53 protein-coding genes and 1 pseudogene (2 of these 54 running past the window's edge) are annotated in these 57,671 nt (G+C 43.6%); 9 read left to right on the top strand and 45 right to left on the bottom strand.

All coding sequences use genetic code 11. The features are described from left to right. From NYE53_RS17500 to NYE53_RS17580, 17 genes and pseudogenes are all read right to left on the bottom strand, one after another. On the bottom strand, positions 1-559 hold the 5' end (the start) of the coding sequence (locus tag NYE53_RS17500) for a tetratricopeptide repeat protein (protein ID WP_339245941.1). The gene continues 896 nt to the left of window position 1, outside the view; only the first 559 of its 1,455 coding nucleotides appear in the window; its start codon is at positions 557-559; its stop codon lies beyond the left edge, outside the window. Positions 560-684: 125 nt separating this feature from the next. Beyond that, positions 685-2,454, bottom strand: coding sequence for a multidrug resistance ABC transporter ATP-binding protein/permease BmrA (gene bmrA, locus NYE53_RS17505; RefSeq protein WP_339245942.1), 1,770 nt, complete (start codon positions 2,452-2,454; stop codon positions 685-687). 165 nt (positions 2,455-2,619) lie between these two features. Further along, entirely contained in the window at positions 2,620-2,979 is a 360-nt protein-coding gene (locus NYE53_RS17510) for a hypothetical protein (RefSeq protein ID WP_339245943.1), read from the bottom strand. A gap of 14 nt (positions 2,980-2,993) precedes the next feature. Further along, positions 2,994-4,901: a DUF6792 domain-containing protein gene (locus tag NYE53_RS17515; RefSeq protein WP_339245945.1), complete on the bottom strand. Its 1,908-nt coding sequence runs from the start codon at positions 4,899-4,901 to the stop codon at positions 2,994-2,996. Positions 4,902-4,906: 5 nt separating this feature from the next. After that, complete coding sequence (locus tag NYE53_RS17520) at positions 4,907-5,629, bottom strand: lipoprotein YvcA (RefSeq protein WP_339245947.1); 723 nt, start codon at positions 5,627-5,629, stop codon at positions 4,907-4,909. Between the two features lie 383 nt (positions 5,630-6,012). After that, entirely contained in the window at positions 6,013-6,684 is a 672-nt protein-coding gene (locus tag NYE53_RS17525) for a lipoprotein YvcA (RefSeq protein ID WP_251188206.1), read from the bottom strand. 156 nt (positions 6,685-6,840) lie between these two features. After that, positions 6,841-7,561, bottom strand: a pseudogene (locus tag NYE53_RS17530) (lipoprotein YvcA). Positions 7,562-7,697: 136 nt separating this feature from the next. Next, positions 7,698-8,426 (bottom strand): lipoprotein YvcA, encoded by a 729-nt coding sequence (locus NYE53_RS17535; RefSeq protein ID WP_339245949.1) that lies wholly within the window; start codon positions 8,424-8,426, stop codon positions 7,698-7,700. 129 nt (positions 8,427-8,555) lie between these two features. Beyond that, complete coding sequence (locus NYE53_RS17540) at positions 8,556-10,214, bottom strand: DUF2339 domain-containing protein (protein ID WP_336155805.1); 1,659 nt, start codon at positions 10,212-10,214, stop codon at positions 8,556-8,558. 263 nt (positions 10,215-10,477) lie between these two features. After that, the gene (gene hisIE / locus NYE53_RS17545) at positions 10,478-11,101 is read right to left on the bottom strand and encodes a bifunctional phosphoribosyl-AMP cyclohydrolase/phosphoribosyl-ATP diphosphatase HisIE (RefSeq protein ID WP_069150391.1); all 624 of its coding nucleotides are present in this window, start codon (positions 11,099-11,101) and stop codon (positions 10,478-10,480) included. Beyond that, positions 11,098-11,856, bottom strand: a complete 759-nt coding sequence (hisF, locus tag NYE53_RS17550; protein ID WP_015714777.1) for an imidazole glycerol phosphate synthase subunit HisF — start codon at positions 11,854-11,856, stop codon at positions 11,098-11,100. The genes hisIE and hisF overlap by 4 nt, the downstream gene beginning before the upstream one ends. After that, on the bottom strand, positions 11,853-12,590 hold the full coding sequence (gene hisA / locus NYE53_RS17555; protein ID WP_339245954.1) for a 1-(5-phosphoribosyl)-5-[(5-phosphoribosylamino)methylideneamino]imidazole-4-carboxamide isomerase: 738 nt from the start codon (positions 12,588-12,590) through the stop codon (positions 11,853-11,855). Before hisA ends, hisF begins: the two co-directional genes overlap by 4 nt. Next, complete coding sequence (hisH, locus tag NYE53_RS17560; protein WP_042975255.1) at positions 12,587-13,225, bottom strand: imidazole glycerol phosphate synthase subunit HisH; 639 nt, start codon at positions 13,223-13,225, stop codon at positions 12,587-12,589. The genes hisA and hisH overlap by 4 nt, the downstream gene beginning before the upstream one ends. Beyond that, entirely contained in the window at positions 13,226-13,810 is a 585-nt protein-coding gene (gene hisB, locus NYE53_RS17565; protein ID WP_339245959.1) for an imidazoleglycerol-phosphate dehydratase HisB, read from the bottom strand. It lies immediately after the preceding gene. After that, positions 13,807-15,090: a histidinol dehydrogenase gene (gene hisD, locus NYE53_RS17570; protein ID WP_339245960.1), complete on the bottom strand. Its 1,284-nt coding sequence runs from the start codon at positions 15,088-15,090 to the stop codon at positions 13,807-13,809. The genes hisB and hisD overlap by 4 nt, the downstream gene beginning before the upstream one ends. Beyond that, positions 15,087-15,728: an ATP phosphoribosyltransferase gene (gene hisG, locus NYE53_RS17575; RefSeq protein WP_009968235.1), complete on the bottom strand. Its 642-nt coding sequence runs from the start codon at positions 15,726-15,728 to the stop codon at positions 15,087-15,089. Before hisG ends, hisD begins: the two co-directional genes overlap by 4 nt. Beyond that, a complete protein-coding gene (locus tag NYE53_RS17580; RefSeq protein WP_014481016.1) occupies positions 15,721-16,896 on the bottom strand; it encodes an ATP phosphoribosyltransferase regulatory subunit in 1,176 nt (391 codons plus the stop codon). Before NYE53_RS17580 ends, hisG begins: the two co-directional genes overlap by 8 nt. A gap of 250 nt (positions 16,897-17,146) precedes the next feature. Here NYE53_RS17580 and NYE53_RS17585 point away from each other — a divergent pair, with 250 nt between their 5' ends. Both NYE53_RS17585 and pelC read left to right on the top strand, forming a co-directional pair. Then, positions 17,147-17,899 (top strand): C39 family peptidase, encoded by a 753-nt coding sequence (locus NYE53_RS17585; protein ID WP_144482859.1) that lies wholly within the window; start codon positions 17,147-17,149, stop codon positions 17,897-17,899. 240 nt (positions 17,900-18,139) lie between these two features. Next, a complete protein-coding gene (pelC, locus tag NYE53_RS17590; protein ID WP_021480690.1) occupies positions 18,140-18,805 on the top strand; it encodes a pectate/pectin lyase PelC in 666 nt (221 codons plus the stop codon). 19 nt (positions 18,806-18,824) lie between these two features. Here pelC and hprF read toward each other — a convergent pair whose 3' ends face one another. From hprF to hprK, 5 genes are read right to left on the bottom strand one after another with little or no spacing between them, the layout of a single operon-like run. Further along, positions 18,825-19,343, bottom strand: a complete 519-nt coding sequence (gene hprF / locus NYE53_RS17595; RefSeq protein ID WP_021480691.1) for a heptaprenylglyceryl phosphate O-acetyltransferase — start codon at positions 19,341-19,343, stop codon at positions 18,825-18,827. A 3-nt stretch (positions 19,344-19,346) separates the two neighbouring features. After that, positions 19,347-19,997, bottom strand: coding sequence for a pyrophosphatase PpaX (ppaX, locus tag NYE53_RS17600; protein ID WP_339245962.1), 651 nt, complete (start codon positions 19,995-19,997; stop codon positions 19,347-19,349). After that, a complete protein-coding gene (locus NYE53_RS17605) occupies positions 19,994-20,932 on the bottom strand; it encodes a nucleoside recognition domain-containing protein (RefSeq protein WP_339245964.1) in 939 nt (312 codons plus the stop codon). Before NYE53_RS17605 ends, ppaX begins: the two co-directional genes overlap by 4 nt. A gap of 23 nt (positions 20,933-20,955) precedes the next feature. Further along, complete coding sequence (gene lgt, locus NYE53_RS17610) at positions 20,956-21,765, bottom strand: prolipoprotein diacylglyceryl transferase (protein ID WP_014478105.1); 810 nt, start codon at positions 21,763-21,765, stop codon at positions 20,956-20,958. Positions 21,766-21,778: 13 nt separating this feature from the next. After that, positions 21,779-22,711: an HPr(Ser) kinase/phosphatase gene (gene hprK, locus NYE53_RS17615; protein ID WP_003228097.1), complete on the bottom strand. Its 933-nt coding sequence runs from the start codon at positions 22,709-22,711 to the stop codon at positions 21,779-21,781. A 181-nt stretch (positions 22,712-22,892) separates the two neighbouring features. Here hprK and nagA point away from each other — a divergent pair, with 181 nt between their 5' ends. From nagA to nagR, 3 genes are read left to right on the top strand one after another with little or no spacing between them, the layout of a single operon-like run. Beyond that, entirely contained in the window at positions 22,893-24,083 is a 1,191-nt protein-coding gene (nagA, locus tag NYE53_RS17620; protein WP_212129099.1) for an N-acetylglucosamine-6-phosphate deacetylase, read from the top strand. After that, positions 24,080-24,808 carry a glucosamine-6-phosphate deaminase gene (nagB, locus tag NYE53_RS17625; protein WP_208476192.1) on the top strand — a complete coding sequence of 243 codons (729 nt, stop codon included), beginning with the start codon at positions 24,080-24,082 and terminating at the stop codon, positions 24,806-24,808. Before nagA ends, nagB begins: the two co-directional genes overlap by 4 nt. 17 nt (positions 24,809-24,825) lie before the next feature. Further along, a complete protein-coding gene (gene nagR / locus NYE53_RS17630) occupies positions 24,826-25,557 on the top strand; it encodes an N-acetylglucosamine utilization transcriptional regulator NagR (protein WP_029946143.1) in 732 nt (243 codons plus the stop codon). A gap of 19 nt (positions 25,558-25,576) precedes the next feature. Here the strand turns inward: nagR and NYE53_RS17635 are convergent, their stop codons facing one another. The 5 genes from NYE53_RS17635 to yvlA form a co-directional block, all read right to left on the bottom strand. Then, on the bottom strand, positions 25,577-29,446 hold the full coding sequence (locus NYE53_RS17635) for a metallophosphoesterase (protein WP_339245973.1): 3,870 nt from the start codon (positions 29,444-29,446) through the stop codon (positions 25,577-25,579). Positions 29,447-29,647: 201 nt separating this feature from the next. Beyond that, positions 29,648-30,007 carry a phage holin family protein gene (locus NYE53_RS17640; protein ID WP_003228066.1) on the bottom strand — a complete coding sequence of 120 codons (360 nt, stop codon included), beginning with the start codon at positions 30,005-30,007 and terminating at the stop codon, positions 29,648-29,650. 1 nt (position 30,008) lies between these two features. Continuing rightward, the gene (locus tag NYE53_RS17645; RefSeq protein ID WP_003228065.1) at positions 30,009-30,206 is read right to left on the bottom strand and encodes a PspC domain-containing protein; all 198 of its coding nucleotides are present in this window, start codon (positions 30,204-30,206) and stop codon (positions 30,009-30,011) included. Between the two features lie 4 nt (positions 30,207-30,210). Then, complete coding sequence (locus tag NYE53_RS17650) at positions 30,211-31,308, bottom strand: DUF4097 domain-containing protein (protein ID WP_014478112.1); 1,098 nt, start codon at positions 31,306-31,308, stop codon at positions 30,211-30,213. A gap of 24 nt (positions 31,309-31,332) precedes the next feature. Next, positions 31,333-31,659, bottom strand: coding sequence for a protein YvlA (gene yvlA / locus NYE53_RS17655; RefSeq protein WP_003244375.1), 327 nt, complete (start codon positions 31,657-31,659; stop codon positions 31,333-31,335). Between the two features lie 217 nt (positions 31,660-31,876). Here yvlA and NYE53_RS17660 point away from each other — a divergent pair, with 217 nt between their 5' ends. Beyond that, positions 31,877-32,107, top strand: coding sequence for a hypothetical protein (locus tag NYE53_RS17660; protein WP_003235419.1), 231 nt, complete (start codon positions 31,877-31,879; stop codon positions 32,105-32,107). 198 nt (positions 32,108-32,305) lie between these two features. Here the strand turns inward: NYE53_RS17660 and hag are convergent, their stop codons facing one another. The 4 genes from hag to NYE53_RS17680 form a co-directional block, all read right to left on the bottom strand. Continuing rightward, positions 32,306-33,145 carry a flagellin Hag gene (gene hag / locus NYE53_RS17665; RefSeq protein ID WP_050258599.1) on the bottom strand — a complete coding sequence of 280 codons (840 nt, stop codon included), beginning with the start codon at positions 33,143-33,145 and terminating at the stop codon, positions 32,306-32,308. A 337-nt stretch (positions 33,146-33,482) separates the two neighbouring features. Next, a complete protein-coding gene (gene uvrA, locus NYE53_RS17670) occupies positions 33,483-36,356 on the bottom strand; it encodes an excinuclease ABC subunit UvrA (RefSeq protein WP_014478114.1) in 2,874 nt (957 codons plus the stop codon). Positions 36,357-36,363: 7 nt separating this feature from the next. After that, on the bottom strand, positions 36,364-38,349 hold the full coding sequence (uvrB, locus tag NYE53_RS17675; RefSeq protein ID WP_339245977.1) for an excinuclease ABC subunit UvrB: 1,986 nt from the start codon (positions 38,347-38,349) through the stop codon (positions 36,364-36,366). Between the two features lie 185 nt (positions 38,350-38,534). Next, entirely contained in the window at positions 38,535-38,765 is a 231-nt protein-coding gene (locus tag NYE53_RS17680) for a CsbA family protein (RefSeq protein WP_003228053.1), read from the bottom strand. A gap of 446 nt (positions 38,766-39,211) precedes the next feature. On the opposite strand from NYE53_RS17680, the gene NYE53_RS17685 reads away from it, so the two are divergent. The 3 genes from NYE53_RS17685 (at position 39,212) to NYE53_RS17695 (ending at position 43,717) form a co-directional block, all read left to right on the top strand. After that, on the top strand, positions 39,212-41,707 hold the full coding sequence (locus NYE53_RS17685) for a PEP/pyruvate-binding domain-containing protein (RefSeq protein ID WP_339245980.1): 2,496 nt from the start codon (positions 39,212-39,214) through the stop codon (positions 41,705-41,707). A 75-nt stretch (positions 41,708-41,782) separates the two neighbouring features. Beyond that, complete coding sequence (locus tag NYE53_RS17690) at positions 41,783-42,352, top strand: TetR/AcrR family transcriptional regulator (protein ID WP_339245982.1); 570 nt, start codon at positions 41,783-41,785, stop codon at positions 42,350-42,352. 30 nt (positions 42,353-42,382) lie between these two features. Continuing rightward, the gene (locus tag NYE53_RS17695) at positions 42,383-43,717 is read left to right on the top strand and encodes an MFS transporter (protein ID WP_134991776.1); all 1,335 of its coding nucleotides are present in this window, start codon (positions 42,383-42,385) and stop codon (positions 43,715-43,717) included. A gap of 47 nt (positions 43,718-43,764) precedes the next feature. Here NYE53_RS17695 and minJ read toward each other — a convergent pair whose 3' ends face one another. The 14 genes from minJ to NYE53_RS17765 form a co-directional block, all read right to left on the bottom strand. Further along, a complete protein-coding gene (minJ, locus tag NYE53_RS17700) occupies positions 43,765-44,958 on the bottom strand; it encodes a cell division topological determinant MinJ (protein ID WP_339245986.1) in 1,194 nt (397 codons plus the stop codon). A 78-nt stretch (positions 44,959-45,036) separates the two neighbouring features. Further along, positions 45,037-45,390 carry a swarming motility protein SwrAA gene (gene swrA / locus NYE53_RS17705; protein WP_015251121.1) on the bottom strand — a complete coding sequence of 118 codons (354 nt, stop codon included), beginning with the start codon at positions 45,388-45,390 and terminating at the stop codon, positions 45,037-45,039. Between the two features lie 383 nt (positions 45,391-45,773). Further along, entirely contained in the window at positions 45,774-47,216 is a 1,443-nt protein-coding gene (gene ctpB / locus NYE53_RS17710; RefSeq protein WP_339245989.1) for a carboxy-terminal processing protease CtpB, read from the bottom strand. Positions 47,217-47,355: 139 nt separating this feature from the next. Then, a complete protein-coding gene (ftsX, locus tag NYE53_RS17715; RefSeq protein ID WP_015251119.1) occupies positions 47,356-48,246 on the bottom strand; it encodes a permease-like cell division protein FtsX in 891 nt (296 codons plus the stop codon). Then, positions 48,239-48,925, bottom strand: coding sequence for a cell division ATP-binding protein FtsE (ftsE, locus tag NYE53_RS17720; RefSeq protein WP_003228039.1), 687 nt, complete (start codon positions 48,923-48,925; stop codon positions 48,239-48,241). The genes ftsX and ftsE overlap by 8 nt, the downstream gene beginning before the upstream one ends. Before the next feature lie 233 nt (positions 48,926-49,158). Further along, entirely contained in the window at positions 49,159-49,497 is a 339-nt protein-coding gene (gene cccB, locus NYE53_RS17725; protein WP_339245991.1) for a cytochrome c551, read from the bottom strand. A gap of 48 nt (positions 49,498-49,545) precedes the next feature. After that, the gene (locus NYE53_RS17730; protein ID WP_015483762.1) at positions 49,546-50,391 is read right to left on the bottom strand and encodes a YitT family protein; all 846 of its coding nucleotides are present in this window, start codon (positions 50,389-50,391) and stop codon (positions 49,546-49,548) included. Between the two features lie 166 nt (positions 50,392-50,557). Further along, positions 50,558-51,659 (bottom strand): peptide chain release factor 2 gene (gene prfB, locus NYE53_RS17735; RefSeq protein ID WP_010886623.1). Its coding sequence is split into 2 segments (ribosomal slippage): positions 50,558-51,586 and positions 51,588-51,659, totalling 1,101 coding nucleotides; the frame shifts between segments, so codons are not numbered across the junction. A gap of 69 nt (positions 51,660-51,728) precedes the next feature. Continuing rightward, positions 51,729-54,254 (bottom strand): preprotein translocase subunit SecA, encoded by a 2,526-nt coding sequence (gene secA / locus NYE53_RS17740; protein WP_024571530.1) that lies wholly within the window; start codon positions 54,252-54,254, stop codon positions 51,729-51,731. Between the two features lie 167 nt (positions 54,255-54,421). Further along, positions 54,422-54,991, bottom strand: coding sequence for a ribosome hibernation promotion factor (gene hpf / locus NYE53_RS17745; protein ID WP_003228031.1), 570 nt, complete (start codon positions 54,989-54,991; stop codon positions 54,422-54,424). A gap of 190 nt (positions 54,992-55,181) precedes the next feature. Further along, positions 55,182-55,559 carry a hypothetical protein gene (locus tag NYE53_RS17750; RefSeq protein ID WP_024571529.1) on the bottom strand — a complete coding sequence of 126 codons (378 nt, stop codon included), beginning with the start codon at positions 55,557-55,559 and terminating at the stop codon, positions 55,182-55,184. Between the two features lie 9 nt (positions 55,560-55,568). After that, positions 55,569-55,910, bottom strand: coding sequence for a flagella biosynthesis regulatory protein FliT (gene fliT / locus NYE53_RS17755; protein ID WP_014481040.1), 342 nt, complete (start codon positions 55,908-55,910; stop codon positions 55,569-55,571). Further along, positions 55,907-56,308, bottom strand: coding sequence for a flagellar export chaperone FliS (gene fliS, locus NYE53_RS17760; protein ID WP_014481041.1), 402 nt, complete (start codon positions 56,306-56,308; stop codon positions 55,907-55,909). The genes fliT and fliS overlap by 4 nt, the downstream gene beginning before the upstream one ends. A gap of 21 nt (positions 56,309-56,329) precedes the next feature. Further along, positions 56,330-57,671 carry the 3' portion of a flagellar hook-associated protein 2 gene (locus NYE53_RS17765; protein ID WP_339245994.1) on the bottom strand. 155 nt of this gene lie beyond the right edge of the window, so only the last 1,342 of its 1,497 coding nucleotides appear in the window; its start codon lies beyond the right edge, outside the window; the stop codon is at positions 56,330-56,332.

Consider the following 57,671-nt stretch of genomic DNA (forward strand, 5'->3'; position numbering starts at 1 on the left):
AAAGCTCCGGATATTCAGCTGTGATTTCCTCAAGCGCCGCAACCGCTTCAGCAAGCTGGCCGCTTTCCAGCAATGACTTTGCCCGATCCTGTTTCACCAGCAGTTCATCCTGATCATACAACGAATCCTCAATGCTGTCGTCTCCTAAATCGAGCAAATCAAGCAGACTATCGTTTTCTTCGGCGAATTCACCATCCGGGTCCGCATCAGAATAAGCGGCCGCTTCTTTATAAGCTTCCTGGAAGAGCCCCAGATGGGCAAAGTTATTCGCTTTAAAGTAATGGCACTCCGGCATTTCGGCCTCCAGATTTGCCATGATATAGTCAAGAAGATCGTTCGACTCTTGATACTGGCCCATTTCCGAATAAATGACCGCAAGCTGTGAAAGCATCTCTGAATCCTCCGGCTCCAAATGAACCGCGCGCTGAATCAGTTTGCTTGCCCGTTTTAGATTGCGCTCTTTATACGCTTTCAAGCCTTTATGAAAAAAATATTGTCCATCTTGAAGCAGCTGGACAATTTGTGCGTGATTTTTATGTTCAGAAGTGTGTTTTCCCACAACTACCCTCCGTTTTATACAATATTACCGTCAGTAGTATACCATAAATCGTAAGCCCCTCAATAGTTCAAAAGGAAGGATTGGGAAAATCCCTCCTCTTTTTTATTGGCTGATTCGACCAAAATTTACCCGGCTTTGTTTTCTAAGTCTGCATTCATTTTCAGCTGCTGTTCAGCAAAATCCCGATAAAGGCCATGAGAAGCCATTAACTCATGGTGTGTTCCACGACCGGTAATTTCCCCTTTTTCAACAAACAAAAGCTGGTCCGCATCTACAACGGTAGATAGGCGGTGAGCGATAACAATCGTTGTGCGGCCCTCCATCAGCACCTCCAGCGCCTGCTGAACTGATTTTTCAGATTGGCTGTCGAGACTTGAGGTCGCTTCATCGAGCATAAGAATGCTTGGGTTACGGAGAAGCGCTCTCGCAATTGCGATTCTCTGCCTTTGTCCGCCTGACAGCATAATGCCGCGTTCGCCTACTTCTGTATCAAACTGATTCGGCAGCTCCTTTATAAAATTGAGCGCATATGCCATCTCCGCGGCTTTTTCGATCTCAGCATCCGTCACATCTCGTTCTAACCCGTAGCAAATATTTTCTCTGATTGTCCCGGACATTAACGGGCTTTCCTGCGATACATACCCGATGTGCTCCCGCCACGATTCAAGCGAATAAGTATCAATCGGCTCGTCCCCCAGCCGAATGGACCCTGCAGTCGGAGAATAAAAGCGTTCAAGCAGCTTAAACAGCGTCGTTTTCCCCCCGCCGCTCGGACCGACGATCGCTGTCACTTTACCTGCTTCAATGACAGCGCTGACCTCTTTTAAGATCAGCTGATCAGGCTTATATCCAAAAGACACGCGATCAAGCTGGATAGGCAGATGCGCATTTTCAATTTGTTTTCCCGTCACTGTATCTTCCTCTTCCTCTGCCAAGATCTCAATCATTCGTTCTGTTGCACCGATTGATTTTTGCAGCTGTGTAAAGAATGTTGTAATTTGGCCCATCGGCATAATAATTTGAAACAAATATAAAATAAAAGCCACGAGCGCTCCGGCCGTGAGCTCGCCTGAAGATACCTGCATGCCGCCATATCCGATGACTGCGACAAGTGCTGCCATTAACACGAGTGAGATAAGCGGGCCGACAAGTGATTGAACCTTAGCTTCACGAACGCCAAGCTTAAATAATGAGGAAATCCCCATTTTCCCGCGCCCATATTCGACATCCTCCGCATTTGAAGCCTTAACAAGTCTAATTTCCGGGAGAATTTGATTCAGCAGTCCTGTAAAACGAGCCGTTTCATCTTGTGTTTCCCGTGAAATGGAGAACATTTTCCGTCCAATCGGCACCAAAATAAGAGCGGCCAGCGGAACGACCACTAACACAAGCAGTGTCAGCTTCCAGTTCATAATAAACAAGATTGTCAATGATCCAATGACAGAAATGATGCCTGTAATAAATCCGCTGATATGGGTTGTAATCAATTCTTTGACCACCATCGTATCGTTCGTTACACGGCTGACTGTTTCTCCGGAAGCATTTGTATCGAAATAAGAGACAGGAAGCTTAATTAATTTCTTCCATAGTAACTCCCGCAGCCCGGAAATGATTTTTTGTCCATTATAGTTAAGGGCATAGGTGGCATAAGCGCTTAAACCCGCCTGAACGAAAAACACCAGCGCGATCAACCCGATTTGCGTGCCTGACAGATTTGACATAGAAAAACCATCGACAAGCTGCTTCGTTAATAATGGAATGAGCAGGCTGACCAGTGTGGTTACAACACTGAGGGCAAGCGCAAAGGCGAGCTTTCCATAAGAAGGATTGGTCCGTCTTACTAAGGCAAAAAAGGGTTTCAATTTACTTTTAGATTTTTGTGTCTGGTTTGGCATATATTTTCCTCCTGTTTCAGCGTTCAGAAAGGTGAAAAGTCATAGCAAAAGGATGATTTTTACTCTTTCTCAATCATATCAATGGCGAGAGACTTTTTCAGTATATTTTTGCCGTGATGAAAATAAAAGATCTCCCACTCATTGTTTGAATAGGAGATTTTTATGTTAGACATCTTTCACAGTCTTCTTTTTTCTATAAGTCAATGTTACATCCTGCTGTCGCAGGTCTTCTATTATCATTTTGTACCGATCAACTTTTGCGGTATGTTCTTCTTTTATCATCTCAAGGGCGGCTTTTCGTTTTTCGCTTTTAGACTCAAGCTCTTTTTTTATTTTTTTTACAATCAACCCTTCTTGCCCTTTGATTTCCTCTTTTAATGAAGACTCAAATTTCTTTGTCAGGCTGAGAAAGTCGTTGATCGGTTGATTGAGGGTGCCCGCTTTCCCCTTCATTTCATCTTGGGTAAGAAACATATAGGTCGTTGATACAATTTCTGTTTCACTTTCTGAAAATAAGGAAGTCACTCTTCATATTCCTCCTAAGGCTGAAAATCAAATAACTGAGAAATCATTTCTTCTTTTTCAAACAGCTTTTCAATACTCTCGCGGATATTTTTGATAAAATCTCTTTTTTCTGTTGTCTGTTTTTTTAATTCAGCAACAATTCCATCATTAGCAGGAAGCGCACCTGTGTGGAATGATTCATGAACTGAGATTTTCTCCAATTTATCGAATGTGTGGCTGAAACCAGCTGCAAGCCGGAATTGAAGATCGAAGGCATAATGCGAAGGGTTTTCTTCCATATGATGAATCGCCGTGGTGATCGCCTGTTTTTTATCTATGAAGTCTTCATCGATTTCCTGACTGTAAACCTTCTGGTACTTAGAAATCGCATCTTCCATATCTTCAACGATTTTCATACCGTTTTGATAGATTCTGACAGCGGATGAGAGATTGACTTGAATCGTTTCTCCCGAGCCGCTCTTCCCTGTAAAATAAATATCGGAGCCTTTATAGCTGAAGCCTTTTTCCTTTGACAAGGCGTTGAGCATTTGAACGATACTGTGGCCGTCGACGATAAGTTTTAGTGCGTCTTTTGTTTCTGTGTCGAGTGTTTTCAATGAGGACAGAATTGATTTTACGTAGTCCACTATTTCACCAACGTCTTTCAAAGCTTGCATAAATTGGCCATGCTTTAGATGGTCAATGAAATGTTCGTACCGTGATTCTATGCCTCGCATACTCGCATTAATATTCGTTAATTCTTTTTTGATGACTTTCTTTTGCGTTTCATCAATATACCCATTTTCAGCTAACTGATCTACGACCGGTCCGCTGTTTCTCAACAAGGTATGAAGAAAACCTAAAAACGACGGCAGTTCCTCTTTTATTCGGCCATACATTTGCTTAACATCATCAAAATGCTCATATAGGACACTTACTTTCTTTAAAGCGCCGTCTGTGTTTTTCACTTTTTCAATCAGGTCTATGTCTATCCCGCTGGCTGCCTTTATAAAACCGTTCAAGCCGTCTTTTTCATAGTCATCCTTATATTTTTGAAGGAATTTTTGAATTGACCTCACATCTTCGTCAGGAACCCCATCCATAATGGTTCGGATGCCTTTTACACTTGTATTTGTATCTGCCATCTTCACATCACCGAATGTAATGAAATCGGCCTTGCCGCTGACTCCGTACAGCGGGTCGTCTTTTGAGATGCGTTGGGTGATGTTTGCTGTTACGCCTTTGTCTTCATAATATTTTTGGATTTCTTTTTTTAACTTTTCTGGCGGGATATCATTAATATCTTTTAAGCGTCTAATATGAAATTTATGCATTAACCTATCTCTCAAATCCAAATCAGTTGCTAGTAGGTGGTCAACGCTTATTTGAGCTCCGTTAACCCCATAAACTTCATCAAATTCTCCGTCAATTAATTGAACCATCACCTGATTATTATTTGCCAGTGAGTGCCCCATAGCAAAGGTCTTTAAATCATGAGAATTCTCTGTTTCTCTTTTGGCATTTCTTACAAACTCTTTTGTCGCTTGGTACTGGCTGTCATCTATCCCTAAAAAGAGACCAAAGAAATTGTATGACCAGTCTTCGTTATCAGCACTCCCCTCTGAAATTATATGAAGTTGATTAACGTGTTGTTTATCATCCTTAATATAAATAGCTGTACCATCATATCCGGACTCTCTTATTGATGTATCTATTTTCGAATTTTTTTTAATAAGTTCATTAGATGTGTATATTTCCACACTTTTTGGAAGGTCTCGATGTGTTTCTTCTTTGTATATTCGACGCACCTCGACTTCAAAATCTGTTTTAGCTCTCTTTATTTCACTTTCAATATCAGAAGCAAATCTTTCTTTATAATCGTACTCCAAGTCAATTAAACGCAGCTTTACATTTTCATTTCCAAATATATTCTCATTTTCCATTTTCTCTATTTCTCCTTTTTAACTTTTAAAAAGGTAATAGAATCAATTATTTTTCGAACTTTTTTTTCTGCTTCTTCTTTCTTTAATGAACAAACCTCTTTACCCTTATAGCAAGAAAAACGAAAAGAATACTCTATTCCTAAATAATCCTCTTTTTTAGATTTAACATAACCAAAAAATCTATAAGAAAAATTATTCTTTTCATCCACATCATCAAAACTGCTTTTCTTTTGAGCAGAATATACAATTTTATCAGATAGCTCTCTTTCTTCGTATTTTCCTTCATAGCTATTTCTGCCGCTTACAATGTCAAGCATTGTATCCTTGTCATTCGCAAAGCTTTTTTCTTGATGATAATCTAATTGCCCGTCATATTGAATGTTAGTTTTTTTATTGAAACTATCAAATACTATTGTTTCCTCATTTTCACCTTTACTTGAAAGATCAGGTACGTACTCCCCATCCTCCGGAAACAGCATCCTAAACCCTTTCAGCTTAGATTCCAGCAAATAATATCCTGGTTCCTCTTCTTTTGTTGACATCATATACTCTCTCGTTTTCTCGTCCTGAAACGCAGGTACTTGAGGCAGATCCTTGGGATCCATGTCTTTTGGTTTTACCGCTTCTGTTTTATTGTCATTTGTGGTGTTTTTATCATTGTCATTCATACTGCATCCTCCTGTCAGGGCAAGTAATAAGCTGAAGCAAATAAAGATGATCTTTTTCATTACGAACCTCCACGGGTTTTGTGAGAATAGAATTCTATTTTCATACTAAAATAATTCTATTGACCTGCTTAAGAAATGATTATTTTATCCTTTTTCATGTTACATCATGTCTAAATTTGGATAAATAGGAAATCAGACTCTGTTTCGTTCTCTTTTCATTAACAAATCAAGCAAAACATCACAAACACATCAAAATACCTACTTCTTTTTTCATAAAATCGTTTATCATACGGCTCTTACTTAACCTCTTCATCTTTATAGTAGGTAAATCGAAACGAATACTCTATTTCCCTTAATTCTCTATAAGAAAAACTATTCTTTCCCTCTATATCATCAAAAGCCTTTTTCTTTGAGCAGATATCTCTCTTTCTTCGTATTTTCCTTTACATATCGCCAAAGGTAGTAGAGTTTATTATTTTTTTAACTTTTTCTTCATTTTCTTTCGGGTTTTGTTTACATGTATTTGCATTGGCGGAGCAGCTAAACATAAAAGAATATTCCATCCCTAAATAATCTTGTTTTTTCGATTTTATATAACCAAGGAAGATATAAGATGGTTTCTCTTCTTTGTCAAAGTTTTCTTGTTTTAAGGCAAAGTAAATATCTTTATCCTTCGTTTCTAATTTCTCAAAATTACCTTTGTATTTATTTTTACCGCTAATAATATCCAACATATTCTCCGGTTCGTTTATAAACGATTCATTTTGATAGAACTTTACTGAGGCATTCATTACTATATTCGTTTTTTTATTAAAGCTATCAAAAAATAGTGACTCGTTTGTCTTTGAAGTTTCAGAGTCGGAATACTCCGCATCCTCCGGAAACAACATCCTAAATCCTTTCAGCTTAGACTCAAGCAAATAATACCCTGGCTCCTCTTCTTTCGTTGACACCATGTACTCTCTCGTCTTCTCATCTTGAAACGCCGGAACTTGCGGCAGGTCTTTTGGATTCATGTCTTTTGGTTTTACAGTTTCTGCGTTATTGTTGTTCATACTGCATCCACCTGTCAGGACAAGTAATAAACTGAAGCAAATCAAGATGATCTTTTTCATTATAAACCTCCACGGTTTTTTTGTTGTTTCTTCAAATAATACTAATCGCCTTAGGGTTTGTATAACTTCACTTGCATGAATTGATGCAGACAATTATTAATAGTTATACTCTAAATCTATTAGCCCAACTTTACGCCTTCATCCTCATTTTCCATCTTATTTCTCCTTTTTATCTATTAAAAAGGTGATAGAATTAATTAATTTCTCAACTTTATTTTTAGCCTTTTCTTCATCTAAAGAGCATGGTTGATTTTCATTTTTGCATCCGAAAGTAAAGGCGCATTCAACTCCTAGGTTATCTTCTTCTTTAGATTTCACATATCCAAAGTAACTGTATGAATAATTATATTTTCTTTCAATATCCTCAAAGATGTCTTTTTTCTTAGCAAAGTAGATGTCCGTGTTCTTTTTACTGCTTTTTTTGTATTCACCTTTATAATCATTTTTCCCACTTACAATATCTAGCATTGTTTCAGGTTCATTCACAAAGCTTTCTTCTTTGTAGAATGTTACATGCCCATCAAACATTACATTGGTGTCTTTATCATAACTATTAAATCCGATACTTTCTTTATTTTTCCTAGTTAACGATGATCTTCTTGCTAGATATTTAGCATCTGCTGGAAACAACATCCTAAACCCTTTCAGCTTAGATTCAAGCACATAATACCCCGGCTCTTCTTCTTTTGTTGACACCATATACTCTCTCGTTTTCTCGTTCTGAAACGCAGGAACTTGCGGCAGGTCTTTTGGATTCATGTCCTTTGGTTTTACGGCTTCTGTGTTATTGTATTTTGTGGTGTATTTATCACTGACGCTCATACTGCATCCGCCTGTCAGGTAATAAGCTGAAGCAAAGCAAGATGGTCTTTTTCACGACGAACCTCCAATAGGTTTAACTAATCAATATTACTGATCCAATTGAAAAGTGATTCTGTGTAAACTTTTCTTTATAGTCATACTCTGAGTTAATTATAAAGAGCTTTATATTTTCGTTCATGAAAACATTCTTATTATCCATCTCTACTCCTCTTCTTATAAAAGATAATAGAATGAATGAGAGTATCAGTTCTTTCTCTTGCTTGATCTCCATTCAAAGCACAGGGTTGATCAACCTTTTTACAACGAACTATAAAAGAATATACTATTCCCAAGTACTCTTCATCACTAGATTTTATATATCCAAAATAACGAAAGGAATAATTGTATTTACGATCACTGTTTTTAAAAGTGCTTTTTTTTGATGCAGTATATACTATTTTCCCGTCAGTTTTTTCTTTCTTAAATTCACCTTTGTAACCATTCTCATTACTAATTTGGCGCAACATTGTCTCTGGATTATTAATAAAAGAAGATTTGTTATAGTAGCTAATTTGTGCATCTAAGAGTATATTTGATTTTTCATTAAAGCTTTGAAATCCTATCGATTCGCTATTCTTTCCATTTGATGTGGAATAATTAGGAAGATACTCACCATCCTCCGGAAACAACATCCTAAACCCTTTCAGTTTAGACTCAAACAAATAATACCCCGGCTCCTCTTCTTTCGTTGACACCATATACTCTCTCGTCTTCTCGTCCTGAAACGCCGGAACTTGCGGCAGGTCTTTTGGATCCATTTCTTTTGGTTTTAAGGCTTCTGTTTTATTGTCTTTTGTGTTGTTTTTTTCATTGTTGTTCATACTGCATCCTCCTGTCAGAGTAAGTAATAAGCAGAAGCAAAGCAAGATGATTTTTTTCATGACGAACCTCCACGGGTTTAACTGATAGATTGTTACAACATATTATTTAGTTCTAGCCGTATTACAATATAGAATCATACTGAAAAAAGACCGCCGCATTCTATCGGCAGTCTTGACCAGACATGATTGTTACTCTTTTTTCGAATAAAATACTCTGGATATAAACAGGCCAATGACCCCTAACAAGATGAATAAGACCGCTCTCCAAACAATATCAATCGAAGCAGAATCTATTAAAATTATTTTGGCAAGTGTAATGAATAAAAAGATCAGCCCAATTCGGTTCCATGTCTTGTCTTTGGTTGCGTAATAAACAGCATACATCACAATGACAAATATAAACCAAGACAGGGATACTCCGACGTTTACTGATACGCCGTCAATCCTATCCGACATCCATATGGATAATTTGCTGAAGAATACAAGCAGCAGCAATGAAACAGCGGACGAAACAACAGTTGTGACTTGTTTATAATGTATTTTCTTCGAATACAGATAGCCGCCAAAAAGTGAGCTGATCAGCAGCAGCCAAGAGACAATGCTGAGAACGTGTAATGAACGTGCCGGGTATTGTATGAGGCCGCAAGCTGCCTGTAATAATACAATCACTCCGGCAATGCCGATCAACCAGCTTTTTTTGCGGTATGACACGTAACACATCATGATTCCTTGTAAGGTGAATATGATGTACAGCAAGCTCACATTTTCAGCTAATGCATCCGCTGCCAATACATTAAAATAAATCATAGAAATGAGAAAAAATGTATGTTTGATTTCGGCAAATTCTTTAGTTTTCCATAAGCTTAACAACAGGTAAAACACAAATGCAGCAGTATAAAAAGCGTATAAGGCTGTATCGTTTTTCATGTACAGGACAACCCCTATAATGAAAACGACAAAAGCTCCGATTGTAACAGCTGTGAGATAGACAGCTTTTTTAAATTGGCTGTTCGATCGTAAGGCTGATAGGATCGTAATCGCCTGCTGTAGGATAAATACAGCAAGTGTCCAACCGGTCACCTGCGTATCTGTAAATGATAAGAAAGCAAAAATCGCTAATATAAAAGCATAGTTTGCTATATTCCATGCCACGCTGTACTTTTGTTTAACTGTCTCATATATTAAGCCTGCGAAAACCAATGACTCATATACATAAAAGATGTATTCATTTCCTTGTTTCCCGCCAAATAAAAAAGGATACAAGTAAACACCTGCGCCGATAATGGCGATTAGCGTTTGTGATCGGTATTTTCTTGATATGTACACACCGCCCGCAACGCCTGCAGCAAGAAGGATCATTGTAAGCGGCGTCGGTATAATCTGGTACAGCATGTTACCCGCAAACAAAGAAACAATATAGACAATATTACTGCCCGCCAATAATGAAATGCCCAATACACTGGCATTTTTCTTATGTGACCTGCTACCGAGAACATATAGCACAATAGAGACAATAAGTCCTGCCCCTACCCTCATATATGCGTTGATCCAGCCTTTTTCTGCAGCTGCCACAAATGCCCAAATCATACCAAGAAGAAAAACAAAAATAAAGATCTTCGGAAGCCAATTTCCCGCCATGTTTTCTAAAGTGCGGTTCTCTTTTCGCGGAGCCGGCGTCTTTTGTGGAACTTCGGTTTCCTTGTTGATTTTTGGATGCTCTTCCGTTTTGACTACTGCTTGTTCTTTCTTGCCAGCAGCGAGATACGCGATCTCCCTTTTGACACTTTCCAGTTCTTGTTCCAAACGTCCAACTTTTTTGTTCAGTTCATCAATTTTTTCGTTCACCATTCTCTCCTCATTTTTCGAATAATTAGCAGCCGCTTTTTCATACTATGTCTTTTCCTTACTATCCTGACCGGTTTGTATAAAATAATCCTAAAGACCTGATATCCATTTGGGATTTTCATTCTTAGTCATGTTACATCATGGGAAATTTTTGTTAAATAGGAAATTCGATTGGTTTTTTCATTTCTTCTATTAGGACAAGACAAATGGTTCAGCTGCAACAAATACATAAAAAAGGAGCTGACATATGAACAGCTCCAATCCTTTTATTTTTCAGAATGGCGTTTTTTCAATACATCAAGCACATCATCCAGCGGCAAGGCTTGTTCTCTGAGCAGGACAAGCAGGTGATACAGCAGGTCTGCCGCTTCCCATTTGAGTTCCTCGTGGTCCCGATTTTTCGCGGCGATGATGACTTCGGATGCTTCTTCACCGACTTTTTTCAAAATCTTATCGACGCCTTCGCGGAAAAGGTAAGTAGTATAAGCTCCCTCAGGCATCTCCGCTTGGCGTTCCGCTATCACACGCTCCAGTTCGTTCATGATGCCGAATCGGCCCGCGGCCTGTTCTTCTGTTTGTTCCTTTGTAAAACAGCTGTAGCTGCCAGTGTGGCATGCCGGGCCTGACGGTTCTACGAGTACGAGCAACGCGTCCTGGTCGCAGTCATACCGGATACCTTTGACGGCTTGCGTGTTCCCTGAGGTTTCTCCTTTATGCCATAGCGCTTGGCGTGAGCGGCTGTAAAACCATGTTTCCTTCGTTTCCAGCGTTTTTTCGTATGATTCCTTGTTCATATAGGCAAGTGTCAGCACTTCTTTGCTTGCCGCATCCTGCACGATGGCAGGAATTAATCCGTCCTCGTTAAAACGCAGTTCATCTGCCTGTTTCATCTCACATTCACCCCGTATTCTTTCAAGTATGATTTCACTTCTTTAATCGATGTTTCTTTATAATGAAAAATTGAGGCGGCCAGCGCGGCGTCAGCTTTTCCTTTTGTAAAAGCCTCAAGCATATGCTGTGCGTTTCCCGCGCCTCCCGAGGCGATAACAGGGACGGGGACAGCTTCGGAAACAAGCTTTGTCAGCGTGTGGTCGAAGCCTTTTTTCTCACCGTCAGAGTCCATGCTTGTCAGCAATATTTCTCCTGCCCCGCGTTTGACGCCTTCTTTTGCCCACGCGGTGACCTCCCAATCTGTTTTCTTTCTGCCGCCGTGCGTATAGACCTTATATGTGTCAGATTCTTTGTCATACTTGGCATCAATGGCAAGAACGATGCATTGCGAACCGAAAAACTCGGCTCCTTCTGCAATCAGCTCAGGGCGAAGAACAGCTGCCGTGTTCACCGACACTTTGTCCGCTCCGGCACGCAGTATCGTTTTCATATCACTGAGCTGATTGATGCCGCCGCCGACTGTAAACGGAATGGCAAGCTTCGCGGCAACCTGCTCCACAACGTCAACCATCGTTTTGCGTCCTTCATGCGAGGCAGAAATATCAAGAAAAACGAGTTCATCCGCGCCTTCCCGGTCGTACACTTCCGCCAGTTCAACTGGGTCACCGGCATCCTTCAATTCAAGAAATTGAATTCCTTTGACAACGCGTCCTTCTTTGACATCAAGGCATGGGATAATCCGTTTTGTGATCATTTGCGCTTCACCCTTTCAAGCGCCTCACACAGCGTAAACTGATTGGTATACAACGCTTTTCCGATGATTGCTCCAGAGACGCCGTCCGCCTCATAGCGGGCGAGGTCTTCGAGATCCGTGACGGAGCTGACTCCGCCTGAAGCGATCACCGATTTCCCCGTTTCCTTAGCAAGCTCAACCGTGCTTTTAACATTGGGGCCTGACAGCATTCCGTCTGTCGCGATGTCAGTAAAAATAAAGACTTCCGCACCTTCATTGGCAAGCTCTTTGCCCAGTTCAGTTGCCTTAAGGGTTGATGTTTCCAGCCATCCCTCTGTTGAAACAAAACCGTTTCTCGCATCCAGTCCGATTGCAATTTTCTCGCCATATTGTTTCAGCATTTTTTTGACAAACGGAGGGTTAGAAACTGCTGAGCTTCCTAGGATCACCCGATCGACTCCTGCTGATAAATATTCGTAGACGTCTTTTTCGGAACGGATCCCGCCGCCGATTTCGACTTTCAGGTTCAGCTTTTGCGCAATCTCAATCACATGGCGATCATTCACTCTTTTCCCTTCTTTGGCCCCGTCGAGATCAACGAGATGGATCCATTCGGCACCCTCTTTCGCAAATAACTCAGCCATGTCGTACGGTGAATCGCCATATATCGTTTCCTTATTATAATCCCCTTGAACAAGGCGGACACATTTGCCATTTCTCATATCAATTGCCGGATATATTGTAAAAGCACTCATTTTTTCACCTTCTGTTCTGCTGCCATTTTCGTAAATTGGGTTAAAATAGACATTCCGACAGTGCTGCTTTTTTCTGGATGAAATTGGGCGCCGAAGACGTTTCTTTTTCCGACTACAGCAGGCACTCGCACACCATAATCGGCGCTTGCCAGAAGCGCGTTCTCCTCCATCCCGTCAATGTAATAAGAATGAACGAAGTAAGCGTAGCCTTGTTCTGTTTCAGACAGCAGCGGAGATTCATTATGAAAAGAAAGACGATTCCAGCCCATATGCGGAACCTTCAGCTTGTTTCCTTTTTCATCTTCTGCTTTCAGCCTGACTGCTTTTCCTTTTAACAGCCCTAGTCCTGAAGCGGTGCCGTTTTCTTCGCTTTCTTCAAATAAAAGCTGCATGCCGAGGCAGATCCCGAGAAGCAGCCTTCCCTCTGAGACCATATCGTGAATCAATTGATCAAGCTTCGTGTAGCGCAAATTGTCCATCGCGTCTCCAAATGAACCGACTCCCGGCAAAATGAAGGCATCAGCTTCTTTCAGCTCCTCCGGCTTTTCAGAAACAAAATACGGCACACCGACACGTTCAAGCGCCTTTGAGACACTGTATAAATTCCCCATTCCGTAATCTATCACGCCGATCATTTACAGCATCCCTTTCGTTGACGGTATTCCTTTAACTCGCGGATCGATCGTTGTCGCTTCATCAAGCGCACGTCCCAGTGCTTTAAAAACGGCTTCAATCATGTGGTGGGTGTTTGTGCCATAATGAACGATGACGTGCAGGTTCATTCGAGCTTCGAGCGCCAGCTTCCACAAAAATTCATGTACAAGCTCCGTATCGAAAGTTCCGACTTTAGCAGCCGGGAAGTCAGCCCGCATTTCTAAGTGCGGCCGGTTGCTTAAATCAATCACAACTTGAGCAAGTGCCTCATCCATCGGCACAAACGCCGATCCGTAGCGTTTGATTCCTTTTTTATCGCCCAACGCTTCGAGCAGCGCCTGCCCTAAGCAGATGCCGATATCTTCAGTCGTGTGGTGATCATCTATATCAACATCGCCTTTTGCGTTAATGGAAAGATCGAATTGGCCATGTTTCGCAAATAAATCCAACATATGTGTCATAAACGGCACATCTGTTTTGATATCCGCTTGTCCCCCGCCGTCTATTGTAAATGTCAGCTCAATATCTGTTTCGTTTGTTTTCCTGACGCGTTCCGCTTTTCTCATTTAGAAATCCTCCGTTCTCTCGCTTCAATTGATCTGGCATGGGCTTCTAACCCTTCCAATCTGGCAAAAGCCGCGATGCTTTCGGCATGTTCTTCAAAGGCTGATTGACTGTAAGAAATAATGCTCGCTTTCTTTTGAAAATCCGTTACGTTTAATGGACTTGAAAATCTGGCTGTTCCGTTTGTCGGAAGCACATGGTTCGGTCCGGCAAAATAATCACCGACAGGCTCAGGGCTGTATCTGCCTAAGAAAATTGCACCCGCATGTTTGATACTGCCAAGCAAAGCTTCCGGAGACTGTGTTATGATTTCTAAATGCTCTGGCGCGAGTATATTGACAGTATCAATCGCTTCCACCATTGTTTCCGCCACATATATACAACCGTAATCTCTCACTGAAGCTTCCGCTATTTCTCTACGCGGCAAGGTTTTCAGCTGCTTACTCACCTCGGCTGAAACCGCCTCGGCCAGAGCCATGGAATCTGTGACAAACACACATGAGCTGAGCTTATCGTGTTCCGCCTGTGACAGCAGATCGGCTGCAATTTCGCTCGGAATCGCTGTTTCATCAGCCAGCACGACGATTTCACTCGGTCCGGCAATCATATCGATATCGACATCGCCGAACACTTCTCGTTTGGCAAGCGCGACATAAATGTTGCCCGGACCCGTGATTTTATCCACCGGCTCAATGGTTTCTGTTCCGTATGCTAACGCCGCAATCGCCTGAGCGCCGCCTATTTTGTAAATATCTTTTATGCCCAGCTCGGCTGCTGCAACCAAAACTCCAGGAGACAGCAGACCGTCTTTTCCCGGAGGCGTGACAAGAACGATTCTTTCAACGCCCGCTACGAGCGCCGGAATCACATTCATCAAAACAGATGAAGGATATGCGGCCGTTCCCCCCGGCACATATACACCGGCGGAATCCAACGCCGTCACTTTCTGCCCCAGCATTGTGCCGTCCTTTCTGTGATAAAACCAGGAGGATTGCAGCTGTCTTTCGTGATATTCCCTAATATTTTCGATTGCCTGCCTAATCACCTGAAGAAGACGTGAATCCAGTGAGGTGTATGCCTCCTCAAATTCTTCTTTTGTGACGAGTGGACTGTCTATTTCGATGCCGTCAAATTTCGCCGTATAGCTGCGAACCGCCTGATCACCGTTTGCCTTTACATCTTCAATAATGGACCGGACCGCTTTTCTTTGCTCCTCCGTTCCGGCATCGATGGAACGCTTGAGAGAAAGCCGTTCCGATCCGCTGATGGTTTTGATCTTCATTTTGCAGTCTCTCCTTCCACAACGAGAGATAGGCGGGATGCCATTTCGTCAATCACATCGTCTTTCATGCGATAGCTTACCGGGTTGACAATAAAGCGAGAGGTAATGTCACAAATGTGCTCCGTTTCAACAAGCCCATTTTCTTTCAGCGTCTGTCCTGTGGAAACAATGTCCACTATCCGATCTGCAAGCCCAATGAGCGGAGCCAGTTCAATTGAACCGTTGAGCTTAATAATCTCGACTTGTTCTCCCTGCTCTCTGAAATAACTGGAAGCCACATTCGGATACTTTGTCGCGATTCTTGGCGCTACGCCGCTCCAGTCTGTATTCGGAAGTCCGGCGACAGCTAAGTGGCATTTGCTGATGTTTAAATCCAGTACCTCATACACATCGCGTTCCTCCTCCAGCATGACATCCTTGCCCGCAATTCCGACGTCTGCCACGCCATGCTCCACATACGTGGTTACGTCCATCGGCTTCGCTAATATGAAACGAAGATTTTCCTCCGGCACATCGATGATCAGTTTTCTCGAATCTTCAAACTCCTCAGGGAGCCTGTAGCCTGCCTGCCTCAGCAACCCTGCCGCTTCTTCAAATATCCGGCCCTTTGGCATCGCCATTGTGAGTAACTTACCCATTTTGCTCTTCCTTTCTGGCACCGATAAAATAAGTGACGTTTGCAAAAGATTTTGTCATCTGGTCGATATTTTCTATTCCCGATAAATCTTGAAGAACCACTTTGTTCCCTTTCATGCGTTCTTCATTCGCATAAGCGATGGCTTGCGCCCGCTGCTCTTTGCTGAAAATAACAGCGTCTATATCACAAGGTTCTTCTTTCATATGAAGGGCTTCAATCAGCCGGTCGATCCGAAGCCCGAAGCCTGTTGCCGGTGCAGGTGAATCAAAATGGCCCAGCAGCTTGTTGTAACGGCCACCGCTTCCAATGACAAAACCGACATTCTCGGCGTACACTTCAAATAAAATCCCTGTGTAATAGCTCATGTGGCTGACCATATTCAGATCCAGGCGGACATTTTCCGTACAGCCGTAATCCTCAAGAATGTCCCACAGCGCCTTCAGCTCATCAACCACGCTTTTTCCTTGCGCAGAATCGACGATTTCCTCGGCACGTCCGCATACTTCTATACCGCCCCGCAGTTCAAGGAGCTCAAGCAGCCTGCTTTTATCAATGGAGGAAAGCGGGAGAGACTTGACATGCTCTCTGTAACCGACGTAGTTCTTTTCATATAAGAACCTCCGCAGCACATCAGCTCGTTCAACGTTCCCGAGCACCTCAACAAACAAAGCATCCGCAATGCCGGCATGGCCAATAGCAATTTTAAAGGATGCCAGCCCAGCGTTTTTCAATGCCCCGACGACTAAAGCAATGACCTCCGCATCCGCGCTCGTCGTGCCGTCACCGATTAACTCCACTCCGACCTGCTCAAACTCAGCCGGACGTCCGCCTTCACGCTCCTGAGCCCTGAATACATTTGCCGCATAGCCGACTCTTAGCGGATGACCGTGTTTCAGAAGCTTCGATGCCGCCACCCTTGCAATCGGCCCCGTCATATCCGGGCGAAGCACCAATGTCTTGCCGTCCTGATCAAGTAGCTTAAACAGCTGCTGCTCTTCAATTGCTGACTGGACGCCAACGGTATCGTAAAACTCCAGTGTCGGCGTTTCCATAAATTGATATCCCCATTTATCAATCAAATCGGTTAACGATCGTCTCACCTTTTTTTTCGTTTCGTATAAACCGGGCAGTGTATCTCTCATGCCGTGCGGTTTTTCAAACATAAACATCAACCCGAGCACCTCCGCTGTTATCTTATGAAGGAAAATTCCGAATCCTTTAGTTCACTAATATGATAATATGTTAGCAGATGAAAGAATGAAAATCAACGCTTAACTTTAGTAAGGATATTTTTAGTTCGAATATCCTTCTCCTCATTATGAAAAAATCATGAATAATGTATTAAAGGTACGTAATATCTCAAATTCTTTATGTTTGGCATGCTATAATACAAATCAAATAGAGAACAAGGAGATAAAGATGAAAACACTGCGAACTCTATGTGTCCTGATGATTCTTTCAGGCGTTATTTTTTTCGGACTTAAAATAGATGCAAAAGATATAGATATTCCTTTTTTGAACAGCCTTAAAAAAGTGGTTTCTGATAGCGATACAGATACAGGTGCGAATAGCAAAAAGGAGCTGAAGGGAAGCGCAAAACCGCTGGATGTCATCCTTTACAATCAAATGGACGCACCCCGGCTCTATAACGGCTGTGAAGTAACAAGCCTTGCGATGGTGCTGAATTACGCAGGATACGACGTGACAAAAAACACCCTGGCAAATCAGGTTGCCACAGTGCCTTTGACATACAGCAGCGGATTAAAGGGTGATCCGAATGACGGATTTGTCGGGGATATGGCGAATGGCCCTGGTCTCGGTGTCTACCATCGACCGATCTATCAGCTGGCGAAAACCTATGCGGGAGACAAAGTGTCTGATCTGACTGGAAAAAGCATTTCTGCTGTTTATGAACAGCTTGAAAAAGGCAATCCAGTTTGGGTTATTACGACAGCCAACTTTACGCCAGTTGACAACATGCAGACTTGGAAAACGCCAAACGGAACGATAGAGATTACGTACAGCGAACACAGCGTCGCCGTTACGGGATATGATGATAAATATGTGTATCTCAATGATCCGTATGGCTATAAAAACAGAAAAACCGATAGAACAAGCTTTGAAAAAGCGTGGAAACAAATGGGCAGCCAGGCCGTAGTTATTCAAAAGTAAACACCTGAAAGCCTCACTATGCTCTATCCTGAGCAAATACGACAATATTCATGCTTTTTGTTTCAATCGGTAAGATCGATTCATTTTCCATTTATCACCCAAAATTGTCTTTACTTTCAGGCTATCTGTTTTTATGATTAAAGCAGATTCAGCCTTGCCCCGATCTATGTGAGAGAAGCCGGTGCAAGTCGCTGACGCTTCTCTTGCAAAAAATGAAAGATATCCGGGGAGGATTTATCATTGAAAAAATTCGTGTCTATCCTATTTATGTTCGGTTTGGTTATGGTGTTCAGCCAGTTTCAGTCATCAACCGCTTTTGCAGCAGACAAAGTGGTGCACGAAACAATTATCGTACCAAAAAATACAACATATGACGGGAAAGGACAGCGGTTTGTGGCAGGGAAAGAATTAGGCGACGGAAGCCAGTCAGAAAACCAAGACCCTGTTTTTCGTGTGGAAGATGGAGCAACCCTGAAAAATGTGGTGCTTGGTGCACCTGCCGCTGATGGCGTGCACACTTATGGAAACGTTAACATTCAGAATGTGAAATGGGAAGATGTTGGTGAGGATGCGTTAACGGTGAAGAAGGAAGGAAAAGTGACGATCGACGGCGGTTCTGCTCAAAAAGCGTCAGATAAGATATTCCAAATCAATAAAGCCAGTACATTCACAGTGAAAAACTTCACGGCAGACAATGGCGGAAAGTTCATAAGACAGCTTGGCGGTTCAACCTTCCACGTTGATGTGATCATCGATAAGTGCACCATCACAAACATGAAGGAAGCGATATTCCGGACGGACAGCAAAACAAGCACGGTCAGAATGACAAATACACGCTACTCTAATGTCGGTCAAAAATGGATTGGTGTTCAGCATATTTACGAAAACAACAACACTCAATTTTAACCAAAAAAGTCCGCTGATGTTATTCAGCGGACTTTTTCAATCTTTCTTGCATTTCTTCCTTCGTATAGATGATCCTCATCGGATTTCCGCCGACAAATGCGCCGGCAGGCACGTCTTTATGGACAAGTGTTCCGGCGGACACAACTGCGCCATCTCCTATTTTCACCCCGGGCAGAATGGTCGTGTTGGCACCAATCATCACTTCGTCTCCGATCAGAACTTTGCCGATCCGGTATTCGTGAATCAAATACTCATGGGCCAGAATGGTCGTATTGTACCCGATGATTGTATTTGTTCCGACTGAGATCTTTTCCGGAAACATGATATCTGGCATCACCATGAGGGCAAAGGATGTCTGATTTCCAACCTTCATCCGCAGAAATGTACGGTACAGCCAGTTTTTCATCCCTATAAACGGCGTATATCTCGCAATTTGAATGACAATGAAATTTTTGACGACCTTTAGAAAAGGTACCGTTTGATAGACATGCCACAGTGAGTTGGCCCCCGAGACCGGATGACGATCTGTTTTTCTCACAGATTACTTCACTCCAACGATTTGTAATAGATCACTCATTTTCTCAAGCATAAAATCCGGCTCATGCTTCGCCAGCATTTCCGGCCCTTTAATCGTCCATGCGACTCCTGCCGTTTTTGTACCGGCGTTTTTCCCTGCCAGCACATCATGGTAATTATCTCCGACCATAATGGCTTCCTCGGGCTTGCTTCCTAGCTGTTTCAGCGCTAACAGCACAGGCTCGGGATCAGGCTTTGCATTCGTCACATCATCAAGGGTGACAACTGTTTCAAAGAATTCGCCGATTCCCGTGAGCTTGAGGCCCATATTGACAGTATCTCTTAATTTTGTTGTCACAATTCCTAATGTAAAGCCGGCTTTTTTTAATGCATCCAGGGTCTCATATACCGTTTCATATTCAGTCACGAGTGAATCATGCATGTCATGATTGTACGCTCTGTACATAGCGATCATATCCTCGCATTTATCAGGGTCCATCGAAGAGAACGTTTCAAAAAGAGACGGCCCGATAAACGCAAGGACATCTTCTCGTTTATACTTGCTCGGATAATAATGCTCCAGTGTATGCAAAAAGGACCCGATAATTAATTCATTCGTATTAATAAGCGTTCCGTCTAAATCAAAAAGAATCGTCGTTACTTGTTTGTCACTCATATTGCTTCCTTTCCAACCGCTGAGGGTTTCCATTTTTTCCAGGTGTGCGCAATAGCCATTGTCAGCAGAACTGCTGTGGTGACACGAATCAAAAGAAGCGGCCAGACCGGTATGCCGAGCGGTTTAAAGACAAGTGTATCTTCCACGACCGCGTGGCAGGCAACGAGAAATATAAATGCCAATGTCATATCCCGCCTGCTCACGCCGTCATCCTCGACAGCTTTGATCATGACACCCGCTCCGTAGGCCAGACCAATCGTCAGTCCCGCCACCATCGTCATAGACGTATTTTTATTCATGCCAAGCAGCTGCGTAAACGGAGACAGCCACCTGGAGAACCGATGCAGCCAGCCTAAATCTCTTAAAAACTGGATGATGATCATCAGCGGTATGACAATTGCCGCCAGCTGCAAAACACCAAGTCCGGCTTTCGTTAATGCTTCTGCCAACATTCCTAGCCAGCTGTCTGGCGCCACGCTCTTCGCAGCGATAAAACCGTACTGCGCCGTTTCCTGTCCGCCATGCCAAATGAGGTTGATGACGATGGCTGACACAGCGGCCAAACCGATGCGCACGGCCAATATGACGCCAATTCTGATACCAACCTTTGCGGCAACTGTCGATTCGATAATCAAGTTATGACAGAAAGAAAGCATAACAGCTAAAATAAAGACTTCTTTCACAGATAAATCCAATGTTAAAATCCCGGCAATTCCCGCATACAGATTCAGCATATTTCCCAGTACAAGCGGAATGGCCGCTTCACCAGAAAGCCCGAAGAGACCCATTACCGGTGTGATCAGCCGTACAAGCCAATCCATGACAGGGGTATGCTGAAGCAAAGTGACCAATAGCGTTACCGGGAAAATCACTTTACCCAGCGTCCATGTTGTTTGAAAACCTGCTGCAAGACCGGCCAGAAAGATTTTCTTCATCCCTCATCCCCCTTTGTTGACGTCTACTCCGCGTACCGCTCCTTCGAGTATCCCTTGACGCGTCTGAAGATGATGGCTGCCACAGCCAAAACAATCAATACGATTGAAATCACCTGAGCGATGCGAAGTGAATCAGTCAGCATTAAGCTGTCAGTCCGCATTCCTTCAATAAAGTATCTTCCGATTGAATACCAAATGATATAGATCAAGAACATCTCGCCTCTACGCAAATTCGCTCTGCGCAGGAACAGTAAAACAATGACGCCGACAAAGCTCCATAGTGATTCATATAAAAAAGTAGGATGATAATATTGCCCATTGATATACATTTGATTGATGATAAATTCAGGCAGGTGCAGGTTTTCTAAAAAGGCTCTGCTGACAGCCTCGCCGTGCGCTTCCTGATTCATGAAGTTCCCCCAGCGGCCGATCGCCTGGCCGAGCAAAATGCTGGGCGCGGCAATGTCCGCAAGCTTCCAGAACGAAAGGTTTTTCACTCTCGAAAACACATAACCCGTTAAAATGGCGCCGATTAATCCGCCATGAATGGCAATGCCGCCCTTCCAAATCTTAATGATTTCTCCCGGATGTGCCGCATAATAGTCCCATTCAAAGGCAACGTAATAAATTCGCGCGCAAATAATCGCAATCGGAATGGCAAACAGGACAAGATCAATAAACGTATCTTTCTGCAGCCCCCGTTTTTCACTTTCCCTCATCGCAATCCACAGCCCGAGCAAAGCGCCGAGACCGATAATGATTCCGTACCAATGGACGGCTAACGGCCCCAGCTGAAATGCTATCGGATTGAGTGGTTCTATCGCTTCATTCATTTAACGCCAACTCCTATTCTTCTTGTTCACCGTCTTCAATGACGTCCGCCAGCTTGTTGGTAAATTGTTCAGCGGCATTCAGCCCCATCCGCTTCAATCTGAAGTTCATTGCTGCCACTTCGATGATGACTGCAAGATTTCGGCCTGGGCGGACGGGAATCGTCAGTTTTGTAATTTCTGTATCAATGATTTTCATGGTCTCTTCCTCAAGTCCGAGCCGGTCGTATTGCTTGCCCTGCTCCCAGAGTTCAAGATTCATGACAATCGTGATTCGTTTATTGCTTCTGACCGCGCCAGCGCCAAATAGCGTCATCACGTTGATAATGCCAAGGCCCCTGATCTCAAGAAGGTGCTCAATTAATTCCGGAGCGTTTCCCACAAGAGTATCCTGATCCTCCTGCCGTATTTCAACGCAATCATCGGCAACAAGGCGATGCCCTCTTTTCACAAGCTCCAGCGCTGTTTCGCTTTTTCCGACGCCGCTCTTTCCTGTGATCAGCACGCCGACACCATATATATCGACAAGAACGCCATGAATTGCTGTGGTAGGCGCCAGCCTGCTCTCAAGGAAGTTGGTTAAACGGCTTGACAGTCTTGTCGTTTTCAGCGGCGATCTGAGGACAGGCACCCCATTTTTCTCGGAGGCGTCAATCAGCTCCTGCGGGATGGGCATATCTCTAGAAAGAATAATAGCTGGTGTTACATCAGTGCACAGAGAATCCATTCGCTGTTTTTTCTCCTCTTCAGGAAGCTGTTCAAAGAAAGAAAGCTCTGTTTTTCCGAGAAGCTGCACGCGCTCTCTCGGGTAATATGTAAAATATCCGGCAATTTCAATGCCTGGTCTTGATAGGTCACTCATTGTAATCGGGCGGTTAATTCCTTCTTCTCCGCTGATTAATTCCAAATTGAACTGTTCCATTACGTCTTTTGTGCGAACCTTTGCCACGATATGTTCCTCCTGTTCCGGGCTGCCCCGAGCTTGCTCACAATACTTTCATTTTATCACTTTCAGGCTTGAACCTAAAACAGATTTTATAAAAGGCGGGAAAACACCTCAGCTGGTCTAGATCACTAGTCTGAAAAAGAGTAAAATAAAGGTATTCAAATTCCAGAAAGGCGGATCATCTATGGCAGAGAGTCTTCTTATCAAAGACATTGCGATCGTGACAGAAAATGAAGTAATCAAAAACGGCTATGTCGGAATCAATGACGGAAAAATCAGCACAGTCTCAACAGAACGGCCCAAGGAGTCATATTCAAAAGAAATTCAAGCACCTGCGAATTCCGTTTTGCTTCCCGGCATGATTGACATTCATATCCACGGCGGCTATGGCGCAGATACGATGGATGCAAGCTTTTCTGCGCTCGACATCATGTCGTCAAGACTTCCCGAAGAAGGCACGACGAGCTTTTTAGCCACAACGATTACCCAAGAGCATGGGAACATTTCTCAAGCTTTGGTGAACGCAAGAGAGTGGAAAGCGGCTGAAGAGTCCTCTTTATTAGGTGCAGAACTGCTCGGCATTCATTTAGAGGGCCCCTTTGTTTCACCTAAAAGAGCCGGAGCGCAGCCAAAGGAGTGGATTAGGCCTTCGGATGTTGCGCTTTTCAAAAAGTGGCAGCAGGAGGCGGGCGGACTGATCAAAATTGTTACACTTGCGCCGGAGGAGGATCAGCATTTTGAACTGATCCGCCATTTGAAAGACGAATCGATTATCGCATCCATGGGGCACACGGATGCCGATTCCGAATTGCTGTCGGATGCCGCAAAAGCAGGGGCGAGCCATATGACTCATCTGTACAACGCGATGAGCCCGTTTCATCACCGAGAGCCCGGAGTGATCGGAACGGCGCTTGCCCATGATGGGTTTGTGACAGAGCTAATAGCCGATGGCATCCATTCCCATCCTTTAGCAGCTAAGCTTGCTTTTTTGGCGAAAGGCAGCAGCAAGCTCATTTTAATTACCGATTCCATGAGGGCAAAAGGCCTGAAAGACGGCGTATATGAGTTCGGCGGCCAAAGTGTGACGGTAAGAGGACGAACAGCTCTTCTTTCAGACGGAACCCTTGCCGGTTCGATCCTCAAAATGAATGAAGGCGCACGGCATATGCGTGAGTTTACAAATTGCTCTTGGACGGATATAGCTAATATAACTTCTGCAAACGCGGCCAAACAGCTGGGCATCTTTGACCGAAAAGGCAGTGTGACTGTGGGAAAAGATGCAGATTTGGTGATTGTCAGCAGTGATTGCGAGGTGATTCTCACCATTTGCCGCGGAAACATTGCATTTATATCCAAGGAGGCTGACCAGATATGAAAGTAATGGAATGTCAAACATATGAAGAGCTAAGCCAAAAAGCAGCCAGAATAACGGCAGATACAATCAAAGAAAAACCTGATGCCGTTCTCGGGTTAGCGACGGGCGGCACACCGGAAGGCACTTATCGCGAGCTGATCCGCCTGCACCAAACTGAGAATCTCTCATTTCAAAACGTCACTACAGTTAATTTGGATGAGTACGCCGGACTTTCAAGCGATGACCCGAACAGCTATCACTTCTATATGAATGACCGTTTATTTCAGCATATCGACAGCAAGCCTAGCCGGCATTTTATTCCGAATGGAAATGCAGACGATTTGGAAGCCGAATGCAGACGGTATGAACAGCTAGTCGAATCCCTGGGCGGCACTGACATTCAGCTTCTCGGCATCGGCCGAAACGGACACATCGGCTTTAACGAACCGGGAACGTCTTTCAAGTCACGAACTCATGTTGTGACATTAAATGAACAAACCCGCCAGGCGAATGCCAGATATTTTCCTTCCATAGACAGCGTGCCAAAAAAAGCACTCACAATGGGAATTCAAACGATACTCTCAAGCAAGCGCATTCTGCTGCTCATTTCTGGAAAAAGCAAAGCGGAAGCTGTTCGTAAGCTGTTAGAAGGAAACATAAGCGAAGATTTTCCCGCATCTGCTTTGCACCTGCATTCCGATGTTACGGTTTTGATTGATCGTGAAGCCGCGTCATTAAGACCTTGAAAGGAACATGCTGACTTATGAATATCAATAAACAATCGCCTATTCCGATTTATTATCAGATTATGGAGCAATTAAAAAACCAAATTAAGAGCGGAGAGCTGCAGCCGGATATGCCTCTTCCTTCTGAGCGCGAATATGCACAACAATTCGGGATCAGCCGGATGACAGTTCGCCAGGCGCTTTCTAATTTAGTTAATGAAGGCTTGCTCTATCGCCTGAAGGGGCGGGGCACCTTTGTCAGCAAGCCAAAAATGGAACAAGCACTTCAAGGGCTGACAAGCTTTACCGAGGATATGAAAAGCCGCGGGATGACACCGGGCAGCAGGCTCATTGATTATCAGCTTATTGATTCGACTGAGGAACTCGCGGCTATATTAGGCTGCGGGCACCCCTCCTCTATCCATAAAATCACTCGGGTGCGGCTGGCAAATGATATTCCGATGGCGATTGAGTCCTCACATATTCCGTTTGAGCTTGCGGGTGAATTAAACGAATCGCATTTTCAGTCGTCGATCTATGATCATATTGAAAGGTACAACAGCATACCGATTTCCCGTGCAAAACAGGAGCTTGAGCCAAGCGCTGCCACCACGGAAGAAGCGAACATTCTTGGTATTCAAAAGGGAGCGCCGGTCCTATTAATCAAACGAACAACATATCTGCAGAACGGAACTGCTTTTGAGCATGCAAAATCTGTATACAGAGGCGACCGTTATACATTTGTCCACTATATGGATCGTCTTTCATAAAAAAAGCCTCCAACCCTTTTTAAGGATTGGAGACATGGCGAAAATCAAACTGGTCTGGTGCTGGACGATATGTCTCTTTTTTCGTCTTGAACTTCCAGATCGGTGATTTCGTTTTGCCGTTAAAACTGTCTTCCACTATAATGTACCAATAATAAACAGACTGCGGTTCAAGATGATCCCAGCGGAATTCAGCTGTATCCCCGCTCTTCACTTGCTCCCGTTTTCCGAGCTCTTCATTGGTATATACGTTACATTCAAAATAATCGGTTTCCACCTTTTTGATTCTTGGTTTCAAATCAAGCGAAAGGGAAAATTCATCCTTGTTGCCATAGGTATCCGTATCATAGTAATTCTTATCCTTTACATACGGAGAATACGTCGATACGTGCACCATGTCATTGGCCTGGTCAAATTGAAGCAAACGCAAATACCCTTGACCGCCTTCTGGCCCGCCCTGATAATCGGCCAGCATTTGATGCACAAGACGATCCGTTTTCCCATCACCATCATCATCCAGCTCATCTGTTTTTCTCATCGCACTATGATAATGCCCGCTCAACACCATCACGACATTCGGGTTCGGCTTTACGATTTCTTTGAATATTTTCTCTCCGATCGGGCTTCTGTTTCCGCTGACCAGCAAATACTCATGAAAAGCTAAAATTGCCATCCGGTCAGGGTGTTTCTTCAGCACCTGATTCATCCACGCGATGTCTTCATCCGTAATGCCCCATCCCATGTACAGCATGATATAATCATTGCCGTTGCTCGAAATCAGGTCATAATGTCCGCGGTTATTTTTATAGGAACCGCCATAATGCAATTTTTTATCAAAACGATCGCTGCCAAAATATTTGCCAAACGCCCTGTAGGAGCCGTCCTTATGCCCCACATCGTGGTTGCCGGCCAGCACGCCGTAAGGTATTCCACTCTTATCCAGAACGGACATTGACCGATCAGCGTTTTTCCACTGTCTGATATCGGCGGAATCATCTACAATATCACCCGTGTGGAACACATATTTGATATTGAGCTGCTTTTGATTATCTTTTATCCATTCGGTCTGTTTATCAAAAATATGCGGATAGCTTTCGGCGTAATACTGTGTATCAGACATCCAGACAAATGTGTACATATCCTTCGCAGGAGGAATTTCATCCTGTACAATCACATTCATTTTCGACTCCCGTACAAAATCGGCAGCAATCACAGACGCTTTCAGCGTAAACGGTTTGTCATCCTTCGCGACGAAGCTGTCAACAGGCTGCCATTCGTTTGTCCGATAATTCCAAGCATACATCGTCACCTTTCTCCCCGGCAAAGAACTGCCCTTCCAGACCGCTTCTGCCAGATCATTCTCATCAATTGATGGATCAACCGTCACTTCAAAGCGATGATAAGGGAAAAGCTCTTTGTTTTCTGTCGATACTGTTTTTCCATCAGCAGCTGATACCCGCTCCAATTCTTTATTCGTAAATGGGGTCTCCCTTTCTGGCACAAAGCTTTTCGGCGGTTCAGTCAGTGACGCGTGCTTAAATATTTTCACATGATTGCGCGCTGTATATTGAAATCCCCTATAAAAACCAACATCCATGGCATCATTCGTCGGATCTTTCACCCGTACAGAAAGCTTGGCCTTATGCGTGTCGGCTTCGCTGTTTATAACCTCCGGCTGGTCCGGATGCTCTCGTTCGGTTTTAAATATCCTCTCAATCACTGTTTTATTGCCAGCGAGATCCGTTGCTGTCACTTTTAGAGAATGTTTTCCCGGCAAAAGGTCAGAAGATGACGTATGATATGGGAGTGTAATGCTTTCTCCATCTAAAGACGCTTCCGCTTCCTCAATTTTGCTCCATTTATCATACATATCCGCCTGCAGGATAAGGTTTCCTTTATACGTTTGCCCCTCGGTGATATTCGGCTGAATGTGAGGTCCTGAATTATCTACCCGTACAACCAGGCTGACATTTTCCTTGCCGTCGCTTGCTTGAATATGGTGAGCGCCTTCAGAAAGCTTTGATGTGTCCCACTCCAGCAGCTGTGATGTAAATAGTCCGTCAGGCAGATTGAACTGAAATTGCCAGCTTTTATTTGAGCGCTGATTATCACCAATAAAGAGTTCCTTCTCAGGGGACACCCTCTGATCCCTGATCACCGTTCCATCCGATAACACCAATCGGGCGTTTTTGACTAAGAAGTCATCACGGTTTTCAGCCGTATCAAACGGAGACACCTTCGAACCCGATCGTATTGTAATACGCTGCAGCTGCTTCCCTTTCCGAAGCAGTGTCTCTGGCAATGGAACAGAATAGGTGCGGTATTTATTTGTTGTATCATCGAACACCTTCAGCACTTTGCCTTCCATCGTTACCGCGTTTTTAAAATAAAGGTTCGTTTTCCTCGTATCGAATGCAAAATATACTTCTTTTTCCATTGCGGGCTCTGTCACTTGTTTTTTCCCGTCAATCCATAGCTTAATGCGATCAGCTCGTCCTTCTGTCGTGGCTTTGAGAAATTGAGTTCCCGACAGCGTGTCTCTGTTTTCAATATTCATCCGCAGACCGTGCGACTTGCTTGTTTGTTTAATATCAATCATTTTGACCGGCGTTCTCGCTTCATTGATCCCGTCCCCGGCCGCCACATAATACTCTAGCTGATCCTTCCCGATCAATTCAGGCGAATACACAATATAATGGTAGAGATTATCGTTGCGGTCTTTTTCAGCAAGAATTCGCTTAAACGGTTTGTTCTCATCCGTCCGGTAGTAAAAGGCCGCTGTTTTCACTAGACTTCGGTCCCGTATGTCAGCCCGCAGCTCAATGCTTTCAGCAGGGCGGACAGGCTTGCGGTCAGTCAAATCCTCAATGACCGGCTTTTCTTTATCGAGCTTGATTTTCCGTTTCTGCTCGGGCACCTGTGCCTGTAATACGGTTCCGGGAGACGGATTCTTTTCCCCGATTGAAATGTTCAGAAGTTCTGCGGTTCCGTTCAACGGATACTTATAAAGCACTGATGACAGCCGGCGCAGCGCATGTTTCCGATAATGCGCAACCGAAATGTCCTTTCCTGTATTCGTTGATATCACAACGGCCCGCGGCCTCGTATTGGCCATACCCTCTGTCTCTTCTATCACCGCGAGATTTTTTCCTTCTTTAAGTTGTGTCTGATAATAACGATTGAAATCCTCTGACGTCAATTCTGGATACCCGGCAGGCTTCAGCCAGACGACAAACGTTTCGCCGGATGGTATCAAGATCTTTTCATCAGGTCTCCAAATCAGATCGGAGTCAGGGCCTTCTTTTGGGTAGCGGTAACGGATATGGTAGTCTTTAAAATCAATCGTTCTGTCAGTCGTATTAAAAATCTCAATAAATTCATAACCGTCTGCACGTCCTATATTCTTCGTATCAACCGCCAGCTCTGTGATCAGAAGCTCCGGAATATGGGCAAGGTCAGCCTGGTATCCTTCAAGCTTCAGTTTCTTCGTCTCCGACTCCACCCGCTGCTTCCCATTCGACATCACAATGTAATACTCAAGCTCGCTGTTCCAAATCAAACGTTTCGGAATTTGTGCCAAAAACTTGCGGACCGCTCCGGGGGTCGGGTCCATCGGCACCATTTTGTAGCCCAGCTCATTACTTTGTTTATAAAAAAGAAAGGCGGAAAATGCTTGATACGAATTATCGCGAACTTGAGCCTCAATCATTAGATTGTTTCTCATTTCAGCTTTCACATCAATTTGAGGAGGATTTTCAAGCAAGGGTATGTAATGAGGCGTTTGAAATAGTTCCTGCTGTACAACAGGAAAAGCTTTCGATTCATGATGGCCGCCAGACAAAACGGAAAGAAAAGACAGTAATATAGAAGCAATAACCGTGTATTTCCTCATCAAAGCACCTCCCTTTTCATGTATTTTGCGTCTGAACAGGGAAGCTTATGAGTTCATTTTTAAACAATGTCCAATCTGACAAAGCAGATGGTATACGACATATACGCGGGACTGCTGAACAAAAAGCGAACACTTCACTTCACAATTTTTTAAGGAGGCTGCAGAACATGTAAAAAAGCTGCCTTTGCGGGCAGCTTTTTTTTATTTTTTTCTAAGCGGCTCTAAAATGCCTTTTTGAATCAGCAAATGGAAGACCGACAGGATAACGGATGCCCATATCGCTGTGCCGAAGCCGTCGATTTGAAAGCTGTCACCCATAATGGACGCGGTCATCATAAGCGTGATGGCGTTAATCACAAACAAGAAGAGTCCAAGCGTCACCATGGTGACCGGCAGTGTAAAGATAATTAAAAGCGGTTTAATCAGCACGTTTAAGATCGATAAAATGAGGCTGGCGATAATCGCTGCCCCAATGCTGCTGATATGGATGGAGTCAATATATCCATCAATGACGATTAATAACAATGCATTGACTAAAATGCTGACTGCCCATTTTACCATGTCATTTCATATCCCTTTCTGACGGGACGATAAAAATCCAAATGATATAAATGAGCAAAACCGGCAAGACACTTGTCATAATGGCTAAGATGACAGTTATGACTCTGAGGAGTGATGCGTCCCAATTGAAATATTCCGCGAGACCTCCGATAACACCGGCGATTTTCTTATTTTTTTCTGAGCGATAAAGCTTATTCATTCGATCACCTCTGTGAGTACTTTAGTTTGATGGCGCCTGTTAGTGATTCTGAGAAGACGGTGATGTTTTGATCATGTGCCTGATTTGAAGTGAACATCATTTCTTTTTGAATGGTATCATTTTTTTCCTTCAGCATCTCAACATCCATTAATTCATGGGACAGCGAACCCAGATTGCTTTTGAGTTCCGCCTTCACTGCCAGATCGTCCGGAATCGCAAGCTCCACACTTCCAGTCGTTGTTTTTGCATAAATGGAGCGGCAGTCTGATTCTGTAACGTTAATCGCAATATTTCCGTTAAAGCTTTGAACGTCAATGGATTCGCTTTTCCCTCGGAGATCGATCAATCCGTTAATGGTTTCCGCTTCTATCGTTCCGCAGCTGTGGCTGGCGAGTTTAATTTGCCCGTTGGCCGTTTCAGCTATGGCTTTTTCGGCTGTTAAGTGCGAGAACGACAGCACGCCGTTTGTCGTTTTCGCTGAGAACTCTTTTACATGTAAATGTTCCCCTCTGACCGGACCGTTAAACAGCTTCACTCGAATCTTATCATACTCCTTCTGAGGAATATACAAAGTGACATTCGTTTTCATCGTCTTTTTCTCAGTACGGATAAAAAATTTATTACCTTTGATTTCACATTCAATATGCTGAAGAAATGCGTGTCTCGCCGCATCCTGGCTGTCAGCGCGATATACCTTCGCCTGGCATTCCGCTCTGATATCGTCATCTTCCCAAGGGACGATATTCACGCTGCCATTGGCAATTTGCAGCTCAACACTGGAAAAGTCAGTATCTTTAAATTGAAAAATGTGCTGAACATCATACGCATGGCCAAAGTTTAAATCAAGGTCAACTTCCTTGACCTTTTTCACAGCAGAATCAATCCAGTCAAACAGCTTGGCTCCTAAAGACGGCTTGCCGCTTTCTTTTTTTGCCGTTGTAAATGGCTCTTCCTCGTCATGAACGTGAACTGAGAGCGCTGTAATTTTCTCTTCTTTTTCCTTGTAGTCGCTGTCAAGCTTTTCAATCAGTGTCAAAGCTTCTTGTGCTGTAAGCTTTCCTTCCTCAACAAGCTTAAGGATTCGTTCCTTTTCTTGCTTCATTACGATCTCCTCCCCATTGTCTACTTATGCTGCACGCAGGACCTTAATGCCCTGAATCACATTCCAAATGATAATGCCAATGACAACTAAGAAATAAATAACCGCTCCCCCAATGATTACAAATACAGGAAGCAAGCTGTCTCCATCAATCGCAACGGCTCCGCCAAGTAGCGCAATAAAAAGGAACAGCCAGCCGACAAACGGAACAATGTGAGAAATAAGAGAGCGTATCGCATGGCGTTTTGTTTCTTTCTCATTTACAACAAAATATGCGACAATCGGCACAATGATTGGCGCAATGAACACACTGAAATAACAAAGTGATGCAATAATAGCTTGATTACGGTTCAATTCATTCCACACTCCTATTGTGAATTGTCCATGACAAAAGATCAGGGACGTTTTACTTATTTATACGTTTAAAATCTCTTCAGGTTTCAAATTCATTCTTTAGACATGCTCCGATTTACGGAAATTGGATTTTAAAAAGTTTTAGAAGTAGAATCTTCCGGCTATACCGATTACAATATGTAAAAAGCTTACGGCAACCAAGGAGGCTGGACAAGCAATGGAGAAAGATCCCAGTGACTATACAGTAACACAAGAATCAGTGTTAAAGCTGATTCATGAACAAAAAAGAATGAATCGTGAAATGATCGCCGAGCTTGAGCAGATTCACGGACCCTTCCCGATCTCTCACGATATCCAATATATAAAAGTGCTGCTCGACAGCAGCAACACGCATATTGTTCAAGATTTAATGAGTGTAAGTAAGCAGCTGTATAAGAAGACTTTGTAATTGCGGAAAACATATCATTCATTATAACTGAAACAAAGCTAAAGGTTAGATGACAATATCTTGCCTTTTTTGTTTTGAAAAAACAAGTGATTCCCTGGCTGTCACAAAATGATTGTAACAAAAAAAGCCTGCCGGCACATCCAGTTAATGGACTCTGTCGGCAAGCTGTAACTATCAGAAAGAGATAGCCTTTCAAAATTAACGTAACAATTGAAGCACGTTTTGCGGCTGTTGGTTTGCTTGAGCAAGCATCGCTTGAGAAGCTTGAGAAAGAATGTTGTTCTTTGTGAACTCGCTCATTTCTTTCGCCATGTCAACGTCACGGATACGGGACTCAGCAGCTGTCAGGTTTTCACCAGAAGCGCTTAAGTTGTTGATTGTGTGCTCTAGACGGTTTTGTACCGCACCAAGTTTAGCACGTTGAGTAGAAACTTGATTGATGGCTGCATCAATGCCTTTAAGCTGATCATCAAAAGAAGTAGTATCAAATTTTGTTACATCAAGAGTATTCAATTTAACAGTATCACTACCTAAGTCTTTTGCTGCCATGCTATCAATTTTAACGTTAAGCTGTTGACCAGCATTCGCACCAATTTGGAATGTGAAACCATTAGTTTCAGTTCCATCTAACAATTGCTTTCCGTTGAATTGAGTACGATTTGAAATACCGTCAACTTCCTCAATAAGCGCATCCATTTCATCTTTAATCGCACCAAGATCTTCATCTTGCTGTGTACCTGTGTTTCCTGCTTGAACAGTAAGTTCACGCATACGTTGAAGGATGGCATGAGTTTCAGTCAATGCACCCTCAGCTGTTTGGATAAGAGAAATTCCGTCTTGAGAGTTTTTAGAAGCCATTTCAAGACCTCTGATTTGCCCTCTCATTTTTTCAGAGATCGCAAGACCCGCTGCGTCATCTCCCGCACGGTTGATGCGAAGACCAGAAGAAAGTTTCTCCATGTTTTTTGAGCTCGCACTGTTGTTTGAAGACAAACGGTTTAGTGTGTTAAGCGCTGCAATATTGTGGTTGATTCTCATGTGAAAAATACCTCCATGTGTATATGTTTTTGAAATCAAAGACTTCCTTTTCTTTGATTTCTGGCGTATCAGATTCCAATAAAGCTTCTAACCTATGTAGATTCAGTTATTGCTTAAGGATGCCTTTAAGCCCCTTAATAGGGTTTGTCTGCTTAATTTGGAAATCATCATCCGCCTTTCAATTCATATATCGACAGCAATTTGTAAATGTTTAGGCGTTTTCCCAAAGAAATTTTACCAAAGACGAATCTAAACCTATTATGCCGTAAAGAAAAAGCTTGCCTGCTAAGCCCAAGGATGGACTTGCTGACAAGCTGCCCCCTCTTAACAGAGGGTTTTAAGATGTAGCTGTTTCTTTCGCTTTCAAGAGCGATTTCATGCGTGTTTTGTCACGTTCGATAACAGGCTTCAAATAACGGCCTGTATACGATTCTTCCACTTCAGTGATTTCCTCAGGCGTTCCTGACGCGACAATGGTTCCGCCCCCGGCTCCGCCTTCCGGGCCCAAATCCACAATGTAATCGGCCGTCTTAATGATATCAAGATTGTGCTCAATAACCAGTACAGTGTCTCCGTTGTCTACCAACCGTTGCAGCACGACAAGAAGCCTGGCGATATCGTCGACATGCAAACCTGTCGTCGGCTCATCTAAAATGTAGAGCGTGCGTCCGGTCGAGCGTTTGTGCAGCTCTGATGCGAGCTTCACGCGCTGCGCTTCTCCGCCTGACAAGGTCGTCGCCGGCTGGCCGAGCGTAATATAACCTAAACCAACATCATAAAGGGTTTGGAGCTTGCGTTTGATTTTCGGGATATTTTCAAAGAAAGAAAGAGCATCTTCAACCGTCATATCAAGCACATCAGAGATGCTTTTTCCTTTGTACGTCACTTCAAGCGTTTCACGGTTATAGCGTTTGCCGTGACACACCTCGCATGGAACGTATACGTCAGGAAGGAAGTGCATTTCAATTTTAATAATCCCGTCGCCGCGGCAGGCTTCACATCGTCCGCCCTTCACGTTGAAGCTGAAACGGCCTTTTTTATAACCGCGGACCTTCGCTTCATTTGTCTGCGCGAATACATCACGAATGTCATCAAATACACCGGTGTATGTCGCAGGGTTGGATCTCGGCGTTCTTCCGATTGGCGCCTGGTCAATGTCAATGACTTTGTCTAAGTGATCCAAACCTTTAATCTCTTTATGGCTGCCGGGCTTCGCTTTCGCTTTATGAAGCTTTTGCGCCAGCGCCTTATGCAAAATTTCATTAACGAGTGTACTCTTTCCTGAACCAGAAACACCTGTAACTGCTGTAAACGTCCCAAGCGGGAACTTGGCATTCACTTTTTTCAGGTTGTTTTCTGAAGCACCTTTAATTTCAATGTAACGTCCGTCCGGCTTTCTTCTTTCAGGAGGCAATGGGATAAACTTTTTCCCTGATAAATAGCTGCCCGTTAATGAGTTTGGATCTTCCATCACTTCTTCCGGCGTACCCGCAGATGTCACCTGTCCGCCGTGAATGCCGGCTCCCGGTCCAATGTCTATTAAATAATCTGCTGCCATCATCGTGTCCTCATCATGTTCGACAACAATCAGCGTGTTCCCGAGGTCTCTCATATTTTTCAGAGCGCTGATCAAGCGGTCGTTATCACGCTGATGCAGACCGATAGACGGCTCATCTAAAATATAAAGCACACCGGATAAACGCGAGCCAATTTGAGTCGCCAGCCTGATGCGCTGCGCCTCTCCCCCGGACAATGTACCCGCTGCCCTGCTCAATGTCAGGTAATCGAGGCCGACTTTGTCCAGAAAGCTTAAGCGCTCCACAATTTCGCGCAAAATCAAATTGGCGATCTGCATATCCTTCTCAGAAAGGGTAAGGTCTTTAAAGAAGGCAAGTGCGTCGGCGACAGACAGCTCGGTAATTTTTCCAATGTGGCGGCCGTCAATCAGTACGGCAAGCGCCTCTTTCTTTAACCGATAGCCTTTGCACGTCGGACAAGACTTCTGAGACATATACTGCTCCATTTGCTCACGTATGAAATCGGAGCCTGTCTCCTTATAGCGTCTTTCAATGTTGCGCAATACGCCTTCAAATTGAATTTCACCTTCGCGGATTTGTCCAAAATCATTTTCATATCGGAAATAAATCAGGTCATCTCCGCTGCCGTACAGCACTTTATCCAGTTGATGCTTCGGCAAATCTTTGACCGGCACATCCATATCAATCCCGTAGTGGGTGCAGACTGCCTCAAGCAGCTGAGGATAATATTGTGAGCTGATCGGTGTCCAAGGGGCGACCGCGTTCTCCTTCAATGACAAATCTTGATTGGGGATGACAAGATCGGCATCCACTTCAAGCTTCATTCCGAGACCGTCACACGTCGGACACGCCCCGAACGGACTGTTAAACGAAAACAGACGCGGCTCAAGCTCACCAATTGAAAATCCGCAGTGCGGACAGGCATGATGCTCGCTGAACATCAGCTCTTCCTCACCGATGACATCGATCATAACCCGTCCTTCACCTAAACGGAGCGCCGTTTCCAATGAATCAGACAGCCGGGCTGCCACGCCTTCTTTCACGACAATCCGGTCAATGACTACCTCAATGGAATGCTTCTTGTTCTTTTCTAATTCGATATCGTCGGAAAGCTCAGCCATCTCGCCGTCAATTCTGACTCTGACATAGCCTTGTTTTCTAATCTGTTCAAGCACTTTGACATGAGCGCCTTTTCGGCCCGAGACAATCGGCGCCAGCACCTGAAGCTTCGTCCGTTCCGGGTATTCCAGAATTCTGTCCACCATTTGCTCGATGGTCTGGGATGTAATCTCAATTCCGTGCTCCGGACAATGAGGCTTCCCTACTCTCGCATATAAAAGACGCAGATAATCATAAATCTCAGTTACCGTACCGACAGTAGACCTCGGATTGCGGCTCGTTGTTTTCTGATCAATGCTGATGGCGGGAGAGAGCCCCTCAATTGCATCCACATCAGGCTTATCCATTTGCCCTAAAAACTGGCGGGCATAAGCAGACAGCGACTCGACATACCGTCTCTGTCCTTCAGCATATATCGTGTCAAAGGCAAGGGAGGATTTACCTGATCCGGACAAACCCGTGACAACGACTAGCTGATCTCTCGGAATCGTTACATCTATATTTTTCAGGTTATGCGCCCTGGCTCCCTTCACCTCTATCCGATCCATAGCCATTTGTTCATCATCCTTCCGCTTTTAGCTCTAAAAGTAAATCGCGAAGCTCCGCTGCTCTTTCAAAGTCAAGCGCCTTGGCGGCTTCCTTCATTTCATGCTCCATCTGTTCAACGACTTTCTGGCGTTCTTTCTTCGTCATTTTCGACAGCTTCGGCGCGGCTTTTGCTTTGTATTCCGCTTTATCCTCAGCTGCTACTGTGGCACGAATGACATCGCGAATTTCTTTATTTATCGTTTTCGGCGTAATGCCGTGCTCTTCGTTAAACCGCTCCTGCTGCTCGCGGCGGCGTTTTGTTTCATTAATCGCAATTTCCATAGACTTCGTTATTTTATCGGCGTACATAATGACGCGGCCTTCCGCATTTCTCGCTGCCCGTCCGATGGTCTGGATCAGCGACCGCTCCGAACGAAGGAAACCTTCCTTATCCGCATCCAAAATCGCAACAAGGGATACTTCGGGAATGTCCAAACCTTCCCTCAGTAGGTTGATGCCGACAAGCACATCGTACTTGCCAAGGCGCAGGTCGCGGATAATTTCAATCCGTTCAAGCGTCTTGATCTCAGAATGCAGATAGTTTACTTTAATGCCGATTTCCTTTAAATAATCGGTCAGATCCTCTGACATCTTCTTCGTCAAAGTTGTCACAAGCACCCGTTCATTTCGCTCGATTCTTGCTTGAATTTCGCCGATCAAGTCGTCAATCTGACCTTCGATTGGACGGACGTCAATAAGCGGGTCAAGAAGCCCCGTCGGACGAATGATCTGTTCGACCATTTCATCTGTATGTTCAATCTCGTACGGCCCTGGTGTTGCTGATACATACACGATATTGTGCATATGCTTTTCAAATTCCTCAAAACGAAGCGGTCGGTTATCAAGCGCTGATGGAAGCCGGAAGCCGTGATCCACGAGCACCTGTTTCCGCGCCTGGTCTCCGTTAAACATGCCGCGCACCTGGGGAATTGTCACATGCGACTCATCCACCACGATCATAAAATCGTCTGGGAAATAATCAAGAAGCGTATACGGCGTTGAACCTGGAGGCCGCAGCGTCAAATGTCTTGAATAGTTCTCGATGCCGGAGCAGAAACCCATTTCACGCATCATTTCAAGATCATATCTTGTCCGCTGCTCTAAACGCTGCGCTTCAAGGAGCTTTCCGTTTTCATGCATGACCTTTAGCTGCTCCTCAAGCTCCTTCTCGATATTTTGAATCGCCTTCTCCATTTTCTCGGCCCGCGTTACGAAGTGGGAAGCCGGGAAAATCGCAACATGATCTCGGTCGCCGAGAATTTCTCCTGTCAGCGCATCCACTTCCCGAATCCGTTCGATTTCGTCACCGAAAAATTCAACTCTGATACAATGCTCATCACGGGATGCCGGAAAGATTTCCACTACATCCCCGCGCACACGAAATGTACCGCGCTGAAAGTCGATATCGTTGCGGGCATATTGGATGTCTACAAGTTTTCTGAGCAGCTCGTTGCGCTCAATTTCCATTTCAGTCCGCAGTGACACGACCATTTCCCGGTATTCCTCAGGCGAACCGAGGCCATATATACAAGACACACTCGCAATAATAATGACATCTCTGCGCTCAAACAAAGCTGATGTGGCGGAGTGTCTCAGTTTATCAATTTCATCATTAATACTAGCGTCTTTCTCTATAAATGTATCCGTTTGAGGCACATACGCCTCCGGCTGATAATAATCATAGTAGCTGACAAAATACTCGACAGCATTGTTCGGAAAAAATTCCTTGAACTCACTGTAAAGCTGTCCAGCAAGGGTTTTGTTATGGGCAATCACGAGAGTCGGCTTATTGACTTCTTTAATCAAATTAGACACCGTAAATGTTTTCCCAGTTCCTGTCGCACCCAGCAGAGTCTGATGCTTCTTGCCCTCCTGAATTCCTTTTACAAGCTTTTCAATGGCTTTCGGCTGATCTCCCTGGGGCTGATATTTCGAGACTAACTCAAAGCGATCTTTCACAAAAATAAGCCTCCGTTTCTTTAACGAAATCTTCCTATAGATATAGTAACACAATGGAAAGCAAAATCACTAAAAATACGAACTAAAGTTCGGTGGTTTTTTATTTCCAGCTGTTTTTGTGTATAAAAAACCTGCTTTTAAATCGTAAAAGCAGGTATTCAGTCTTTATATTCATTATGTCCGATTTATTCTTCTTTTTTCTCTGCAGCTTTTTTGGCCATGTACAGTCCGCCAGCCACAAGAGACACAACATCCAATCCTACAATAAAATACGTTTCTGTATAGCCTTTTAAATAAGAGGCAAACAGCAATGCAGCTGTTAAAGCGATCGCCACATAATGATTAAAGGTGACTCTAGTAAATAGAACAACAAGCATAAAAGGGAAAAACAATGCAAAAACGGCTTTTGTAATCAACAAAAACCCTCCTCAGGGATTCTTCATCTGATCTGATTATAGTAAAAAATGAAGAATCGGACAATCGTGCATTCGCTCCCTCTACTACACCATACCCCTTTTCAGCCAAAATCAATCACCATATTTGCATTTTGGTGCCGGTCAAAACTTATTCCATGGTGCCGCTGTTCTAATCAGCGGCACTTTTTTTATTACATCATCAAGTCCGCCGCCAGATTCCGAGAATAAGAGAAAATAGGCATACAGTACCAGTACGGCCGCATTTTTCAGGATAATATAACCAACTTAACTATTCATTTTATTTAGGACTTTCTGCGTTTGACAGCATTTTCCTGAAAACCTACAATTGAATGATAGTGTTTACTATCATTTTTTTAAACACAGGCTCCGCAATAAAAAGACTAGAGAGAAAAACAAAATGAATGAAGAAAAGAGGGGTTTCAAATATGTATTCTGTTTTATTTCGCCAGGCAGAAGAGTCCAGCCAGCTGGCTGGAGCAAAAGGAATGAATTTGATTAAATTGACCAAACACGGTCTTCCTGTTCCGGACGGGTTTATTATTCAAACGAATGCGCTCGCACGTTTTATGGAGGACAACCAGCTTCAAGAGACTAGTGAAAACGTCGAAAGCGGGATCATTTCCGGAACATTTTCGGTTGAGCTGAAAGATGAGCTGACTAGTTCCTTTTATCAGCTTAGAGAATCATATCGATCCGTAGCCGTGCGTTCTTCGTCTGCCTCGGAAGATTTAGAAGGCGCCTCATTCGCGGGTCAATACGAAACCTACTTAAATATCAAAACAGAGGAAGAGTTTCTGGCTAAAGTGAAAGAATGCTGGGCCTCATTTTTTTCTGGGCGGGTCAGCAGCTATAAGAAAAAAATGAACAATCAAATCGCAGAGCCGTTAATGGGAATAGTCGTTCAGGGGCTGATCGATTCAGAAATGTCAGGTGTTATCTTCAGCCGCAACCCTGTTACCCATGATGATAGAGAGCTTTTAATCAGCGCCAGCTACGGGTTGGGTGAAGCTGTTGTTTCAGGAAGTGTTACCCCAGACACGTTCATTGTTAATAAATCTTCGTTTGAGATTCAGAAAGAAATAGGTGCAAAGGAAATCTACATGGAGTCTGCGGCAGAAGGAATTGCTGAAAAAGAAACGAATGAAGACATGCGCAGCCGTTTTTGCCTTACAGATGAACAAGTGATTGAATTGGCTGAAATCACAAAAAAAACCGAAGACCTGTACGGATATCCTGTCGATATAGAATTTGGAATTGCTGATCATCAAATATACCTTCTGCAAGCTCGCCCGATTACAACCATTGATCAGGACAAAAAGGCGGCAGAAGAAAAACGCAGCTTCATGATTACCGACACTGATATGAATGATTTCTGGCTTAACATGGAGTCTAATATTGAAGGCCCGGTGAGTCCGTTATTTTCATCCTTCATCGTGCCGGCATTGGAATATGGCTTGAAGAAGAGCATGCAAAAGTTTCCGATTGGTGTAGTTGTTGATGAAGTAAAACTTTATCGCGGACATATTTATTCCAAAAACCAAGGCGGACAGCAGTCTCCTTCTGAAGACTGCGGCAAAGAGCTTTTCCCGATTTTATCGGAGCATATGTATGACATCATCAATCACACATACCTCCCTTTTTACCGGACACTGGACCAGCTCGCACAAACTGAGCATACCGCAGAAAGCGCACTGGATGCTTTTCAAAAACTAAAGGCCTTTTATCTCACGGCTTATGAAGAGCACTTCAATATCGTTTTCCCGCAAATCCTTTTAACAAACAAACTGCAAGCGATGTATCAGGACATTCAAGGAGAGTCCGAAAACGCTCATTTTTACGAGATGCTGACAGGAAAAATGAACAAATCACTGGAAACGGACCGTTGCTTATGGCTATTTTCTGTGGAAGTTCAGGAGAACCCGAACCTTCTGACCATTTTTGAAAACAACAAGCCTGAACAGCTCCAGGAGAAATTGGAACAAACAGATGAGGGGAGACACTTCCTGAAGAACGTTCATGAATTCTTGCAAGAATACGGATGGAGATCTGTTAAAAGTCATGATCTGATTGAACAAATCTGGGTGGAAAATCCGTATTTCGCTCTGGCCAATATTCAAAATTATGTCCGTAATGGCTATCATTTTGACAATGAATTTCAGAAAACGAAAGAAAAACGAGAGAAATTATACAATGAATTCTTGGAAAACATAGAAGATCCCGGTTTGCGCACCGAATTTGACCGCTATTATCAATGGACACTGAACGCTGCAAATATAAAAGATGATCACCACTTTTATATTGACGCCATGCTGGATGCCAAGGCGAGAATCTTTCTGCTGAAGATAGGTGAATTGCTGGCGGAAAACGGTGTCATTCAAGATCGTGAGGACCTTTGGTTCTTATATGACGACGAAGTGGAACAAGCACTTCTTCGCCCTGTATCCCTGCAAGAAAAGGCTGAAAAACGCAGACAGATTTTTCATGAGTATGAGCTGGCCCAAGCCCCGGCCTACCTCGGCACCCCGACAAAAGAACAGCTCAAAGCAGCTGAAGAAATTGTCGGCGCTGTGATAGAGGATGAAAAAAACACAGAGAATCATATTTTTGGCATTGCGGCATCAAGCGGCATTGCGACAGGTCCGGTGAAAATCATTCGGGACGCCAATGAATTTTCTCAATTCGCGCCTGGGGACGTACTCGTTTGCAAGATGACCACACCGCTATGGACCAGCCTGTTTCAAGACGCCAAAGCGATTATTACAGACACAGGCGGCATTTTGTCTCACGCTGCGATTATTGCCCGTGAATACGGCATTCCAGCCGTTCTCGGCACACGCACGGCAACCGAAAGACTGCGAGACGGTGACATCATCACTGTTGACGGAAGCAGCGGCAAAATCACAGTTGTCAGCCGGTCCTGATGCGTCCCCCTCTTTCTTATACAAGCGGGGCGGGTGTATACTTGTCCTGCCAGTATACTCGTGAGGTGAAACGTATTGAGACCGACAAACAAGAGAATCCTTGACGCTGCCATGCAGCTGCTCGTCAAAAAAGGATATCGCGCAACAACTACAAAAGAAATTGCAGAAAAAGCAAATGTAAGTGAAGCGACGATTTTCAGGAACTTTAAAAACAAACAAGGACTAGTTGAGGCTTTGCTTTCTCAGCATTCTTCAAACAGAGGCAGCATTTTGGAACAAACAGAAGGGGATTTGTACAAAGACCTGCTTCATATCGGAACCTGTCTCTTGGAGGAACTCGAACATAGAAAAGATATCATTAAAATCAGCTTTCGTGAACCGGCCATGTTTCAGGATGTCATTAACCACGTCACTGACTATCCCCAATCTATGAAACAGCTATTGGTTGATTATCTCAAAACAATGGGTGAGAAAGGGGTTATTCAGACAGGAAATGAAGCGGAGCATGCCGACGTGTTCATGTCGATTATCTTCGGTTATTTCATTCACCGTCTCCACTTAGGAGACCGGGTCATATCAATGCCCCAGGAAAAAATGCTGGAGCACAGCACAGCTCTATTTGTCAAAGGAATTTCTGCTGATTAACTCCTTGGCATAATAAAAAGGAGGATCCCAATGAGCTCAAGAAAAGAATGGGCGCTGATCGTCTCGCTATTATTGGGGGCCATTCTGGCTCCCATTAATTCAACGATGATCGCGGTCGCGCTCTCATCTATTTCCCATACGTATAACGAGTCCATCGCAAGCATCACTTGGGTGGTTACCGTTTATTTAATCGTGATGGCAGTCACACAGCCGATTGCAGGAAAGCTCGGTGACATGTACGGCAATAAAACAATGTACTTATGGGGAGTCGGCCTTTTTCTAATCGCATCTCTAGGCTGCGCCCTTTCACCGAGTCTGCTCCTGTTAATTGTCTTTCGGGCATTGCAGGCTGTCGGCGGGGCATTGCTTACGCCAAACAGCATTGCCATTATCCGGCATGTTGTTTCTGAAAAACGCCTACCGAAAGTGTTTGGATTTTTCGGACTGGGCGCGGGACTTGGTGCAGCACTCGGGCCTTTTATCGGCTCTATACTGATTGACAGCTTCAGCTGGCATTCGATTTTTTGGGTCAACATCCCGTTCCTCGCTATTGCTTTATTTACGGCATTAACGATGTTTCCTCAATATAAAGAAAATAAATCTGACGCGCCGCTGGATATCATCGGCTCTCTCTTGCTTGCAGGCAGCATCGTTTCCATTATCCTGCTGACGAAAAATGAGGCTCCATGGGGATATGCGGTATACAGTGTATTGATACTTCTTTTTGTTCCGCTTTTTTTCAGAAGAGAAAAACGTACCAAGCACCCTATCATTGACTTTGCACTGTTTAAAAGCTCAACCTTTACAAATGCGAATCTATCAGTCTTATTAAGCAATTTGATGATGTATGCCGTCTTATTGATTATGCCGTTATTTATGACGAACCAATTTGGGCTTAATACGTCTAACAGCGGGATGGCGCTTTCTGTATTTTCGATCTTCATGTCAGCCAGCAACTGGGTGGGCGCGCAGCTCCATCACAAATGGGGAGCAAAAAAAATCATTTTTCTTTCATTTGCCATGATGGCTGGTGCGAATCTATTATTTTTGCTGTTAAGCAGCTCGCATTCTGTCTTGTTCCTCATGCTCTCTCTTATCCTTGGCGGGCTCGCTTCCGGAGTCGGTCTGACCAGCATGCAGGTTTCATCCCTAGCCACAGTAGACCCCGGTATGTCAGGAGTGGCATCCGGGATTTTCTCGACCTTCCGTTATTTCGGAAGCATCATTTCATCAGCCTTAATTGGCCTGATTTCGGGATATCACACCCTATTTATGATTCTCTTTGCTGTATCCATCATCGGCGTTTTTGTTTCATTGGGCATCAAATCTGATGAAACGGCACGGATAGAAAAAAACTCAGCGTAACACAAAACAGCCCGGCATCGCATCTTCCTGCGGTGCCGGGCTGCCTTTTATGATCCAGAAGCGACTGCTTCGTCTTCACGGTCATCCTTTACGAAGAGGATGCCCAATTCATGATGTTCTCCTTCATAAGAAGCTCGCTGGTCAAAACGAATTTCTCCATTCAAACCGATAATTTCAAGCTTCACATATGCACGATTATGCTGAAGCGCTTCATAGAAATCAGAAACGTTCTTAACCGGTATGCCATTGACTTTCGTTATGATTTCCCCGATTTTCAATTCCAGATCCTCAGCCGGCGTATTGGGGATAATCCCAAGCACCATTAAGCCCTGATCCCTTTTCGAGAAATAAAACGGAGCCGCGTTATCATTCACTCTTTGCTTTATAGACAGAAAAATGCGCCCTAACAAAGCAGTACAGACCGCTGCCCCCGCAAGCGGCGTCCACAGTAAGCTCGCTGCACCGAGAACTGCGACGGCAAGACCGAGAATACAAACGCGTTTCGCTGTGATCCTTATACTCGTTTCAGGTAGCGATCCCTGTACCCTTTGTCCAAATCCGACAAAGTAAGGAATCCATAGAAAATGGAATGAGCCGCCGGGAACAGTAAACACGGGCCACCAGCTAAGGTGCGATTCTAAACCATTACCGGGCACGAGAAGGAACAGCGGCAAAAGCCAAACCCGGTTTGCCAGCTGCTGTCCGATCGGCAAACCGCGGCTGCTTACGACAAGTGCCGGTGATGTTCTCACATGCGCAGAACGATAAGCAACCGCTCCTTCAGTGATAATCAACAAACCTAGAAACACAGCCACAGCCGGCCAAACAACTGCAAATCCTTGCGGAAATCTCTCCAGAAAGGGCTCCGCCTGATATATTTGCAGTCCAAAACCTATCAGCATACTCACACTGACGATATATGCAGCAGACATCCAGTTTGCGCGAAGAGTGAACGCTGCCGCTGCAGTGATAACGGCAATAATCGCAAGTAAACCGAGAGGAATCGATATTCCGAGTCCACCTAAAATAACTGACAAAAGAAGACCTGGAATCAGTCCCTTTGTATATGTAAATTTCAGATCATCATAAATATCTGCTATTCTTGTATGAAAGGTTTTTCGTTCCCGTTTGATTCTTACATAGCCGAAAGACAGAGTTATGATGATAAAAAACCAGAAAAGCGGGTGTAAGAAGAACAAACCCGCGCTTTTTAACAGTTCAATTCCCCATTGAACAGACACTATCTCTCACCGCCTCAAGCCAAACATGTTACTCATATTCTATCAAATATTAAATGGCTTGGATATCCTCAGGAGAGTTTATCTCTCTTGCGTCATCCACAGCGTGACATTCGATAGTGAAAAATCCTTTAAATAGTGGTTTACATCCACATCCAATAACCCGCTGATTAGATGCATCGACCTTTTTATATCTGTCAGATTAATTCCTAATCGCTTATGGTTTTTCATTAAGTAGTTAAAATAATGTTTGGCGCATTCCTCATTAATGTCATTTACTGATTCGACATTGGTGTAATTGACCAAATATCTGCTGAACAGCATAAGAAGACTTAGTGCTTTTGTAGCTGAAAATGTTACGTCTTGTGTTCTGTCTTTTAATTGTTCCACTAATTCATAATATTTTTTTTCACGCACAATACTTGCCCTCTTCAATTGTGAACCCCCATTTTCTTTATACAGATAAGCACGGGCCAGTATAAGCAGCAGTACTGGAGTGCTAACAAGCATTCTCGCTAACGTTACTCTTTAAATACCTGTCGTTCAGCTGCCATTAACCTGATTACTGTTCTTTTTAGAACCTTCTTATATTGTATGAAGTAAACAAAGACTAGGCAACTTGCAAAAGTTTCATTTTAAATGCATATTAACTCGTTAGAAAGTCTCTCTCATATATTGATATCGGGTAATAACAGTCCTTTATAAATGTTTATTTGTGAAAATTTTTTTAATTTCTTGTCAAAAACTCGTTTTTTATGTGACTTATGATCCATAATCTCTTTAAGCACAAAGAAACAGGAGATGGGATACCATCTCCTTTAATTGACAAATAATGATTTCAATGCTGTTTGAAGCTGCAAATCATTTTTTTCATCTGATTTTTTCTTTTCTATCTGCTGATTTAATGTCTCTGCAGTGCGAGTGTCGATCACACCGGTTTTATTCAGCTTGTTTTGATCCTGAAAAGCCATAACCGCTTTTTTCATGTCTTTGCTGAAATAGCCATCCTCACGTCCCGGATCAAAGCTGAGACCTTTTAACAATACCTGCGCATGCTTGACGTCTTCATTGTTCATGTCCACTTTAAGCGGCTCTTTCAGCTGTAAAGGCCCGGCGGAAAAATAATCGGGCTGCTTAATCGCAATGGTCGGTTCAATTCCTTTCTTATGAATCCAGTTTCCATTTGGCGTCAGCCACTTGTAAAGCGTTAATTTGATGTTGCTGCCGTCCCCCATTGGCACAGCCTGTTGAACCGTTCCCTTTCCAAAAGACGTATCGCCTACAACATCATAATGGCCAGCTTCCTTTAATGCGCCGGCAAGAATTTCTGATGCAGAGGCACTTCCTTTATCCGTAATCACATTGACAGGGTACGCTTTTTTATGGGCCAATGTTGAAAAATAACGTTTTTTATCCCCATTGCGTTCAGCAATCTGAATATACGGCTGATCCTTTGTAACGAAATGCTTAAGAATTTCTTCCACACTTTGAAGATATCCGCCCGGGTTGCCGCGTACATCAATGACAAGTCCTTCTATTTCTTTTTTCTCAAGCTCCCTCAGCGCTTTTGCAAAATCCTCTGCGGTGTGCTCAGAAAAAGTAGAGATGGCAATATATCCGACAGAATGCCCCTGTACTTTTTTCTCTGATGCAAAAACCGTTTCGAGCGGAATCTCAGCTCTCTTGATCCGGAATGACAGCTGCTTCTTCGTTCCAGGCCGCTGAATCTTCATTGAAACGCTGGACCCTTTTTTTCCTCTTATTTTTAACACAGCGTGGTTTAAATCCTTGCCGGCCATCGATTCTCCATTGATGCTGATAATTTCATCATTAGGCTTCAACCCGGCTTTTTCCGCTGGCGATTTCTTGAATGGGGAAACAATAATAATTTTGCCGTCTTCCATGCCAACCTCAGCCCCGATGCCTTCAAATGAGGAATCAAGAGAATCAGAAAATTGCTTAGCTGTCTGCTTGTCCATGTAAACAGAATAAGGATCATTTAGCGTAGACAGCATTCCCTGGATGGCTCCCTCGAGCAGCTTTTCTCTATCTACTTTTTCTACGTACTCATTCGAAATTAACTCATACGCTTTTTCGATTTTGTCCATAGCTTTATCCCGTTCAGAGTCAGCTTGTGCCGTCGCGGGAACTGCTGCAGTCTGGGGCTTATCCATCTCAAGCAGGTTGATTCCCGCATATACACCAGCGCCTCCGAACAGCATGCTCCCTGCTGCTATCACAGCCATTATTTTTTGATTCATCCTTTACTCCTCCTGTATGCCAGACTGTCTTTACCAAAACCTAGAGATAGTATATGTAAAGGATGGAGATTTCATGTAATCATAGAAGAAAAAGAAGGCAAATGAAAAGCCGTCCCGAAAGCGGAACGGCTTTTTCACTTTATACTCGCAAAAACTTGCGGATGGAAGTCAGACTTCCCCATACTCCAATTACTGCGCCGATTGCAATCAGCACTAGCGAAACTTGGAATACAAATGGATTATAAGGAAGAAGAGAGACAAATGATCCTTGAACCTTTGGAACGACCCATCCGATGACGTATTGGTAAGTGCTCAGCACCAGTGCAATCGGAATCACAGAACCGAATACGCCTAGCAGCAATCCTTCAAGGAAAAACGGCCAGCGAATAAACCAGTTTGTCGCGCCGACAAGCTTCATGATTTCAATTTCTTTTCTTCTTGCGAAAATTGTAATTTTAATGGTGTTGGAAATTAAGAACATCGCCGTAAATACCAGGCCGATAATTAACGCGATTCCAATGTTGCGGGAAACGCCGACCACTTTAAACAAACGGCTGACCTCTTCTTTTCCATAAGTGACTTTATAAACATGATCCATTTTTTCGATCTTTTTCGCCACGTTCGGCGTATCATGCGGATCTGTCGTTTTGACGACAAACGCATCATTAAGCGGGTTTTCCTGATCCTTCATTGTCAGGGATTTTCCGCTGTCACCAAAACTGTCAACCAGCTGGTCAAGCTCTTTTTCTTTAGATGAAAAAGTGACACTCTGTATGCCCTTCAGTTCCTTAATATCGTTCTGAAGCTTGTCCTGTGCCTTCTGATCTGCAGTCAGATCAACCAGCACTTTGATTTCAACTTGTTTTTCAGCATTCGTGGCCATGTTATTCAAATTCAGCATAATCACTAAAAACACGCCGACTAAAATCAGCGTAACGGTTACAGCACTAATGGATGCAAATGTCATCCATGTGTTTCTCCCGAGAGATTTAAAACTCTCACGCAAGTGGCGCCCGAGAATTTTAATCATATGAACCATACTCCCCTCTTGACTCATCACGCACAATGATACCATCTTCGATTGCAATGACACGTTTCTTCATGGTGTTTACGATTTCTTTATTATGTGTCGCCATCACGACTGTTGTCCCGCGGTTGTTAATTTCCTCCAGCGTCTTCATGACTTCCCAAGACGTATCCGGATCAAGGTTTCCTGTCGGTTCATCAGCAATGACAACATCAGGGTTGTTCACAATTGATCTTGCAATAGATACACGCTGCTGCTCCCCGCCTGAAAGCTGGTCAGGAAATTGTCGCGCTTTATGCTTCAGCTGCACGAGATCAAGCACTTCAAGCACCCGTTTCTTAATGACAGACGGCTGTTCTCCAATCACTTCAAGGGCAAATGCCACATTTTCAAAAACAGTAAGTTTCGGAAGAAGCTTGAAATCCTGAAAGACAACGCCTATTTTGCGGCGCACGAAAGGAATCTCTTTTTCTTTAATTGTCGCGAGATCTTTATGATTGATTAAAATTTGCCCTTTTGTCGGTTTTTCTTCTCTGTAAATCATTTTAATAAAAGTAGATTTACCCGCTCCGCTCGGACCAACAACATACACAAACTCGCCGGGATGAATGGTAACAGAAATCCCATTGAGCGCTTTTACGCCGTTCGGATAGGCTTTATATACTTCCTTCATCTCTATCATGAAATCACCTAATCTTTTATATCATTTTATCTATCACACGGTCATACTCTTCGAATGCATTCGACAATTTATGACCCATTCATTTGTAAAAAGATGAAAAATCTGAAAGTTCCCTTTTTCAATACACTTCATTATACGTCAAATTTAGACATAATACTATTACAGTTTCTTTTCATTCATATTGTCAAGGCATAAAAACATCCTTACCGGCACTCGGCAAGGATGTTTTTATCTTACTTTTTTTCTGACAGCCATTTGGCAATAACAGCGGCTTCGTTATCCTCTACAAGCCCCTTTGGCATATTGCCGCGGCCGTTTTTAATAATGCTTTCAATTTTGTGTTCATCGTATTTGCCTCCGACCTCTTGGAGATTAGGCCCTGACACACCTTCTAAATCCTTGCCGTGGCAGCCTACGCAGCTTTGCTGATATAATTCTTCCCCTTCAGATGCAGTGGCTTCCGTCTTGTTGCCAGTGTCTGTCTTCTCTTCTTTTGCATCGTTTGATCCGCAGGCAGCCAACAGAACAGAAAGCGCAAATCCAACCATTAGTATTAATAACTTTGATTTCATGTTGAGAAGCACAACTCCTTTACGATCTCTTCCATATTATAACCTCGTTTAAGCGCGTTTGAAACCCTCGCCCAGCACCTCGCTCGCGTCTGCTACAATCACAAAAGCAGACTCATCAATCTGTTTGACGATTTGTTTCAATTTGGTGAATTCAGTTTGCCCAACCACGCACATTAAAATCGGACGGTCATCGTCAGTATATCCGCCGACTGCAGAAATTTTTGTCACGCCTCTGTCAATCTTCTGTAAGACAGCCTCCTTGACAGCCTGCTCCTGCTTTGTAATGATGAGTGCCATTTTTGAACGATTAAAGCCGACTTGCACAACATCAATGGTTTTGCTGGACACATAGACGCCAAGCATGGCATATAAGCCTTGCTCAATATTAAATACGATCATAGCCGTAACAACAATCATTCCGTCAATGATGGCGAGGCACTTCCCCAATGACAGACCGGAGTACTTATGAATGATCTGTGCAGCCAAGGCTGTACCTCCCGTCGACCCTTTCCCTAAGTACACAATACCAATTCCGATACCTATCCCGACACCGCCAAAAATCGCCGCCAAGAGTTCATGATGAGTGGCGGGCTGAATATCCCTTGTCAGAAACACCACTAGCGGCAAAAACACAGAACCTGCAAGCGTCTTTAGCCCAAATTTCCCGCCGAGCAAAATGACGCCAGCAATAAATAAAGGGATATTAATAATCCACTGTACATACGCTGCTTCAAAACCATATGATTGTAAAATCGTACTGATCCCGCTGACACCGCCGGCGGCAATCTTGTTGGGAAGCAAAAATACATTAAAGGACACGGCCGTAATCGCTGCTCCTAACAATATGTATACATAATCCCGCAAAATCCACAATGTTTTATTCCGTACGTCCATCGTATATCCTCCGTTTCTTCCAATGCTCTCCGATAGCATTTTAATCCTTCCCTGATTAGATGTAAATAACACCCAAATACAGTGGTAATATGCTAAAGCAGCAGTGAAATCAAGGATATAAGGAATTAAAAAAACACACCCGTATGCATCAGGTGTGTTTTTCAGCTTATGAAAGCTTAGAACGCAGGTAGGCATCAATAAACGTATCAATGTCACCATCCATTACAGCTTGAACGTTCCCCATTTCTGTATTGGTCCGATGATCTTTTACCATGGAATACGGATGGAATACATAAGAACGGATTTGGCTGCCCCAGCCGATTTCTTTTTGTTCACCGCGAATTTCATCCAGCTCTGCCTGCTGCTCTTCAATTCTGCGCTGATACAGCTTGGCCTTCAGCATTTTCATGGCTCTTTCACGGTTTTTAATTTGTGAGCGCTCCGTTTGGCATGTCACAACTACGTTCGTCGGCAAGTGAGTAATCCGAACAGCTGAATCCGTCGTATTGACGTGCTGTCCGCCCGCGCCGCTTGCACGGTACGTGTCAACTTTAATATCCTCCGTACGAATATCAATATCAATTTCATCGTTAAATTCAGGCATGACTTCACATGAAACGAAAGATGTGTGGCGGCGGCCTGATGAGTCAAATGGTGAGATCCGCACAAGACGATGGACACCTTTTTCTGCTTTGAGATACCCGTAAGCGTTGTGTCCTTTGATGAGCAATGTCACTGACTTGATTCCAGCCTCGTCACCTGGAAGGTAATCGAGTGTTTCTACTTTAAAGCCGCGGCGCTCTCCCCATCTTGTATACATTCTAAGAAGCATAGAGCCCCAGTCCTGTGACTCTGTACCGCCAGCACCAGGGTGCAGTTCTAAAATCGCGTTATTTTTATCATACGGCTCGCTGAGAAGAAGCTGAAGCTCAAACTCATTGAACTCTTTTGTTAATGATTTTAGTTCTTTTTCAAGCTCAAGCTGGAGATCAGTGTCCGGCTCTTCTTTCAAAAGATCATGAGTCATTTGTAATTCTTCGTGGGATTCATTCAATTTTTTATACGAATTGACATAATCCTTTAAACCGTTTGCTTCATTTATAACCGTTTGAGCTTTTTGCTGATCATTCCAGAATTCCGGATCAGCCATTTGTTCATCTAGCTCAGCAATGCGGGCCTCCTTTGATTCGAGGTCAAAGAGACCCCCTAAAGTCCGCTAAACGAGAAGCCATATTTTCGAGCTCTGCTCTGATTTCTGATAATTCCATTTCATTCACCTCATTAAAAGATCCGCAGGCGCCTGCAGGCGCCGCGGTCAGTAAACTTGCCGGGGCGAACTATTCAGTACGGCCGCAGCAATTTTTATATTTTTTCCCGCTTCCGCAGTGGCATGGGGCATTTCGGCCGATATCAACCACTTTGCGAACCGGTGCTTTCTTTGCTTTTTTGTTATCGTCGCCTTCTTGCGGCTGGTGAGCTGTTGTTTGGCCTTGTACAACCTCTTCACGCTCCAGATTGTTTTCAATCTCAGCTTTCATCACAAATTTTGCGACTTCGTCCTCAATTGATTCAATCATATGCTCAAACATCGCAAAACCTTCCATTTGATACTCACGAAGCGGGTTCGTCTGCGCGTAAGCACGAAGGTGAATCCCTTGGCGGAGCTGATCCATCGCATCAATATGATCCATCCATTTAGAATCAACGGCACGAAGAACGATAACTTTTTCGAATTCGCGCATTTGCTCTTTGCCGAATTGCTCTTCCTTCTCATTATATTTTGTGATGATGCGATCCATAATGAGCTCAAGCATTTCATCCGGTTCTTTGCCGAAGATATCGCTCTTCTCAAGTGCACCTTCATCAAGATAAGTTGTGTTGATAAGATCAACTAGACCGTCAAGCTTCCACTCCTCAGGAAGCTCTTCTCTTGGCGTATAGGCTGCAATTGCGCGTTCGAGAGAAGACTTGATCATATTTTCAACGATTTCACGCAGGTTTTCAGAGTCAATGACTTCAAAGCGCTGCTTATAAATGACCTCACGCTGCTGGCGGAGAACATCATCATATTGCAGAAGCTGTTTACGCGAATCGAAGTTATTGCCTTCGACGCGTTTTTGAGACGATTCAACCGCGCGAGATACCATTTTGCTTTGGATTGGAGTAGAGTCGTCCATGCCGAAGCGGTCAAGCATCGCCATTGTCCGCTCAGCTCCGAATCTGCGCATCAATTCATCTTCCATAGAAAGATAAAATTGAGTAATCCCCGGGTCTCCCTGACGTCCGGAACGACCTCGAAGCTGATTGTCAATCCGGCGTGATTCATGTCGTTCTGTTCCGACTACAGCGAGCCCGCCAAGCTCTTTTACACCTTCGCCAAGCTTAATGTCCGTTCCGCGCCCCGCCATGTTAGTCGCAATCGTAACTGCGCCTTTTTGGCCGGCCTCTTCAATGATCTGCGCTTCACGTTCATGGTTTTTGGCATTTAACACTTGATGCGGAATTCCTTTGTTTTTAAGCAGCTTAGAAATCAATTCAGATGTTTCAACGGCAACCGTACCGACTAGAACAGGCTGTCCCGTCATGTAACGCTGTGCGACATCCTCCGCAACTGCCTTAAACTTTCCTTCCATCGTGCGGTAAATTAAATCCGGGCGGTCATCACGGACAACAGGCCTGTTGGTAGGGATCGTGACAACCTGCATGTTGTAGATGTTGCGGAATTCTTCTTCCTCTGTCTTAGCTGTACCCGTCATACCGGCAAGTTTTTCGTACATTCGGAAGTAGTTTTGGAACGTAATCGTCGCCAAGGTCATGCTTTCGTTTTGAATCTCAAGCCCTTCCTTTGCTTCAATCGCTTGGTGAAGCCCCTCACTGTAGCGGCGGCCTTTCATCAGACGTCCCGTGAAGGAATCAACAATAACAACCTGTCCGTCTTCCACTACATAGTCAACGTCCTTTTGCATCGCAACGTGAGCTTTTAAGGCCTGGTTGATATGGTGGTTGAGCGCGACATGCTTCACATCAAAGAGGTTATCGATGCCGAACGCTTTTTCCGCCTTCGTCATTCCTTCTTCAGTAAGCTGTACAGCTTTTGTTTTGATATCGTACGTGTAATCCTTCTCCGCTTTTAACGTACGGACAAAAGCATTTGCCTGTACGTACAGCTTAGTGGATTTTGCAGCTTGTCCAGAAATGATAAGCGGTGTTCTCGCTTCATCAATTAAAATAGAGTCAACTTCATCAATTACCGCAAAATGAAGCGGGCGCTGAACCATCTGCTCTTTATAAAGAACCATATTGTCACGCAAATAGTCGAAGCCAAGCTCATTGTTTGTGGAGTAAGTAATATCAGCGGCATAAGCTTCCCGTTTTTCGTCTTTTGACATTGAGTTTAAATTCAAGCCGACAGTCAAACCGAGAAACTCAAAAATTTTCCCCATTTGCTCAGCGTCACGGCTTGCCAAGTATTCGTTGACAGTCACGATGTGTACACCTTTACCTGTTAACGCATTTAAATAAACAGGCAGAGTAGACGTTAATGTTTTCCCTTCCCCTGTTTTCATTTCCGCGATATTTCCGTCATGAAGCGCCACGCCCCCCATGAGCTGGACTTTAAACGGAAACATGCCTGTTACGCGGCGTGAAGCTTCTCGAACAACAGCGAAAGCTTCAACAAGAAGATCATCCGTTGTCGCCCCTTTTTCAAGGCGCTCTTTAAATTCAATTGTTTTATGTTTCAACGCGTCGTCAGAGAGATTTTCATAGTCTCCGCGAATCGCATCAATATCGTTAGCAATTTTTTCGTATCTATTCAGCGTACGTTTTGTTGGATCAAACATTTTATTTAAAATTCCAAGCATTTATAACGCTCCTCTATCATCACATGCCTATTTTAAAGGCATGTATAAATAATTTACTAGTCCATGTATACCTCTCATTATCATATCATACCTTTTGTTATTTCCAAAGAATTTGCAAATAAGAAAAACAAAAACCTTCCGCGGACATCACGGAAGGCTTCTCTTCATTATTCAGTCGGTTCAATTAAGCCATATTTCCCGTCATTTCTGCGGTACACGACATTTGTAAGGTTTGTTTCCGCATTTGTGAAAACAAAGAAATTATGGCCAAGCATATTCATTTGCAAGATCGCTTCTTCACTATCCATCGGCTTTAAATTAAAGCGTTTCTGACGGACAATGTCCAAGCTCTCCTCCTCTTCTATGTCATCCTGAACCGCAATATCTGTATCAGAGCCAAGGCCGTTTGCCAATAAATATTTTGGAGAGCCCTGCTCACGGAATTTACGGTTTACTTTCGTTTTATGCTTACGGATTTGACGTTCCAGTTTGTTTGTTGCGAGATCAATTGCGTTGTACATATCCTCGTTATGCACCTCGGACCGAAGCGCCAGATCTGTCATCGGAATCGTAACCTCAACCTTAGACTCCTTGTCATTGTAAAACTTCAAGTTGACGTTCACATCGGCATCCACACTATGGTCAAAATAGCGCTCCAGCTTGCCGATCTTCCTCTCGACATGATCCTTTAACGCGGGTGTCACTTCAATATTTTCTCCTCTGATGTTATAGTTCATCAAAGAACGCCTCCCTTTTATTAAGGATATGTATCTATTTCTCTTTTACCCTTTACAATTCCTGCTGAAACATAAATCTTTTGTGAAAATTCAGTGAACTTTGTCGAATTTTGTTTGTATTTGCTCTGTTATTGGCGGTTCGGAGGTATATGTATATGCTGATTGAACGAAACAAATACCTCGCACACGCCTAATTGATTAAAAAGGGTTCCATACATTGATGAATAGACAGCATCCATTTTCTATAATGAATCAGAAAATGTTCCTTTAAATACTCACTGAACTCATGAGAGGGAAAAGAGAAAGAGACCAATTGATCAAACTCCGCAAAAATTTGGTCAAATGCTTTCACACAAATTTCAGCACACCGTGAATCCATAATGAAGAGAAGTGTTGAATGTGTTGAATCCAAATAAAAAAAGGCTTGGATCAGATCTTGGTAGATCCGATCCCCTTCTGTTTTTGATAAATTCTCTTCAGCCTCTATCAAATAACACAACCCTTCTTCAATGGTAAAAAGAAGATGATAATAAGCTGATAAAAGCGTATAATCTTCAATGCTCTTCAAGGCACTCACCTATTTACGCTTGTCATAATATGTGCCGTCAATCGTAATGTTGTTATAAGGATTTAAATACGTGGTATGCATCACACGTTTTCTTTTCATCTGCTGAAGTTCTGCTGCGATTGACTGCTTCAGTCGTTCCATTTCCTTCACAATAAGCTGATCCCATGTCAGCACAAGCTTCATCTGCTTTCGCTCTTCTTCTGAAAGCGGCAGAGATATCTCCTGAATCAGTTCAGACCGTTTAGCCACAAAGTCTTCAATTTGTTTTAAAAGCTCATCGCTTTCCGGCGTATTTTGTATGTGTGACAGCATACTCTTCGTCTCAGTGTATAGTTGATCTATGTTATTCATGCGATCCCGCCTGATCCGTGCCGGTCCTTCCGCTCACTTTGAATGGCCTGTTTCCAAGCATCGCGAAAATCTGTTACATAGCCTTCAACCTCAGCCAGCATGCCCGTATCATTTTTGATATTTGCCTGTACCAATCTTCGATACATATAATCGTACATCGCACCCATGGAAGCGGAAAGCTCTATGTTACGGTTAAGTGTAAAATTTAATTCCTGAATAATATTTTGCGCTTTAATCAGATTCTCATTTTTACGTTCCATATCATCATTCTCGATGGCCTGAGAGGCAAGTCTTATAAATTTCAAACAGCCATTATACAGCATAAGCGTCAGTTCACCGGGTGTAGCCGTATTCACTGAATTTTGCTGATAGGCTGTATAAGGATTTTGGATCGCCATGTGTCATCCTCCAAATTACATTTATTGTACAAGAAGCTGTGATAAATAGGACGCTTGTTCGTTCATTTTTTGAATCGCAGAATCCATTGCACTGAATTTTGTATAATAGCGGTTTTCTATTGTGGTCAACCGGTCCTGCATTTTGGTAATATCTGTGCTGATCGTGTTTAAATTTTTACCGATTGAATAATCATTGGTTCCCATTGTCGAGTTGCCGGCTTTTGCTTCAATGCTCTTCACCGTACTTTTTAGGGTGTCACCGATGCGTTTCATAATCCCTTTATCACTATAGGCGCTGCTGTTCGTTCCGCTTGTAAATAAGGCGGCAACGCTTTGCGGATCTTCTTGTATTTTGGCTTTCAGTTTGTCTTCATTAATCTCTAAATGACCCCGCATTTGGTAAGCACTTGAGGTTGTTATGCCGAATTCTGTCAATTGATAGGTTTTCCCATCCGCATTCACTTGAGTATAAAAGTCAGTCCGCATTTGGTTCGTGCCGGTGCTGATGCTGGAATCATTTCTAAGCAATCCGCTTTTCGCCTTCTCCTCCCAGAGCTCTACCTCTTTATCGGACATGGCTTCTTTTTGTTCACTTGTCAACGGAGTATAGTCTCGGTATTTTTCTTCTTTCAGCTTTTCATTCAGGCTGTCAACCATTTCATTGTATTTATCTACAAACTCTTTGATTTGGTTATAAATCCCGTCAACATCAGTAGAAACAGATGTGGTAACAGGGCCTGTGGCTGCAGTTGTATTTTTAATCGAGTAAGTAACACCATTCACCGTGAAATTGTTTGTCAGCTTCTCCATTTCAAAGCCGTTAATTGTGACTTTGGCATTTGTGCCTTCTTTGTAAGCAGTGAGCTTATTATCAGCATCCAAAGAAAAACCAAGCTGACCGGACATAAAGTCAGCTGTAGCAGCGTCTGCTGCCTGTATACTGCCCCCTGCACCTGTTGCCTTAGAAGAAAACGCAATTGTTTCTACGTACTCTGTACCATTCCAAATTTTATCTTTAAAAGCTGACACTCCTAGATCTGAGCTGTTAAGTTTAGAAATCACATTATCAATCGTATCGGCGCTCGTCACACTAATGTTCACTGTTTTTGCCGTTGTTTCGCCAGGCGCAACAACGTTAAATGCCAAATTGTAATCGCCTTGAGTGTATCCCGTATAATTGTTTGCCTTATATGTTGCTGCGGTTGCCAAGCTCGCCACTTCAACAGTAGAAGAAGAGTTTGGTGCACTTGCGCTTCCTGTAGCAGTTAACACAGACTCATTAGAGCTTGTCACAGTTTTGCTCTGATACGTGCTAGGATATGTCAACGTATTTTTAGACATATAATCTTGCAATTCTTTTATT

It is taken from the genome of Bacillus sp. FSL R5-0523, assembly GCF_037975295.1.
In the GTDB taxonomy this organism is placed as follows: Bacteria; Bacillota; Bacilli; order Bacillales; family Bacillaceae; genus Bacillus; species Bacillus subtilis.

Excerpts from the sequence above, each read along its gene's own strand:
- bmrA (WP_339245942.1), bottom strand. The coding sequence starts at position 2,454 with ATGCCAAACCAGACACAAAAATCTAAAAGTAAATTGAAACCCTTTTTT.
- NYE53_RS17515 (WP_339245945.1), bottom strand. The coding sequence starts at position 4,901 with ATGGAAAATGAGAATATATTTGGAAATGAAAATGTAAAGCTGCGTTTA.
- NYE53_RS17520 (WP_339245947.1), bottom strand. The coding sequence starts at position 5,629 with ATGAAAAAGATCATCTTTATTTGCTTCAGCTTATTACTTGCCCTGACA.
- NYE53_RS17525 (WP_251188206.1), bottom strand. The coding sequence starts at position 6,684 with ATGAAAAAGATCATCTTGATTTGCTTCAGTTTATTACTTGTCCTGACA.
- NYE53_RS17535 (WP_339245949.1), bottom strand. The coding sequence starts at position 8,426 with ATGAAAAAAATCATCTTGCTTTGCTTCTGCTTATTACTTACTCTGACA.
- NYE53_RS17540 (WP_336155805.1), bottom strand. The coding sequence starts at position 10,214 with ATGGTGAACGAAAAAATTGATGAACTGAACAAAAAAGTTGGACGTTTG.
- hisIE (WP_069150391.1), bottom strand. The coding sequence starts at position 11,101 with ATGAAACAGGCAGATGAACTGCGTTTTAACGAGGACGGATTAATTCCT.
- hisF (WP_015714777.1), bottom strand. The coding sequence starts at position 11,856 with ATGATCACAAAACGGATTATCCCATGCCTTGATGTCAAAGAAGGACGC.
- hisA (WP_339245954.1), bottom strand. The coding sequence starts at position 12,590 with ATGAGTGCTTTTACAATATATCCGGCAATTGATATGAGAAATGGCAAA.
- hisH (WP_042975255.1), bottom strand. The coding sequence starts at position 13,225 with ATGATCGGCGTGATAGATTACGGAATGGGGAATTTATACAGTGTCTCA.
- hisB (WP_339245959.1), bottom strand. The coding sequence starts at position 13,810 with ATGAGAAAAGCGGAACGCGTCAGGAAAACAAACGAAACAGATATTGAG.
- hisD (WP_339245960.1), bottom strand. The coding sequence starts at position 15,090 with ATGAAGATCAAAACCATCAGCGGATCGGAACGGCTTTCTCTCAAGCGT.
- hisG (WP_009968235.1), bottom strand. The coding sequence starts at position 15,728 with ATGGGTAAGTTACTCACAATGGCGATGCCAAAGGGCCGGATATTTGAA.
- NYE53_RS17580 (WP_014481016.1), bottom strand. The coding sequence starts at position 16,896 with ATGTTTATGTTTGAAAAACCGCACGGCATGAGAGATACACTGCCCGGT.
- NYE53_RS17585 (WP_144482859.1), top strand. The coding sequence starts at position 17,147 with ATGAAAACACTGCGAACTCTATGTGTCCTGATGATTCTTTCAGGCGTT.
- ppaX (WP_339245962.1), bottom strand. The coding sequence starts at position 19,997 with ATGAGTGACAAACAAGTAACGACGATTCTTTTTGATTTAGACGGAACG.
- NYE53_RS17605 (WP_339245964.1), bottom strand. The coding sequence starts at position 20,932 with ATGAAGAAAATCTTTCTGGCCGGTCTTGCAGCAGGTTTTCAAACAACA.
- lgt (WP_014478105.1), bottom strand. The coding sequence starts at position 21,765 with ATGAATGAAGCGATAGAACCACTCAATCCGATAGCATTTCAGCTGGGG.
- nagA (WP_212129099.1), top strand. The coding sequence starts at position 22,893 with ATGGCAGAGAGTCTTCTTATCAAAGACATTGCGATCGTGACAGAAAAT.
- nagB (WP_208476192.1), top strand. The coding sequence starts at position 24,080 with ATGAAAGTAATGGAATGTCAAACATATGAAGAGCTAAGCCAAAAAGCA.
- nagR (WP_029946143.1), top strand. The coding sequence starts at position 24,826 with ATGAATATCAATAAACAATCGCCTATTCCGATTTATTATCAGATTATG.
- NYE53_RS17635 (WP_339245973.1), bottom strand. The coding sequence starts at position 29,446 with ATGAGGAAATACACGGTTATTGCTTCTATATTACTGTCTTTTCTTTCC.
- NYE53_RS17640 (WP_003228066.1), bottom strand. The coding sequence starts at position 30,007 with ATGGTAAAATGGGCAGTCAGCATTTTAGTCAATGCATTGTTATTAATC.
- NYE53_RS17645 (WP_003228065.1), bottom strand. The coding sequence starts at position 30,206 with ATGAATAAGCTTTATCGCTCAGAAAAAAATAAGAAAATCGCCGGTGTT.
- NYE53_RS17650 (WP_014478112.1), bottom strand. The coding sequence starts at position 31,308 with ATGAAGCAAGAAAAGGAACGAATCCTTAAGCTTGTTGAGGAAGGAAAG.
- NYE53_RS17660 (WP_003235419.1), top strand. The coding sequence starts at position 31,877 with ATGGAGAAAGATCCCAGTGACTATACAGTAACACAAGAATCAGTGTTA.
- hag (WP_050258599.1), bottom strand. The coding sequence starts at position 33,145 with ATGAGAATCAACCACAATATTGCAGCGCTTAACACACTAAACCGTTTG.
- uvrA (WP_014478114.1), bottom strand. The coding sequence starts at position 36,356 with ATGGCTATGGATCGGATAGAGGTGAAGGGAGCCAGGGCGCATAACCTG.
- NYE53_RS17685 (WP_339245980.1), top strand. The coding sequence starts at position 39,212 with ATGTATTCTGTTTTATTTCGCCAGGCAGAAGAGTCCAGCCAGCTGGCT.
- NYE53_RS17695 (WP_134991776.1), top strand. The coding sequence starts at position 42,383 with ATGAGCTCAAGAAAAGAATGGGCGCTGATCGTCTCGCTATTATTGGGG.
- ctpB (WP_339245989.1), bottom strand. The coding sequence starts at position 47,216 with ATGAATCAAAAAATAATGGCTGTGATAGCAGCAGGGAGCATGCTGTTC.
- ftsX (WP_015251119.1), bottom strand. The coding sequence starts at position 48,246 with ATGATTAAAATTCTCGGGCGCCACTTGCGTGAGAGTTTTAAATCTCTC.
- ftsE (WP_003228039.1), bottom strand. The coding sequence starts at position 48,925 with ATGATAGAGATGAAGGAAGTATATAAAGCCTATCCGAACGGCGTAAAA.
- cccB (WP_339245991.1), bottom strand. The coding sequence starts at position 49,497 with ATGAAATCAAAGTTATTAATACTAATGGTTGGATTTGCGCTTTCTGTT.
- NYE53_RS17730 (WP_015483762.1), bottom strand. The coding sequence starts at position 50,391 with ATGGACGTACGGAATAAAACATTGTGGATTTTGCGGGATTATGTATAC.
- secA (WP_024571530.1), bottom strand. The coding sequence starts at position 54,254 with ATGCTTGGAATTTTAAATAAAATGTTTGATCCAACAAAACGTACGCTG.
- hpf (WP_003228031.1), bottom strand. The coding sequence starts at position 54,991 with ATGAACTATAACATCAGAGGAGAAAATATTGAAGTGACACCCGCGTTA.
- fliT (WP_014481040.1), bottom strand. The coding sequence starts at position 55,910 with ATGAATAACATAGATCAACTATACACTGAGACGAAGAGTATGCTGTCA.
- fliS (WP_014481041.1), bottom strand. The coding sequence starts at position 56,308 with ATGGCGATCCAAAATCCTTATACAGCCTATCAGCAAAATTCAGTGAAT.